This is a genomic window from Chryseobacterium gossypii (assembly GCF_041361455.1).
GTDB lineage: Bacteria > Bacteroidota > Bacteroidia > Flavobacteriales > Weeksellaceae > Chryseobacterium > Chryseobacterium gossypii.
The window spans coordinates 57,672-115,342 of the sequence record NZ_JBGCUR010000007.1 but is presented as its reverse complement, the minus strand read 5'-3'; the positions used below and the strand labels follow the sequence as shown (position 1 = coordinate 115,342).

General features: G+C 40.3%; 50 protein-coding genes and 1 tRNA gene (2 of these 51 cut by a window edge). 19 read left to right on the top strand and 32 right to left on the bottom strand.

The window, feature by feature from the left end; all coding sequences use genetic code 11:
- Positions 1 to 231, top strand: the 3' end of a protein-coding gene (locus tag ABMQ40_RS06390; RefSeq protein ID WP_370897708.1) for a leucine-rich repeat domain-containing protein. 948 nt of this gene lie to the left of the window's left edge; only the last 231 of its 1,179 coding nucleotides appear in the window; the start codon falls outside the window, past its left edge; it ends in the stop codon at positions 229 to 231.
- Between the two features lie 364 nt (positions 232 to 595).
- On the opposite strand, the gene ABMQ40_RS06385 is transcribed toward ABMQ40_RS06390, so the two are convergent.
- Together ABMQ40_RS06385 and ABMQ40_RS06380 are read right to left on the bottom strand one after the other, a co-directional pair.
- Positions 596 to 1,402 (bottom strand): helix-turn-helix domain-containing protein, encoded by an 807-nt coding sequence (locus ABMQ40_RS06385; protein ID WP_370897706.1) that lies wholly within the window; start codon positions 1,400 to 1,402, stop codon positions 596 to 598.
- A gap of 101 nt (positions 1,403 to 1,503) precedes the next feature.
- On the bottom strand, positions 1,504 to 2,412 hold the full coding sequence (locus ABMQ40_RS06380; protein ID WP_370897704.1) for an oxidoreductase: 909 nt from the start codon (positions 2,410 to 2,412) through the stop codon (positions 1,504 to 1,506).
- 398 nt (positions 2,413 to 2,810) lie between these two features.
- Between ABMQ40_RS06380 and ABMQ40_RS06375 the strand changes: the two genes are divergently transcribed.
- From ABMQ40_RS06375 to pyk, 5 genes are read left to right on the top strand one after another with little or no spacing between them, the layout of a single operon-like run.
- The gene (locus ABMQ40_RS06375; RefSeq protein WP_100075678.1) at positions 2,811 to 3,050 is read left to right on the top strand and encodes an acyl carrier protein; all 240 of its coding nucleotides are present in this window, start codon (positions 2,811 to 2,813) and stop codon (positions 3,048 to 3,050) included.
- Between the two features lie 33 nt (positions 3,051 to 3,083).
- Positions 3,084 to 4,328, top strand: coding sequence for a beta-ketoacyl-ACP synthase II (gene fabF / locus ABMQ40_RS06370; RefSeq protein ID WP_370897702.1), 1,245 nt, complete (start codon positions 3,084 to 3,086; stop codon positions 4,326 to 4,328).
- A gap of 9 nt (positions 4,329 to 4,337) precedes the next feature.
- Positions 4,338 to 5,099: a ribonuclease III gene (gene rnc / locus ABMQ40_RS06365; protein ID WP_370897700.1), complete on the top strand. Its 762-nt coding sequence runs from the start codon at positions 4,338 to 4,340 to the stop codon at positions 5,097 to 5,099.
- Positions 5,077 to 5,550, top strand: coding sequence for an IPExxxVDY family protein (locus ABMQ40_RS06360; protein WP_370897698.1), 474 nt, complete (start codon positions 5,077 to 5,079; stop codon positions 5,548 to 5,550). The genes rnc and ABMQ40_RS06360 overlap by 23 nt, the downstream gene beginning before the upstream one ends.
- Complete coding sequence (gene pyk / locus ABMQ40_RS06355) at positions 5,543 to 6,988, top strand: pyruvate kinase (RefSeq protein WP_370897696.1); 1,446 nt, start codon at positions 5,543 to 5,545, stop codon at positions 6,986 to 6,988. The genes ABMQ40_RS06360 and pyk overlap by 8 nt, the downstream gene beginning before the upstream one ends.
- A gap of 50 nt (positions 6,989 to 7,038) precedes the next feature.
- Here pyk and ABMQ40_RS06350 read toward each other — a convergent pair whose 3' ends face one another.
- The 3 genes from ABMQ40_RS06350 to hutI all read right to left on the bottom strand — a co-directional run bounded on the left by ABMQ40_RS06350 (position 7,039) and on the right by hutI (position 10,618).
- Positions 7,039 to 8,331, bottom strand: a complete 1,293-nt coding sequence (locus ABMQ40_RS06350) for an aldehyde dehydrogenase family protein (RefSeq protein WP_370897694.1) — start codon at positions 8,329 to 8,331, stop codon at positions 7,039 to 7,041.
- Positions 8,332 to 8,444: 113 nt separating this feature from the next.
- Positions 8,445 to 9,377, bottom strand: coding sequence for a formimidoylglutamase (gene hutG, locus ABMQ40_RS06345; protein WP_370897692.1), 933 nt, complete (start codon positions 9,375 to 9,377; stop codon positions 8,445 to 8,447).
- Between the two features lie 11 nt (positions 9,378 to 9,388).
- Positions 9,389 to 10,618, bottom strand: coding sequence for an imidazolonepropionase (hutI, locus tag ABMQ40_RS06340; RefSeq protein ID WP_370897690.1), 1,230 nt, complete (start codon positions 10,616 to 10,618; stop codon positions 9,389 to 9,391).
- Between the two features lie 73 nt (positions 10,619 to 10,691).
- Between hutI and ruvB the strand changes: the two genes are divergently transcribed.
- The 4 genes from ruvB to coaE are packed head-to-tail and all read left to right on the top strand — an operon-like array spanning position 10,692 to position 13,855.
- On the top strand, positions 10,692 to 11,714 hold the full coding sequence (ruvB, locus tag ABMQ40_RS06335) for a Holliday junction branch migration DNA helicase RuvB (protein WP_370897688.1): 1,023 nt from the start codon (positions 10,692 to 10,694) through the stop codon (positions 11,712 to 11,714).
- 2 nt (positions 11,715 to 11,716) lie between these two features.
- Positions 11,717 to 12,331, top strand: coding sequence for an FMN-binding negative transcriptional regulator (locus ABMQ40_RS06330; protein ID WP_370897687.1), 615 nt, complete (start codon positions 11,717 to 11,719; stop codon positions 12,329 to 12,331).
- A gap of 21 nt (positions 12,332 to 12,352) precedes the next feature.
- A complete protein-coding gene (locus ABMQ40_RS06325; RefSeq protein WP_370897685.1) occupies positions 12,353 to 13,219 on the top strand; it encodes an MBL fold metallo-hydrolase in 867 nt (288 codons plus the stop codon).
- 6 nt (positions 13,220 to 13,225) lie between these two features.
- Positions 13,226 to 13,855, top strand: coding sequence for a dephospho-CoA kinase (coaE, locus tag ABMQ40_RS06320; protein ID WP_370897683.1), 630 nt, complete (start codon positions 13,226 to 13,228; stop codon positions 13,853 to 13,855).
- Positions 13,856 to 13,960: 105 nt separating this feature from the next.
- Here the strand turns inward: coaE and ABMQ40_RS06315 are convergent, their stop codons facing one another.
- The 12 genes from ABMQ40_RS06315 to lpxB all read right to left on the bottom strand — a co-directional run bounded on the left by ABMQ40_RS06315 (position 13,961) and on the right by lpxB (position 37,409).
- Positions 13,961 to 18,418, bottom strand: a complete 4,458-nt coding sequence (locus tag ABMQ40_RS06315) for a fibronectin type III domain-containing protein (protein ID WP_370897681.1) — start codon at positions 18,416 to 18,418, stop codon at positions 13,961 to 13,963.
- A gap of 284 nt (positions 18,419 to 18,702) precedes the next feature.
- Positions 18,703 to 23,160, bottom strand: a complete 4,458-nt coding sequence (locus ABMQ40_RS06310; RefSeq protein WP_370897681.1) for a fibronectin type III domain-containing protein — start codon at positions 23,158 to 23,160, stop codon at positions 18,703 to 18,705.
- Positions 23,161 to 23,322: 162 nt separating this feature from the next.
- Entirely contained in the window at positions 23,323 to 26,256 is a 2,934-nt protein-coding gene (locus ABMQ40_RS06305) for a reprolysin-like metallopeptidase (RefSeq protein WP_370897679.1), read from the bottom strand.
- A 213-nt stretch (positions 26,257 to 26,469) separates the two neighbouring features.
- Positions 26,470 to 27,132 carry a DUF6048 family protein gene (locus tag ABMQ40_RS06300; RefSeq protein ID WP_370897677.1) on the bottom strand — a complete coding sequence of 221 codons (663 nt, stop codon included), beginning with the start codon at positions 27,130 to 27,132 and terminating at the stop codon, positions 26,470 to 26,472.
- Positions 27,098 to 27,574, bottom strand: a complete 477-nt coding sequence (locus ABMQ40_RS06295; RefSeq protein ID WP_370897675.1) for a DUF6452 family protein — start codon at positions 27,572 to 27,574, stop codon at positions 27,098 to 27,100. Before ABMQ40_RS06295 ends, ABMQ40_RS06300 begins: the two co-directional genes overlap by 35 nt.
- Before the next feature lie 30 nt (positions 27,575 to 27,604).
- Positions 27,605 to 29,011 carry a 23S rRNA (uracil(1939)-C(5))-methyltransferase RlmD gene (gene rlmD / locus ABMQ40_RS06290; RefSeq protein ID WP_370897673.1) on the bottom strand — a complete coding sequence of 469 codons (1,407 nt, stop codon included), beginning with the start codon at positions 29,009 to 29,011 and terminating at the stop codon, positions 27,605 to 27,607.
- 111 nt (positions 29,012 to 29,122) lie between these two features.
- The gene (locus ABMQ40_RS06285) at positions 29,123 to 30,673 is read right to left on the bottom strand and encodes a TlpA family protein disulfide reductase (RefSeq protein ID WP_370897671.1); all 1,551 of its coding nucleotides are present in this window, start codon (positions 30,671 to 30,673) and stop codon (positions 29,123 to 29,125) included.
- A 135-nt stretch (positions 30,674 to 30,808) separates the two neighbouring features.
- Positions 30,809 to 31,576, bottom strand: a complete 768-nt coding sequence (locus ABMQ40_RS06280) for a succinate dehydrogenase/fumarate reductase iron-sulfur subunit (RefSeq protein ID WP_370897669.1) — start codon at positions 31,574 to 31,576, stop codon at positions 30,809 to 30,811.
- Between the two features lie 24 nt (positions 31,577 to 31,600).
- A complete protein-coding gene (locus tag ABMQ40_RS06275; protein WP_370897667.1) occupies positions 31,601 to 33,613 on the bottom strand; it encodes a fumarate reductase/succinate dehydrogenase flavoprotein subunit in 2,013 nt (670 codons plus the stop codon).
- A gap of 15 nt (positions 33,614 to 33,628) precedes the next feature.
- Positions 33,629 to 34,291 carry a succinate dehydrogenase cytochrome b subunit gene (locus ABMQ40_RS06270; RefSeq protein ID WP_370897665.1) on the bottom strand — a complete coding sequence of 221 codons (663 nt, stop codon included), beginning with the start codon at positions 34,289 to 34,291 and terminating at the stop codon, positions 33,629 to 33,631.
- A 143-nt stretch (positions 34,292 to 34,434) separates the two neighbouring features.
- Entirely contained in the window at positions 34,435 to 36,213 is a 1,779-nt protein-coding gene (locus ABMQ40_RS06265) for a ComEC/Rec2 family competence protein (protein ID WP_370897663.1), read from the bottom strand.
- 92 nt (positions 36,214 to 36,305) lie between these two features.
- On the bottom strand, positions 36,306 to 37,409 hold the full coding sequence (gene lpxB, locus ABMQ40_RS06260) for a lipid-A-disaccharide synthase (protein WP_370897661.1): 1,104 nt from the start codon (positions 37,407 to 37,409) through the stop codon (positions 36,306 to 36,308).
- A 77-nt stretch (positions 37,410 to 37,486) separates the two neighbouring features.
- On the opposite strand from lpxB, the gene ABMQ40_RS06255 reads away from it, so the two are divergent.
- Positions 37,487 to 37,996: a DUF2480 family protein gene (locus ABMQ40_RS06255; RefSeq protein ID WP_370897659.1), complete on the top strand. Its 510-nt coding sequence runs from the start codon at positions 37,487 to 37,489 to the stop codon at positions 37,994 to 37,996.
- 122 nt (positions 37,997 to 38,118) lie between these two features.
- Positions 38,119 to 38,772, top strand: coding sequence for a DUF937 domain-containing protein (locus ABMQ40_RS06250; RefSeq protein WP_370897657.1), 654 nt, complete (start codon positions 38,119 to 38,121; stop codon positions 38,770 to 38,772).
- Positions 38,773 to 38,805: 33 nt separating this feature from the next.
- Here ABMQ40_RS06250 and ABMQ40_RS06245 read toward each other — a convergent pair whose 3' ends face one another.
- Both ABMQ40_RS06245 and ABMQ40_RS06240 read right to left on the bottom strand, forming a co-directional pair.
- Entirely contained in the window at positions 38,806 to 38,967 is a 162-nt protein-coding gene (locus tag ABMQ40_RS06245; protein ID WP_370897655.1) for a 30S ribosomal protein THX, read from the bottom strand.
- Between the two features lie 81 nt (positions 38,968 to 39,048).
- Complete coding sequence (locus ABMQ40_RS06240) at positions 39,049 to 40,443, bottom strand: MATE family efflux transporter (RefSeq protein WP_370897653.1); 1,395 nt, start codon at positions 40,441 to 40,443, stop codon at positions 39,049 to 39,051.
- Positions 40,444 to 40,638: 195 nt separating this feature from the next.
- Between ABMQ40_RS06240 and aspS the strand changes: the two genes are divergently transcribed.
- The 5 genes from aspS to ligD all read left to right on the top strand — a co-directional run bounded on the left by aspS (position 40,639) and on the right by ligD (position 46,404).
- Positions 40,639 to 42,393 carry an aspartate--tRNA ligase gene (aspS, locus tag ABMQ40_RS06235; RefSeq protein WP_370897651.1) on the top strand — a complete coding sequence of 585 codons (1,755 nt, stop codon included), beginning with the start codon at positions 40,639 to 40,641 and terminating at the stop codon, positions 42,391 to 42,393.
- Between the two features lie 50 nt (positions 42,394 to 42,443).
- Positions 42,444 to 42,983 (top strand): hypothetical protein, encoded by a 540-nt coding sequence (locus ABMQ40_RS06230; protein ID WP_370897649.1) that lies wholly within the window; start codon positions 42,444 to 42,446, stop codon positions 42,981 to 42,983.
- 60 nt (positions 42,984 to 43,043) lie between these two features.
- Positions 43,044 to 43,829 carry a non-homologous end joining protein Ku gene (gene ku / locus ABMQ40_RS06225; RefSeq protein WP_370897647.1) on the top strand — a complete coding sequence of 262 codons (786 nt, stop codon included), beginning with the start codon at positions 43,044 to 43,046 and terminating at the stop codon, positions 43,827 to 43,829.
- Positions 43,829 to 44,431 carry a DNA polymerase ligase N-terminal domain-containing protein gene (locus ABMQ40_RS06220; RefSeq protein WP_370897645.1) on the top strand — a complete coding sequence of 201 codons (603 nt, stop codon included), beginning with the start codon at positions 43,829 to 43,831 and terminating at the stop codon, positions 44,429 to 44,431. The genes ku and ABMQ40_RS06220 overlap by 1 nt, the downstream gene beginning before the upstream one ends.
- Before the next feature lie 80 nt (positions 44,432 to 44,511).
- Positions 44,512 to 46,404, top strand: a complete 1,893-nt coding sequence (ligD, locus tag ABMQ40_RS06215) for a DNA ligase D (protein ID WP_370897643.1) — start codon at positions 44,512 to 44,514, stop codon at positions 46,402 to 46,404.
- A gap of 2 nt (positions 46,405 to 46,406) precedes the next feature.
- Here the strand turns inward: ligD and ABMQ40_RS06210 are convergent, their stop codons facing one another.
- The 4 genes from ABMQ40_RS06210 to ABMQ40_RS06195 all read right to left on the bottom strand — a co-directional run bounded on the left by ABMQ40_RS06210 (position 46,407) and on the right by ABMQ40_RS06195 (position 49,060).
- Positions 46,407 to 47,126, bottom strand: coding sequence for an SDR family NAD(P)-dependent oxidoreductase (locus tag ABMQ40_RS06210; RefSeq protein ID WP_370897641.1), 720 nt, complete (start codon positions 47,124 to 47,126; stop codon positions 46,407 to 46,409).
- A gap of 137 nt (positions 47,127 to 47,263) precedes the next feature.
- The gene (gene yajC / locus ABMQ40_RS06205) at positions 47,264 to 47,626 is read right to left on the bottom strand and encodes a preprotein translocase subunit YajC (RefSeq protein WP_370897639.1); all 363 of its coding nucleotides are present in this window, start codon (positions 47,624 to 47,626) and stop codon (positions 47,264 to 47,266) included.
- A 10-nt stretch (positions 47,627 to 47,636) separates the two neighbouring features.
- A complete protein-coding gene (locus ABMQ40_RS06200; RefSeq protein WP_370897637.1) occupies positions 47,637 to 48,152 on the bottom strand; it encodes a DUF1573 domain-containing protein in 516 nt (171 codons plus the stop codon).
- Positions 48,153 to 48,154: 2 nt separating this feature from the next.
- A complete protein-coding gene (locus ABMQ40_RS06195; protein WP_370897635.1) occupies positions 48,155 to 49,060 on the bottom strand; it encodes a transcription antitermination protein NusB in 906 nt (301 codons plus the stop codon).
- Positions 49,061 to 49,152: 92 nt separating this feature from the next.
- Between ABMQ40_RS06195 and ABMQ40_RS06190 the strand changes: the two genes are divergently transcribed.
- Positions 49,153 to 50,814 carry an ABC transporter ATP-binding protein gene (locus ABMQ40_RS06190; RefSeq protein WP_370897633.1) on the top strand — a complete coding sequence of 554 codons (1,662 nt, stop codon included), beginning with the start codon at positions 49,153 to 49,155 and terminating at the stop codon, positions 50,812 to 50,814.
- A gap of 99 nt (positions 50,815 to 50,913) precedes the next feature.
- On the top strand, positions 50,914 to 51,249 hold the full coding sequence (locus ABMQ40_RS06185; RefSeq protein WP_002976288.1) for a DUF3276 family protein: 336 nt from the start codon (positions 50,914 to 50,916) through the stop codon (positions 51,247 to 51,249).
- Positions 51,250 to 51,360: 111 nt separating this feature from the next.
- Here ABMQ40_RS06185 and ABMQ40_RS06180 read toward each other — a convergent pair.
- The 9 genes from ABMQ40_RS06180 to ABMQ40_RS06140 all read right to left on the bottom strand — a co-directional run.
- Positions 51,361 to 51,434 (bottom strand) — tRNA-His (locus ABMQ40_RS06180).
- A 36-nt stretch (positions 51,435 to 51,470) separates the two neighbouring features.
- Positions 51,471 to 52,190: a bacillithiol biosynthesis deacetylase BshB1 gene (gene bshB1, locus ABMQ40_RS06175; RefSeq protein ID WP_370897630.1), complete on the bottom strand. Its 720-nt coding sequence runs from the start codon at positions 52,188 to 52,190 to the stop codon at positions 51,471 to 51,473.
- Between the two features lie 76 nt (positions 52,191 to 52,266).
- Positions 52,267 to 53,916, bottom strand: coding sequence for a tetratricopeptide repeat protein (locus ABMQ40_RS06170; protein ID WP_370897628.1), 1,650 nt, complete (start codon positions 53,914 to 53,916; stop codon positions 52,267 to 52,269).
- A gap of 89 nt (positions 53,917 to 54,005) precedes the next feature.
- A complete protein-coding gene (locus tag ABMQ40_RS06165) occupies positions 54,006 to 54,872 on the bottom strand; it encodes a PstS family phosphate ABC transporter substrate-binding protein (protein ID WP_370897626.1) in 867 nt (288 codons plus the stop codon).
- Positions 54,862 to 55,059: a C4-dicarboxylate ABC transporter gene (locus ABMQ40_RS06160; RefSeq protein WP_370897624.1), complete on the bottom strand. Its 198-nt coding sequence runs from the start codon at positions 55,057 to 55,059 to the stop codon at positions 54,862 to 54,864. The genes ABMQ40_RS06165 and ABMQ40_RS06160 overlap by 11 nt, the downstream gene beginning before the upstream one ends.
- 72 nt (positions 55,060 to 55,131) lie before the next feature.
- Entirely contained in the window at positions 55,132 to 55,974 is an 843-nt protein-coding gene (locus tag ABMQ40_RS06155; RefSeq protein WP_370897622.1) for an energy transducer TonB, read from the bottom strand.
- 23 nt (positions 55,975 to 55,997) lie between these two features.
- Positions 55,998 to 56,552: an ExbD/TolR family protein gene (locus tag ABMQ40_RS06150; RefSeq protein WP_370897620.1), complete on the bottom strand. Its 555-nt coding sequence runs from the start codon at positions 56,550 to 56,552 to the stop codon at positions 55,998 to 56,000.
- Positions 56,553 to 56,563: 11 nt separating this feature from the next.
- Complete coding sequence (locus ABMQ40_RS06145) at positions 56,564 to 57,172, bottom strand: ExbD/TolR family protein (RefSeq protein WP_370897618.1); 609 nt, start codon at positions 57,170 to 57,172, stop codon at positions 56,564 to 56,566.
- A gap of 67 nt (positions 57,173 to 57,239) precedes the next feature.
- Positions 57,240 to 57,671: the end of a MotA/TolQ/ExbB proton channel family protein gene (locus ABMQ40_RS06140; RefSeq protein ID WP_370897616.1), read on the bottom strand. 441 nt of this gene lie beyond the right edge of the window; only the last 432 of its 873 coding nucleotides appear in the window; the start codon falls outside the window, past its right edge; the stop codon is at positions 57,240 to 57,242.

The following is a 57,671-nucleotide window of genomic DNA, read 5'->3' as shown; positions in this document are numbered from 1 at the left end:
ACAACCAAAAAACAGTTTAGTGTTTATCCTAATCCTTTCAAAAATTCACTTAATATAGTTTCCGATTCAGATTTTACAAGGTATGAAATTATCAATTCAGAGGGCAGAATTATTCAATCAGGCAATTTACAGCAATTTAAAATTGATACTTCATTATTGATTAACGGGATTTACTTTTTAAAATTATACAACGGAACAGACGTTATAACAAAAAAAATTATAAAAAATTGATAAATTAAAATATTGTAATACAGATTAATATGATTGGTTCTACCACATACAGGTAAAGCCAATCATTTTGATTTTAAGCCACTTTAAGGCACTCATCACTATTACACCATAACTCAGACTTAAAACTCTGCAAAACACCGCTAGAATAACTTAAAAACATTTCTTTACCATAGATTACATAGCAGGGAACCAACGTTATATTGCAGTATGAAAAAATATGCCGTAAAAATTATATTTTCTATGATTACAGTTCAATCCGTTGGAACTGTTTTTTGCAATACAAAGCCGGATCACCAGAATATGACCTTTTATAAGTGCTGAAAGACAGAAATTCGGGAAAAATATTATGCCTGATGATTGAGGCTTATACCGATGTGATTTTACTCGGTGACAGCCCATAGTGCTTTTTGAAGGCAAATGAAAAATGAGAAAGATCTTCAAAGCCGAGATCCAGATAGATGTCCGACGCCATTTTCCCTTTTTCCAAAAGATGATGCGCCTCCTGTAATCTCTTTTGCAAAAGCCATTTCCCGGGAGTAATTCCGAAGATCTTTTCAAAATCACGTTTGAACGTAGCAAGGCTTCTTCCCGTAAGATAGGCAAACCGGTCTAAATTGACATTAAAATGATAGTTCTTATTCATAAAAGCTTCAATATCAATTTTACCGGGTTCGGTGAAATCAAACAGCACATCCTTCAGTTCAGGAGCTTCCTGAAGCAGCAGAATAAGAGCTTCTTTCAGTTTTATTTCTGCCAGACGGGGATCTGAAAGCCGGTTGGAAAGCTGATACGTCAATAGGTTTTGCATAAAACCCTGCAGCACTGAGCTTTCATTTAACAATATAGGTTTATTGAATACAGGCTTGCTTTCCGGGATTATCCTGTATTCCAGACTGAAGTTCTTCAAGGTTTGCTGATCAAGGTAAACGGATAAGGATTTAAACTCTCCGTCAGGAGGTGGCTGCTTTGTAAACTTCAGCAATTGGTTTCTTTTTAAAAACCGGACTGACCCATCGGTTACGGAATAATCATTAATTCCATCATTCAGGATAAGGTCCCCCGCAATCTGATAGCTCAGAACATGTTCAGACACAAAATGCTCCCCCTGCCTGCTTACCTGGGCATAACAGGAATAAACAATATTTTCAAAATCTTCTCTTATAGTTTTCATTCCATACAAATATAAACAATGGTCTCTATAAATAACAGAATGAGAGAAGACAAAATGCCCATTCTCCCATTACTGATTCTGATATCTTCCGGAAGCTGTCATTATTTTCCGGATCCGCCATTCGGATTGGTCCTTTGGGCCAGATACTGTTTACCAAATTCTGACTTGAAGATATCCACTGCATCATCATGATCTGTTGAAACTGTAACGTCCAGCCATTTCTCAAACTCTTCTTTTCTTCTTTCATCGGCACTTCTCAGGATCGCTGCTGCCTCACTTCCTAAAACCAGATGCAGAGGCGGCTCAGGATGGTCTGCCAGGCTTAGCATTACTTTAGCGGCTTTGGCCGGATCACCCACCGGAAGGAACTGTCCTGATGTAAAATGTTCCCTGACCTTTCCGACGGTAGTTTCGTACCCATCAATATCCCTGGCAAAACTCATCGACGTGCCCGCCCATTCCGTGCGGAATCCGCCGGGCTCTATACAGGTAACTTTTATCCCCAGAGGAAGAACTTCTTTACTTAAAGATTCCGAGAATCCGGCAAGACCAAATTTGGCGGCCTGATAAATGGAAAGCCCCGCATTTCCTACCCTTCCGCCTATAGAGCTGATCTGGAGAATGCGCCCCGAATGCTGCTGCCTCATATAGGGTAGTACCGCCCTTGTTATCTCAATAGGGGCATACAGATTCACTTCCAGCTGGCTCCTTACCTGCTCATTGGTAAATGCTTCAGCCGCTCCGGTGACCCCAAAGCCTGCGTTATTCACCAGAACATCAATACGCCCGAAATGATCTATTGCTGCTTTAACAGAAGAATAAATCTGCTCCTTTATCTGAACATCCAGCTGTAATGGCAATAATTGTTCAGGATACCGTTGTGTTAATTCCTTTAGCTGATAAGGATCTCTTGCCGTGCCCACTACATAATCCCCTGCCGACAATGCTGCTTCAACAAGGCTTTTTCCCAAACCTTTTGAACTTCCTGTTACAAACCATACTTTTTTCATTTTCTTATTGATTTTGTTGATACAAATTTCATCCATATCAGCCGAAGTCCGGTTTGTTAAAAAGCTCAATTTTGGTTTGTTAAAACAGTCATTCCTGTTCGGGTTCCCCTATAAAATGATACGAGCAGCGTTCCAGCCATACCCTGCCCGTAATATTCAGAATCATTACAGTTTCAATTTATCTTAAATAAATCGGACATGAAATATTTTTATCCTTGTAAATCTCCATGACGGAAAATAATACCAACCTTACCAAATATAATCTCCTGAAAACTAAAATCCTAAATCATCTCACTACAAAATAACCAAAGCACATCCACAAAAAAGAGTAAAAAAATGTTTTATCGTAAAGAATTTTATATATTTGCACCATCTAACAATTAAAAAAATAATTTACTATGTCAGACATTGCATCAAGAGTAAAAGCTATCATCGCTGATAAGCTTGACGTTGAAGAAAAAGAAGTAACTCCTGAAGCTAGCTTCACTAACGATTTAGGAGCTGATTCATTAGATACTGTTGAATTAATCATGGAATTCGAAAAAGAATTCAACATTCAAATCCCAGATGATCAAGCTGAAAAAATTACTACTGTAGGACACGCTATTGCTTATATCGAGGAAGTAGTAAATAAATAATATTCTTCAACAAAAAGAAAATTTTAAAAGTTTATGGAATTAAAAAGAGTAGTTGTAACCGGTTTTGGCGCAATAACACCGATTGGAAATAATGCGAAGGATTACTGGGAAAATCTTGTTAAAGGTGAGAGCGGTGCAGCTCCGATTACTCTTTTTGATGCCACAAACTTTAAAACAAAGTTCGCCTGTGAAGTAAAAGGGTTTGATCCATTGCAGTACTTTGATAAAAAAGAAGTAAAAAAAATGGATCGGAATACCCAATTCGGGCTTGTAGCAGCCAGAGAAGCTGTAAAACATTCCAGAATAATCGAAGACAATGTGGATAAAAACAGGGTCGGAGTGATCTGGGGTTCCGGGATCGGAGGTTTAGAAACTTTCGAAACAGAAGTTCTCGGATGGGCCAATACAGAAATTCCAAGATTCAACCCTTTCTTTATCCCAAAAATGATCGCGGATATCACACCAGGGCATATTTCCATTGAATATGGTTTTCATGGTCCTAACTATACTACGGTTTCCGCCTGTGCTTCATCGGCAAACGCTATTATCGACTCGAAAATGCTCATCCAGCTGGGAAAAGCGGATGTCATTGTATGTGGTGGCTCTGAAGCAGCCGTTACGGCAAGTGGTGTCGGAGGATTTAACGCTATGATGGCGCTTTCTACAAGAAATGATGATCCTAAAACAGCCTCAAGACCTTTTGATAAGGACAGGGACGGTTTCGTACTGGGTGAAGGCTCGGGATGTATCATCCTTGAAGAATATGAGCACGCTGTAAAACGTGGTGCTACCATTTATGCAGAATTAAAAGGGGGTGGTATGAGCGCGGATGCCCATCACATGACAGCCCCGCATCCTGAAGGTCTGGGTGCCTATCTGGTAATGAAAAATTGCCTGGAAGATGCCGGGGTAACTGCTGATGAAGTAGATCATATCAATATGCATGGTACCTCTACTCCATTAGGAGATATCGCAGAATCCAGCGCTATTTCAAAATTACTGGGAGAGCACGCTTATGATATTCAGATCAATTCTACAAAATCAATGACCGGGCACCTTCTCGGAGCCGCAGGAGTGATTGAAGCTATTGCTGCTTTAGGAACTATTATTCATGGTATAGTACCTCCTACGATCAACCATTTTACAGATGATGAAAATATTGACAGCAGGCTGAATTTCACATTCAATGAAGCTGTAAAGAAAGATGTAAAAGTAGCCATGAGTAATACTTTTGGATTTGGCGGGCATAATGCTTGCGTTCTATTTAAGAAAATCTAAACTTACTGAATGGAGTTACAGAAATACTTTTCTAAATTCCTTCTCAAACAAAGAAAAAGAAAATTAACGGAGAGAGATTACTTCCTTAGTACAGAACTCAGAAAAATGTTAGGTACTGAGGTGCAGAATATTGCACTTTACCGGGAAGCCTTTTCTCTGAAAAACTCTTCTAAAAATCAAGACAGCAATTATGAAAGGCTTGAATTTTTAGGAGATTCTGTTTTGGGAACAATCATCTCCTGTCATTTGTTCCAAACTTATCCTCAGGCAAATGAAGGATATCTGACACAAATGAAATCCAAGATTGTTAATAGAAAAAATCTTAATAAATTAGGTGAGGATTTAAAGCTTACGGATCTTTTGCAAAAGCAGAATTCTTCGGCATTAGGTGAGAATATTTCAGGAAATTTATTCGAAGCGCTGATAGGTGCGGTTTATCTGGATTTCCAGTACGAAACCTGTAGAAAGATCATCCTGGAGAAACTCCTGACCCCGTCTGAGATCAATAAGCTTGAAAATAAAATAGTAAGCTATAAAGGTCTTCTGCTGGAATGGAGCCAGAAGAAAAAAGTACAGATAAAATATGAAACCTGCGAAGAGGTTCAGGTAAATAAAGCTACGGTATTCCGCTGCCATGTCTGGCTCGGGGACAGCAAAATCGCCAACGCAACCGAAACTTCCAAAAAAAAGGCGGAAGAAAAAGCAGCCCAAAGAGCATTTTATATTTTAAACAAAAAAGAAAATATACTTGGAAATTCAAAAACTTTATGATTTAGATGAAATAGAATTTGAAGATATTACCATAGGATTGGTAAGATTAGCAAAGAATATTCCCGATCACGAGTTTTTCTATAAAATCAATCAGAATAACGACCTCAAATTCTCAAGAAAAAAAGATATTGTTTTTCATGGGGCCTATTATGATTATTATTTTCCAAAATATGAAGCCTATCACAAGTATACAAAGACCTGTTTTACCTTCATATCCAACAGATCTTCTGAAAGTATTCAAAAAAAACAACAGACAGAGCTCTTTGCAGAAGAAGAAAATATTAAATTTTTATTAAATAATCAGGTAGATGTCGAATATATTTTGCACAGTTCGGAACAATTTCCTGATTTTTCCGTAATTTTGCTCCCTGAAAATCTTGTCTTTCCGATCCAAGATTATACACTAAGTTCTGATGAAGAACTTTATCAAATTATCCAGTATTATGAATAAGTATTTAAAGAAAACAAAAATTATCGCGACACTAGGACCGGCTTCATCATCAAAGGAAGTAATGTTAGGGTTAATGAAAGCAGGTGTCGATATTTTCAGAATAAATTTTTCACATGCGGACTATGACCTGGTTCGAAAAAATATTGAAATAATCAGAGAACTTAATAAAGAATACGGCTTTTCAGTAGGGATCCTGGGAGATCTGCAGGGGCCAAAATTAAGAGTAGGAGTTGTAAAAGAAGGCTCTTACCTTAACCCCGGAGATGTCCTTACTTTCACAAATGAAAAAATAGAAGGAGATTCCACTAAAGTCTACATGACCTATCAGCAGTTTCCTCAGGATGTAAAGGTGGGTGAAAGAATCCTTATCGATGACGGCAAGCTGGTTCTTGAAGTAATTGAGACCAATGAAAAAGATACCGTAAAGGCCAAAACCATTCAGGGAGGCCCGCTAAGCTCTAAAAAAGGGGTAAACCTGCCCAATACCAATGTTTCCCTTCCTGCCCTGACCGAAAAAGATATCCAGGACGCTAACTTCATGCTCGATATGGAAATAGACTGGATCGCACTCTCTTTCGTTCGTCACGCACAGGATATTATCGATTTAAAGGAACTGATCGCCAAACATCCGAATGGAAAGTTCAAAACCCCGATCATTGCCAAGATCGAAAAACCTGAAGGAGTAAAAAATATTGATGAGATCCTGCTGGAATGCGACGGCTTAATGGTGGCCCGTGGGGATTTAGGGGTGGAGGTGCCTATGGAGGAAGTTCCTGCCATTCAGAAAAATCTGGTTGAAAAAGCAAGGTTCTATTCCAAGCCTGTCATCATTGCAACCCAGATGATGGAAACAATGATCAACAGTCTGACGCCTACCAGAGCAGAGGTAAATGATGTTGCCAACTCTGTTTTAGACGGGGCCGATGCCGTGATGCTTTCCGGGGAGACCTCTGTGGGAAGATATCCGGTTCAGGTAGTTGAAAATATGGCTAAAATTGTGAAAAACATCGAGATGACCCATTTTTATCAGCACAAAAATGCGCCTATCGAAAAAGATTACAACTGTATCGATGACAGATTTATTACCAACAGGGTATGTCTTGCAGCCGTAAGGATCGCAAAGACTACCAATGTAGCTGCTATCGTTACGTTAACGCATTCCGGATATACCGCATTCCAGCTGTCAGCCCACAGGCCAAATTCACATATTATCGTATATAGTGGCAACAGAAGGGTCATTACCATGCTGAACCTTCTTTGGGGAGTGCATGCTTACTACTATGATATGAAAAAGCCTACTGATGAAACCATCATCCAGGTAAATATGCTGACCCATAATTACGGCTATATCGAGTCAGGGGATTTTGTAATCAATATCAATGCTACGCCATCCTATGAAGGAGGAAAAACAAACACTTTAAGGCTAACTACAGTTTAAGATATTATGATTTAAATAAAAAGCTACCGGAATCCGGTAGCTTTTTTTATCTAGTTTCCTACAATTGTCTTGGGGGTCACAAATTCTTTCAGCGCTATAAGGGAAAGTTCTGTCCCATATCCTGACGCTTTTGTTCCGCCGAACGGAAAACGGGGATCGGAACTTGTCATTCTGTTGATATTCACGGTTCCGGACTCCAGATTTTCTATAAAGAACAGCTGGCGGTCTTTACTCTTTGTCCAGACTGAATTTGAAAGACCGAAAGGGATGTCATTGGCCATTTTTAAAGCTTCCTCATCACTTCCGGCAGTCATCACCATTCCAAGAGGCCCGAATAGCTCTTCCTGCAAGATAGGATTTCCTTCTTTTACCCTGATTAGACCGGGTTTAAACTCATGATCAGAGACCCTTTCCAGAGGAATAATAATTTCAGCACCATATTCCAGGGCCCTTTTAAACTGATCTTCAAGGTCATCTGCCAGATCCGGGCGGGCCATACCTCCCAATTTGGTAGCCTTATCCATCGGATCGCCCGGCTCATATTTTTTGTACTCTTCGATAAATTTCGGAAGAAACTCATCCTCAATTTTTTCATCAATAATGAATCTTTTAGCAGCAACACAGGTCTGGCCGCAGTTCTGAAGCCTTGCCTGCGCTCCTGTTCTTGCAGCTTCATCAAGGTCTGCATCATCTAAAACAATGAACGCATCACTTCCTCCTAATTCAAGCAATGATTTTTTAACGTTTAACCCGGCCACGGAAGCCACTTCTCCCCCTGCTCTACCGCTTCCTGTCAAGCTGACACCCTTCACTACTTCATGCTCTAAAATTTCCTTAACTTCCTTATGTCCTACTTCCAGATTCTGGAAGATGCCTTCCGGAAAACCGGCTTCCAAAAAAACCTGCTCAATGGCATTTCCACTTCCAAAACAGATTGATGCATGCTTCAATACCACAGTATTTCCTGCCAAAACTGCAGGAATGGCAAACCGTAAGACCTGCCAGAAAGGGAAATTCCAGGGCATTACACCCAGAATCACTCCTTTCGGTACATAATGAATTTCAGAATAATTAAATTCAGATTCAACCTTTTCAGGTTCGATGATATTTTCAGCATCGGCATAATAATTCATCATTAAGGCACATTTTTCTACCTCGGCAATAGATTGCGAGATCGGTTTGTTCATTTCTGCCGTAATGATCCTGCCGAACTTTTCAGAATTGTTTCTTAGGAGATCCGCTGCTTTTGCAATCAGCTTTTGTCTTTCTTCAAAAGGAACCCTTTTCCACCGGGAGAAGGCATTATCAGCCTTAATAAGTTTATTTTCAATTGATTGTTCCATAATGTAATGTTATTTCAAAATAGGATATGATTACAATCCCTTATAAAGCATGGTGAAAGCAGCAAATCTTATTCCTTTGGGGGAATAAAAGAATGATTTTCTCTATCATAAAGTTATAATTCTCTGTTGATCATAAACCATTCATTCACCAGGCTCGCTGCCAGCCTGGCCGTTCTTTCCTGAATGTCATAAGACGGATTAACTTCTGCTACATCCAGAGCAATAAGCTTCTTATTCTTTAAAATATGCCGGTAAAAATGCATGAATACCGTATCTCCAAAAATACCGTTGTAGGCAGGAGCAGAAACTCCGGGAGCAACAGAAGCATTGAACACATCCATACAAACAGTTAGGTAGGCAAAATCTACACCGGCAAGCAGATCATCAATACGCTGATAAACGGATGGAAGATTCTCAAAAAAAAGTTCGTCTGCAAGGATATATTTCATTCCATACTGATGAGCCGTATCAAATAATTTCAATGTATTGGAGTTCCTTTGGATCCCGATATGTAATGAATGGATCTCCCCTTCCTGCGCGATCTGCCAGAACCCTGTCCCCGAGCTGGCACCCGTTCCTTTTTCCGGCTGTCTGTTATCAAAATGAGCATCGATATTGATGATCCCTATTTTCTGTTCGGGAAAGGCCGTTTTAATTCCGAGATAATGTGCATAGGTCACTTCGTGCCCGCCTCCCAAAACAAGGGATCTGGCACCTTTAAGCAGAACCTTTGACACCTTTTTGGCAAGACTATTCTGTGTATTTTCCAGATTACCGTCATCACAGGTAATATTTCCGAAATCCAGCAGTGAAAAGTCAGGAAGAATCACCGGGAAATTCGACATATTTTTCCTGATCACATCCGGGGCATCCTTTGCGCCCTGTCTTCCTTTATTCCTCCTTACCCCTTCATCTACAGCGAATCCATGCAAAACAAAATCACCCGCTGAAATCGTATCATAATTGCTTTCCTGTATTACTCTTTGAAAGATCCTGTGGAAAAGAGGTTCTTCTCCATCCAATCTACCTTGCCAAATATCAGACATTATCTAAAATATTAAAACTTATACTTATTGCCGTTAATATATGTGTTTTCAGCTTTCAGGCTGCCCTGGTTGTAAAGAACATTCTGAAAATTATTGGTTTTAAAGGTCACAAAATCTGCTTTCAATCCGCTCATGAGCCTTCCCCTGTCCTCCAGTCCGAGAGCAAACGCTGAACGGAAAGTTATCCCCGCCAATACTTCGGCTGTTGTCAGTTTTTGATAGGTTGCTAAAATTGAAGCCTGTGTAATAAGGTTCCCCATTGGAGCAGACCCCGGATTCCAGTCGCTTGCAATAGCCAGGATCGCACCGGCATCCAGCAGTTTTCTTGCCGGGGTAAACTTTTCTCCCAATCCTAAACTTGCACCCGGTAAAGCTGTAGCCACGGTATCCGATTTAGCTAAAAATTCTATATCTTCATCAATGGTCGCTTCGAGATGATCTGCTGACTGTGCACCGACCTCTACCGCAATCCTCGAGCTTCCGGGGGTAAACTGATCTGCATGAACAGTAATTTCAAAACCTAAATCTTTAGTTTTAAGCAGGAAGGCCTTACTTTCATCAGGTTGGAAGGCCGATTTTTCTATGAAAATATCCACTCTGTCAGCCAGGCCTTCTTTTTTTATTTCAGGTAAGATCTCAGTAAGTATATAGTTTAGATACTCCTGGTTGCTTCCTTCAAAATCTCTTGGCTTTAAGTGGGCAGCAAGGCATGTCGGAATCAGTGTTGCGTCAGTGTGTGATTGTGCTTTTTTAATGGTTCTGAGCATTTTCAGCTCATTATCCGTATCCAGGCCATAACCGCTCTTGACCTCAATAGTTGTGATCCCCAACGAGATCAGGAAATTAATTCTTTCAAGCAAAGTTTCTAACAGTTCTTCATCTGTGGCCTTTCTTGTATGCTGCACAGAGCTCCAGATGCCTCCCCCGCTTTCCGCAATTTCAAGATAGGTTTTCCCGGCATTACGCATCGCAAAATCATTCGCACGGTTTCCACCGAAACAGATATGGGTGTGAGAATCTACAAAAGCAGGAAGGGCGATTTGCTCCCCTTCAATGACTTCAATCTCTGCATCCTGATTTTCGGATTTCAGTATTTCAAAGTTTCCTACTTTATCAATTTTACCATGATCGATCAAAATGCCTCCGTCAATAATGATTTCAAGCTGGTCGTCAGATAGCTTACCTCTTAGCGGAATATTGGCAAGGGTAACAATTTGCTTAAATGGGCCTATTAATTTCATGCTCGCTAATTTACAAATACAATTTCAGAATTAGGCTTAAAAATCCTATCTTTGAGGTAAATGAAATGATTTAATGCCTGATTTTTTACATCCAGATAAGGAAAACTATTCCCGTGAAGAGCTTTTACAGGAGGAGCAGATACGTCCCAAAAGTTTCAGGGATTTTGCGGGACAAAGGAAAACTTTAGAAAATCTTGAAGTTTTCGTTACCGCTGCCAAAAGGCGAGGTGGTGCTCTTGATCATGTACTGTTACATGGACCTCCTGGTCTTGGTAAAACTACCCTGGCCCATATAATAGCCAATGAGCTGGGCGTCAACTGTAAGATAACTTCCGGTCCCGTTCTGGATAAACCCGGAAGCCTGGCAGGACTGCTGACGAATCTTGAGGAAAACGATGTCCTTTTTATTGATGAGATCCACCGTTTATCCCCGGTGGTAGAGGAATATCTGTATTCTGCGATGGAAGATTACAAAATCGATATCATGCTGGAAACCGGGCCCAATGCCAGGAGCGTACAGATCGGGCTGAATCCTTTTACTTTGGTAGGAGCTACCACCAGGAGCGGAATGCTTACCAAGCCGATGCTGGCAAGATTCGGCATTCAAAGCAGGCTGGAATATTACACCATTGAGCTTTTGTCTGTAATCATTCAACGGAGCTCAAGGGTTTTAGGCGTAAAAATTTATGAGGATGCAGCCATCGAAATCGCAAGAAGAAGCCGGGGTACTCCAAGAATTGCCAACGCACTTTTAAGAAGGGTCCGGGATTTTGCTGAGATCAAAGGGAATGGCGAAATTGAAATCAACATTACAAAATATGCTCTTGATTCTCTGAACGTAGATGAATTCGGACTTGATGAAATGGATAATAAGATCATGCGGGTCATGATTGAAAATTTTAAAGGAAAACCGGTAGGGATTTCCGCATTGGCCACATCCATCGGTGAGAATCCGGAAACTCTGGAAGAGGTTTACGAACCTTTCTTAATCCAGGAAGGATTCATCATCAGAACGCCAAGGGGAAGAGAAGTAACTGAAAAGGCTTATAAGCATTTAAATATTTCCAGACCCAAAAACCCCGGAGAACTATTCTGATCATGTTTATTCCTAAATTATACAAAAGCGAAGATCTGGATCTGATGAAAGAAATCATCAGCGAGAATAGCTTTGCTTTACTGATATCTTCAACCGACAAAATAAGGGCTACCCATTCCATGATGCTTCTGAACGAGGAGCATCCAAAGCAGGCATACCTGGAAACCCATATCTCCAAAGCTAATCCCCAGGCAAAAGTATTAAAGGATGGTGATGAGGTTTTGTGCGATTTTTTAGGAGCTCATACTTACATTTCAAGCAGCTGGTATGACCATATCAACGTCTCAACCTGGAATTATGAGGCTGTTCAGATTTACGGGAAAGTTGAGCTTATGGACCATAAAGAGCTTTACCGGCATCTTGAAAAATTAACCTGCAAGTATGAAAAGTTCCAGCAATGCCCGGTAATGGTGAAAGACATGGGAAGAGAATTTGTGGAAAAAGAAATGAAAGGCGCCTTTGGCTTAAAAATAATGCCAACCGAGATCTTTATCAAGCAGAAACTGTCTCAAAACAGGAAAGAGGCTGATTTTCAAAATATCATCTCCCAACTTGAAAAATCATCGGATGAGAACGGAAGAAAGATTGCCGAAAAAATGAAACTATTGAATAAATAAACATTATAAACTTAATATTATATGAAGCTATATCCAATACAATGTGGAAAATTTAAACTGGACGGCGGAGCCATGTTCGGGGTCGTCCCAAAGAGTCTGTGGGAAAAAACCAACCCTGCAGACGAAAGAAATTTAATTGAATTAGGAACCCGCTCCTTACTTATTGAAGACGGTAAAAAATTAATCCTTGTAGATTGCGGTCTGGGAAACAAACAGGATGAAAAATTCTTCGGACACTATGCCCTGTGGGGAGATGATAATTTAGATAAAAATTTAAAGAAATACGGATTTATCAGAGAAGATATTACTGACGTTTTTCTGACGCATCTTCATTTTGACCATTGTGGCGGCGCCATTGAATGGAATGATGACAGAACGGGCTACAGACCTGCATTCCCCAATGCCCAGTTCTGGACAAACGAGAATCATTGGAAATGGGCTACCGAGCCTAATGCCAGAGAAAAAGCAAGTTTTTTAAAAGAAAATATTATCCCGATGCAGGAAAGCGGGCAGCTAAATTTCTTACCCCTGCCTAAAACCGGGAATTACGGTTTTGCCCCGGACCTGAAAATGGATGTGATTTTTGTTGACGGCCATACCGAAAAACAAATGTTACCGGTAATCCAGTATCAGGAAAAAACAGTTGTTTTTGCAGCAGATCTTATCCCTACTGCAGGCCATATAAACCAGGTCTATGTGATGGGATATGATACCAGGCCTCTTTTAACATTGGAAGAAAAGGGAAAATTTCTTAAGCAATGTATTGATAACGAATATTTATTATTCTTCGAACACGATGCCCACAATGAGCTGGCGAGTCTGAAAATGACCGAAAAAGGTGTAAGACTGGATCAAACATATAGCTTTAACGAAGTTTTCGGATATTAATTAGTTATGGAAGAATTATATTCAGAAACAGAAAAAACAGAGCCGGAACCGGCTCCCAAAATCATTGGTTTGACCGGAGGAATAGGCTCGGGTAAAACTACAGTGGCCCACTTCATTGAAGAATTCGGATTTCCGGTTTATTATTCTGATGACAGAGCAAAAACTATTGTGAATGATAGTGAGGAGCTGAAAATAAAAATAAAGGCCCTGCTCGGAGAAAATGCGTATGATGAAAACGGCTTGTATAACCGGAAATTTGTGGCAGAAAAAGTCTTCAATAATAAAGACTTACTTCAAAAATTAAATGCGATCATCCATCCTGCCGTTAAACTGGATTTTGAGGAATGGGCGAAAAAGCAAACCAAATATTTAGCTTTTAAAGAAACGGCATTGCTATTTGAATTAAAGCTGAACCAGGAATGCTACAGATCTGTTCTTGTAACTGCAGAAGATAATATAAGGATAAAAAGGGTGATGGACAGAGACGGAAAGACCTATCGCGAAGTTCAGTCCATTATGGATCGGCAGATGCCTGAAAAAGATAAAATAAAACTGGCGGATTGCATTATCTATAACAACACTAATTTAGAAGATTTAAAGGAGCAAACGGAACGGATAATTTTCGGTATCGAATAAGAAATACACTCGCTGAATTTCCAGCGAGTGTATTTTTTATTGGTGGTACAATAAAAATAAGCTTTCAGAAATGAGAGCTTATTCTGTTTTTGAAGTTATTAATTATTATTCTTTAATAAATTTCTTCTGTGCAGAGGTTCCGTTATCATCAATATCGATCACATAGACACCGTTGATCAGCCTGCTTACATCGATCTTATTGTTCAGGATGATTCCACTGGAAATCAGCTGTCCTGCAGCATTGTAAATCTTGTAATTTGCTCTTTTGCTGATGTTCTTCACATACAGTACAGAGCTTACAGGGTTTGGATAGATCATGATTTGCGTCTGGTCAATCGTATTAGGAACCGGCTGCTTGGAGATCCTTACCGTATAGTCCTCTACTTCACCATTGTCAAAACTCGTACAGTTTACAGGAATAGCTCCTCTCTGCATCGCCACCCGCATCACTACGTATTTGTAGTCCGTCATACTTACAAAAGCATCAGCGGGTACACTGAAAGTGCCTGTAACAGGAGAGGTTGTATTAGGACCCACAGCAAGAACCCTTTCATTGATATCAAAATATCCGTTCCTGTTGAAGTCAATCCATACCGCAATACCTTCTTCCTGGCTGGCGGTCTTCTCTATACTGATCTCATTTCCGGTAGATCCCTGGATAAGCTCAATGAACCTGGATGCATCGCCGGTATAATCTGTATAGCTTGAACCCTGTGAAGCACTTTCCATAACAGGCTTACCTACAGGCTTCACTGTAACCTTGGAAATATATTCATTGGCAAAGTTGGTAGATGACATCTGACAATATATTACCGTAGGTGTTGTGAAGAAATAAGGCTGGGTATAAGTACCCGGAGTACCGCTACAGATATTGGCTACCTGCATTTCATACTTCGTTAGTTCTGTCAGACCTGTGATGGTATAAGTATTCGTTGATACCGGAACAGTGGTCCAGCTTGGAATACCCACTTTTCTGTATCTCAGAATATAGGTTGCTCCAGGGAAAGGATCCCAAACCACTACTGCTGAAGTAGGAGTAAGGTTGGTAATGGTTAATCCCGGAGGAGGAAGCTCACATGTTCTTTCTGTAGTAAATACTTTAGGGTTCGAATATGGATTTTCCGTGGTCTCACCGTTACACTTGTTGGCTACCTGAACCTCGTAAGTCGTATAAGGAGTCAGACCTGTAATGGTGAAGGTATTCAAAGGTGCTGTTGTAATGTTTACAGTAGTCCAGGTAGTAGTCCCTACTATTCTGTACCTCAATACATAGGTTGAGCTTGCTGCGATCGGTGCCCAGGTTACTACCGCTGAGTTGGTAGTAACATTGCTGATGGTAACGTTCGGAGGCGTAGGATCACATCTGGTGGTAAAGGTCTTGATGGCTGTAAACGCTCCAGGAGTGTTACCACATACCGCTGCAATCTGTACTTCATACGTGGTGGCAGGGGTAAGCCCTGTTAATGTCAGAGGAACATTCCCCAGAAGGGTAGATGCATACACATCAGTCCAGGTGGTAGTTCCCTGAACCCTGTACTGAACAAGATAGGTCATGTTATTGGTAGCCCCTGTCCAGGTAATGGCAGCAGTATTATGCGTAACGGTAAAGGTAGGAGCCCCCGGAGTAGCTGTGCTACAAGGTCTCAGTTTTACCGCATAGTCTTCCACTTCACCATTGATGGCATTCTGGCACATCACCGGAGCACTGGAACGTTTCAATACCACTCTCATGGTTGTTGTCAGAGGTCCGCTGTAAGCATTGGAAGGTACACTAAACAATGCCGTTACAGGGGTAGTAGTGCTGGACGCAGAACTTAATATCTGTTCTGAGGTCTCAAATACACCGTTTCTGTTAAAGTCTATCCAGGCAGATACAGCATCACTGTTTGTAGCCCCTGCCCAGCCTTTGGCAACAGAGATCTTGTTACCTGTAGAACCGATATCCAGAGTGATCAGAGTATCTGGCGTATTATAGCTGATATAATTGGTTTGTACAGAAGTATTGTTCATGGCAGGAATGCCAGGATTAATAGGAGTAACCGTTACATTGGAAATGAAATCGTTAGTTCCTGTTCCTGTCATCTGACAATAGCTCAATGCCGGAGTGGTAAAGGTATTGGTAGCAGAGAATGATCCCTGGCTTCCGCTACATACTGTAGCGATTTGGAAATCATAGGCTGTCTGCTCTGTTAAGCCTGTAATGGTATAGGTATTGAAAGGTGCAGCCGTAATGTTCACCGTAGTCCATGTACCGCTTGGCGACAGCCTGTATCTTAATACATAGGTCGCCCCGGTAGCGGGGATCCATGAAATAGTAGCCGTAGTGGCTGTAAGGTTGGTTACGGTAATATTTGTAGGAGGAGCCGTGGTACAAGGCTGCAGATCAATTAATTTCACAGCATAGTCTTCCACTTCACCCCAGGTAAAGCTTCCGCAAGGTGTAGGAGCAGTAGATTCTCTTATGATCACACGCATACGGGTAGTAAGGTTACCACTGTAAGCACCCGCTGCTGCTGTAGGAACATTAAAGGTTCCTGTTACAGGAGAAGTGGTGTTGCTTGGGGATGCCAATACCTGTTCATTATTTTCAAAAATACCGTTTCTGTTAAAGTCTATCCAGACTCCTGTGGCAAATGACCACTGAGTTCCAGGCCATGTTTTGGTAACTGACAGTCCATTACCGGAAGACCCTCTTACTAAGGTTACCAGTCTGGCAGGATCTGTACTGAAATCGGTATAGTTACTTTCTCCGGAATTGCTCGACATTGGAATCGAGTTGGTCGGATTTACAGTAACATTGGTAATATAACCATCAGTAGTGCTTGTTGAAGTTGCCGTACAGTAGCTGATTGCCGGAGTTGTAAAGCTGACTCCTGGTGAGAAAGCTCCCTGAGTTCCCCCACAAACAGTTGCTATTTCAACTTCGTAGGTAGTTTGTTCCGTTAAGTTGGTAATGGTATAATTACTTGTGAGTGGAGCCGTAAGGTTGACCGTAGTCCACGGACCATTAGGTGCCACTCTGTATCTTAATACATAGGTCGCCCCGGTAGCAGGGATCCATGAAATAAGGGCTGTAGTAGGAGTAAGGTTACTGGCTGTAATACCTGTTGGAGGAGCAGTGGTACAAGGCTGCAACTGAGCGCTTACGAACTGAACCCTTGGAATCTCCGAATACCTGCTGCTGGCAGATGGCGGGCTGGCAGGATCAGGGTTGTTTGTATCACTTCTATAAAGTATACCTCTGTTGTTCCCTGCTGTATAGCTGCCCCAGTCGGCAGTACATGAATAGCCAGGAGCATTTTCATCAACGGCAATAACGATATTGCTTGTTCCGTCCCATACAAATGGAGCCGTTAGTGTCAGTTCAAGCCAGGTACCGTTGGTCATTGCAGGTACCATTCCCGAATAAACCTGGGATAAGGTGCCCACAGGAATCCAGCTGTCTGTCGTTGCAAAATTGTCCTGAGTGGTATTCTCCATATAGACCACCCACTGGTTATAAGTACTTTGGGTAGAAGCAGTATTGTCTACATAAAATCTGATTTTGGTAATTAGATTATTGGTACCAACCGCAGCTGCCACTTCGGAAGCGGTATATATCTGCTGGGAATAGCCGTAGCCATAGCAGGAATAAACCGGAAGGTAACTCATTGATGCTGTTCCTGAACCAATTTGTCCCGGAGTAAATGAAGGTCCTGCTACCCATACACTTTGATCTGTTGAAGAACAGATTGATCTCACCCACCAATAATAAGTGGTACCCGCAGTTAAGGTAGTCAGAGGTGCTGAAGTTCCGGTAACCGGGGTTCCTGTGGTTGCAGGGGTAGGCGGAGTGTTGGTTGTTGTAAGGTAATATTCATAGCCGTTAGCAGGTGCAGTCCCTGGTGCCGTCCATCCTAAGGTAGCCCCGTTAGGCGTCACATTAGATACGTTAGGAGCAGAGGGTACAAGACAGGTAGGAATAAACATATTGACGTTATCAACAGCAGCCGGTGGATTGGATCCTGTTGTTCCGTCATTCCTCCATTCAAATACCAGACGCATGGTAGAGCCTGCAAAGCTGCTCAGGTCAAGCGTAGGATTGCTATAGGTTTGCCATGAGTTTTGCATCTCATAATTGCCTCCTAGCTGAATCCTTCCTCCCCCGGCAGCGATCTGTGTACCTGCGGTAGGAGTATAGGTTCCGGGAACCAGCCATACCCGGAAATAATCATATCCGGAATCATTTCCATAGGATTTCCAGTCAAAGGACAATACAGCATTGGTTGTTCCGGCCGGAATAGCAATATCCCTGTAAGCCTGGACAACACTGTTCATGTTGTTGGTATATGCATTGCTGGTCCCGTTGTCATTAGAGATATAGATGGATCCCGACGGGTTTCCGGCAGCAGAACCATAAGCCCATTGATTGGTCTGAGTTCCGTTGACAAAAGTAAAATCATTACTACTCGAGAAATCCTGAGTATAAGGTAATGTAGCGGGCCCCTGCGCATAGACCTGGGTTACAAAGCCTATATCGATCAGTCCCAGAAGAAGAATTAAAAAAGTAAAAATTTTCTTCATAATGCGTTAAAAATTTATAATAATCTCACAAACCTATGGATTATTTTACCAATAAAAAATAAAAATACTTTATTGATTAAAAAATCGTCAATAAAAAATAACATTTATTAAAAATATACACAACATGAAGAAAAACAGATGAAAATTTTAAGCTCCATGGATTAACAGATCTAAAAAGCGGAAAATCCAAATAATGAAGCTGCCTTCAAAGTCAGAGAATTGCATTCACATAAAAAAATAAGCTCTCATTTCTGAGAGCTTATTCTGTTTGAAGTTATTAATTATTATTCTTTAATAAATTTCTTCTGTGCAGAGGTTCCGTTATCATCAATATCGATCACATAGACACCGTTGATCAGCCTGCTTACATCGATCTTATTGTTCAGGATGATTCCACTGGAAATCAGCTGTCCTGCAGCATTGTAAATCTTGTAATTTGCTCTTTTGCTGATGTTCTTCACATACAGTACAGAGCTTACAGGGTTTGGATAGATCATGATTTGCGTCTGGTCAATCGTATTAGGAACCGGCTGCTTGGAGATCCTTACCGTATAGTCCTCTACTTCACCATTGTCAAAACTCGTACAGTTTACAGGAATAGCTCCTCTCTGCATCGCCACCCGCATCACTACGTATTTGTAGTCCGTCATACTTACAAAAGCATCAGCGGGTACACTGAAAGTGCCTGTAACAGGAGAGGTTGTATTAGGACCCACAGCAAGAACCCTTTCATTGATATCAAAATATCCGTTCCTGTTGAAGTCAATCCATACCGCAATACCTTCTTCCTGGCTGGCGGTCTTCTCTATACTGATCTCATTTCCGGTAGATCCCTGGATAAGCTCAATGAACCTGGATGCATCGCCGGTATAATCTGTATAGCTTGAACCCTGTGAAGCACTTTCCATAACAGGCTTACCTACAGGCTTCACTGTAACCTTGGAAATATATTCATTGGCAAAGTTGGTAGATGACATCTGACAATATATTACCGTAGGTGTTGTGAAGAAATAAGGCTGGGTATAAGTACCCGGAGTACCGCTACAGATATTGGCTACCTGCATTTCATACTTCGTTAGTTCTGTCAGACCTGTGATGGTATAAGTATTCGTTGATACCGGAACAGTGGTCCAGCTTGGAATACCCACTTTTCTGTATCTCAGAATATAGGTTGCTCCAGGGAAAGGATCCCAAACCACTACTGCTGAAGTAGGAGTAAGGTTGGTAATGGTTAATCCCGGAGGAGGAAGCTCACATGTTCTTTCTGTAGTAAATACTTTAGGGTTCGAATATGGATTTTCCGTGGTCTCACCGTTACACTTGTTGGCTACCTGAACCTCGTAAGTCGTATAAGGAGTCAGACCTGTAATGGTGAAGGTATTCAAAGGTGCTGTTGTAATGTTTACAGTAGTCCAGGTAGTAGTCCCTACTATTCTGTACCTCAATACATAGGTTGAGCTTGCTGCGATCGGTGCCCAGGTTACTACCGCTGAGTTGGTAGTAACATTGCTGATGGTAACGTTCGGAGGCGTAGGATCACATCTGGTGGTAAAGGTCTTGATGGCTGTAAACGCTCCAGGAGTGTTACCACATACCGCTGCAATCTGTACTTCATACGTGGTGGCAGGGGTAAGCCCTGTTAATGTCAGAGGAACATTCCCCAGAAGGGTAGATGCATACACATCAGTCCAGGTGGTAGTTCCCTGAACCCTGTACTGAACAAGATAGGTCATGTTATTGGTAGCCCCTGTCCAGGTAATGGCAGCAGTATTATGCGTAACGGTAAAGGTAGGAGCCCCCGGAGTAGCTGTGCTACAAGGTCTCAGTTTTACCGCATAGTCTTCCACTTCACCATTGATGGCATTCTGGCACATCACCGGAGCACTGGAACGTTTCAATACCACTCTCATGGTTGTTGTCAGAGGTCCGCTGTAAGCATTGGAAGGTACACTAAACAATGCCGTTACAGGGGTAGTAGTGCTGGACGCAGAACTTAATATCTGTTCTGAGGTCTCAAATACACCGTTTCTGTTAAAGTCTATCCAGGCAGATACAGCATCACTGTTTGTAGCCCCTGCCCAGCCTTTGGCAACAGAGATCTTGTTACCTGTAGAACCGATATCCAGAGTGATCAGAGTATCTGGCGTATTATAGCTGATATAATTGGTTTGTACAGAAGTATTGTTCATGGCAGGAATGCCAGGATTAATAGGAGTAACCGTTACATTGGAAATGAAATCGTTAGTTCCTGTTCCTGTCATCTGACAATAGCTCAATGCCGGAGTGGTAAAGGTATTGGTAGCAGAGAATGATCCCTGGCTTCCGCTACATACTGTAGCGATTTGGAAATCATAGGCTGTCTGCTCTGTTAAGCCTGTAATGGTATAGGTATTGAAAGGTGCAGCCGTAATGTTCACCGTAGTCCATGTACCGCTTGGCGACAGCCTGTATCTTAATACATAGGTCGCCCCGGTAGCGGGGATCCATGAAATAGTAGCCGTAGTGGCTGTAAGGTTGGTTACGGTAATATTTGTAGGAGGAGCCGTGGTACAAGGCTGCAGATCAATTAATTTCACAGCATAGTCTTCCACTTCACCCCAGGTAAAGCTTCCGCAAGGTGTAGGAGCAGTAGATTCTCTTATGATCACACGCATACGGGTAGTAAGGTTACCACTGTAAGCACCCGCTGCTGCTGTAGGAACATTAAAGGTTCCTGTTACAGGAGAAGTGGTGTTGCTTGGGGATGCCAATACCTGTTCATTATTTTCAAAAATACCGTTTCTGTTAAAGTCTATCCAGACTCCTGTGGCAAATGACCACTGAGTTCCAGGCCATGTTTTGGTAACTGACAGTCCATTACCGGAAGACCCTCTTACTAAGGTTACCAGTCTGGCAGGATCTGTACTGAAATCGGTATAGTTACTTTCTCCGGAATTGCTCGACATTGGAATCGAGTTGGTCGGATTTACAGTAACATTGGTAATATAACCATCAGTAGTGCTTGTTGAAGTTGCCGTACAGTAGCTGATTGCCGGAGTTGTAAAGCTGACTCCTGGTGAGAAAGCTCCCTGAGTTCCCCCACAAACAGTTGCTATTTCAACTTCGTAGGTAGTTTGTTCCGTTAAGTTGGTAATGGTATAATTACTTGTGAGTGGAGCCGTAAGGTTGACCGTAGTCCACGGACCATTAGGTGCCACTCTGTATCTTAATACATAGGTCGCCCCGGTAGCAGGGATCCATGAAATAAGGGCTGTAGTAGGAGTAAGGTTACTGGCTGTAATACCTGTTGGAGGAGCAGTGGTACAAGGCTGCAACTGAGCGCTTACGAACTGAACCCTTGGAATCTCCGAATACCTGCTGCTGGCAGATGGCGGGCTGGCAGGATCAGGGTTGTTTGTATCACTTCTATAAAGTATACCTCTGTTGTTCCCTGCTGTATAGCTGCCCCAGTCGGCAGTACATGAATAGCCAGGAGCATTTTCATCAACGGCAATAACGATATTGCTTGTTCCGTCCCATACAAATGGAGCCGTTAGTGTCAGTTCAAGCCAGGTACCGTTGGTCATTGCAGGTACCATTCCCGAATAAACCTGGGATAAGGTGCCCACAGGAATCCAGCTGTCTGTCGTTGCAAAATTGTCCTGAGTGGTATTCTCCATATAGACCACCCACTGGTTATAAGTACTTTGGGTAGAAGCAGTATTGTCTACATAAAATCTGATTTTGGTAATTAGATTATTGGTACCAACCGCAGCTGCCACTTCGGAAGCGGTATATATCTGCTGGGAATAGCCGTAGCCATAGCAGGAATAAACCGGAAGGTAACTCATTGATGCTGTTCCTGAACCAATTTGTCCCGGAGTAAATGAAGGTCCTGCTACCCATACACTTTGATCTGTTGAAGAACAGATTGATCTCACCCACCAATAATAAGTGGTACCCGCAGTTAAGGTAGTCAGAGGTGCTGAAGTTCCGGTAACCGGGGTTCCTGTGGTTGCAGGGGTAGGCGGAGTGTTGGTTGTTGTAAGGTAATATTCATAGCCGTTAGCAGGTGCAGTCCCTGGTGCCGTCCATCCTAAGGTAGCCCCGTTAGGCGTCACATTAGATACGTTAGGAGCAGAGGGTACAAGACAGGTAGGAATAAACATATTGACGTTATCAACAGCAGCCGGTGGATTGGATCCTGTTGTTCCGTCATTCCTCCATTCAAATACCAGACGCATGGTAGAGCCTGCAAAGCTGCTCAGGTCAAGCGTAGGATTGCTATAGGTTTGCCATGAGTTTTGCATCTCATAATTGCCTCCTAGCTGAATCCTTCCTCCCCCGGCAGCGATCTGTGTACCTGCGGTAGGAGTATAGGTTCCGGGAACCAGCCATACCCGGAAATAATCATATCCGGAATCATTTCCATAGGATTTCCAGTCAAAGGACAATACAGCATTGGTTGTTCCGGCCGGAATAGCAATATCCCTGTAAGCCTGGACAACACTGTTCATGTTGTTGGTATATGCATTGCTGGTCCCGTTGTCATTAGAGATATAGATGGATCCCGACGGGTTTCCGGCAGCAGAACCATAAGCCCATTGATTGGTCTGAGTTCCGTTGACAAAAGTAAAATCATTACTACTCGAGAAATCCTGAGTATAAGGTAATGTAGCGGGCCCCTGCGCATAGACCTGGGTTACAAAGCCTATATCGATCAGTCCCAGAAGAAGAATTAAAAAAGTAAAAATTTTCTTCATAATGTTCTCAATATTATATTAATCTTACAAATCTAATCATTTTTTATTATAAATTTATAAGTTAAAATACTTTTTTGCATAAATTTCAGAATAATTGATTTTATGATTCGGAATAAAAAATCCCCCAGGTAAGCCTGGGGGATTGTGTATAAAAATTAATTATTATTTTTTGATGAACTTAGATCTGAATGACTCTTTGCCTTTATCATCAATCGTAATAACATATCCTCCTTTTACTAATTCCGAAACATAAATTTTTCCGGCATTAATATTTCCACTACCGACTAGCTGTCCTGCAGCGTTATAAATTTTGTAAGTAGCTTTGTCCGATACTTTAGTAACATTCAATATGTCGCTTACCGGGTTAGGATATAGCTGGATACCATTTTTCGGATTGTTCACTTCATCGGTTGCCAGTTGACTTGTAATGACTACGTTATAATCCTCGAATTCTCCATAAGTGTTATAAGTACCACATGGGTTTCCAATATATGCTCCGGATTGAGTAGTATACAACATTCCTACACGCATTCTAAGTCCCATACCGGTTACTGCATTTGCAGGAACAGTAAAGCTGGCTGTTACAGGGGTTTGTACAGTAGTATTGGATGTAAGAATTCTTTCAGAATCTTCAAAAGTACCGTTTCTGTTATAATCTATCCAAGCAGAAGTAGCGCCAGGATATGGGCCGTCACCGCTCAACCATCCTTTACTTACAGATATAGTATAGGTAGAACCAGCTGTTAAATTAACCTGCAATGCTGCATTAGTAGTATAATTTGTATACAGACTGGAAGATGAAGAGTTATTTAGATTCGCTAGGGTAACGTTTGAAATGTAGTCATCAGTATCATCAGCTGAAGAAGCTGTACAATAAGTTAATCCTAATGTCGTAAAGTTTGAAGAAGCAGAATAAGTTCCGGTTGTGCCTGAGCAAACTGCTGCTACCTGTACTTCATAGGCTGTTCCATCAACTAAGCCAGATATTGTGGCGTTAGGAACTGAGCTTGTAGTTTGCTGCCAGGTTGTTTCAGACACTTTCTTATAACGGATCACATAAGTAGCACCGGATATAGGAGCCCAGCTCACATAAACGGAATTTACCGTGATATTACTTGTTGTAACTCCTGTAGGAGCGGTTCCGTCACATGCTGCAAAGGTAGTAACCAATGCTGAATTAACAGCATAAAATACATTTCCAATAGACGATACTCTCAGCTTAATAGTCTGACCATTTAATGAAGCAGGGAAACTGAATGTTTCCGAACCGTCATTGGCAGTGGATGCTGCAAGAACGGTCCAGGTAGCCCCATTATCTGTTGTATAATCAATTTTCACATTAGCAACATTATATGGTGCAGCTGCCGTATTGGCCACATCCCAGGTAACTGCAGACGGTGTATTGTAAGCAACGTACTGTGAAGTAACCCTAAACGGTCCGTCATTGCCTACAACAATAGTTTGTTCAGCAGATTGAGTCTGTTGCTGATTAGCTGCAGCATTGTTATCTCTTACCGTTACGGCGAATTTTGTTGTTCTTGGAACCATTGAAACAGATTCCCAGGTATTGGTAGAGTTATTTAAAACGCCTGCCAATACGGATTCAAACTTAGGGAAATATCTTGTCGGATTAGTAGTTGGTACTACAGATCTGAATGAAGCTCCCGAAGATGTAGTTCCTATATTGTTTTTATTGATGGTAACATTGGCATTATCTACTTCCTCCCAGGTATAGGTCAGCGGATCATTCTCAGGATCCGTTGCTGAAGCAGTCAGTACAAATGCGGTTCCTTTAGGTATTGTATAAGTAGGTAAAGCAGCAATTGTAGGAGCATTATTTGTAATGGTAGTTTCTACATCACAAGTTTTGCTTTTCAGGTTATCTTCAACCTGCTTGATGCTCACTTTATGGAAATACGCGTCTGAATGCAGCTGCACATCAGTATTTGCACCTGTAATACCTGCATATCCCATGATTGTTGTTCCTGACCCCGGCTCAACGTTTACTCCCGCACCCTCCAAAGCATGAGAGAATGTGTGGTTAGCTCCGAGCTGGTGGCCCATTTCGTGAGCTACATAATCGATATCAAAATTATCTCCTTCAGGTATGGCATCTGCCGGAGAAGTATATCCCGAACCTTTTTGCAGTGAAGTAGTGGATGTAGGGTTGATACACACACAGCCTATACAACCTGCATTACCACCACCTCCTGATGCTCCGAATAAGTGTCCGATATCATAATTGGCGTTTCCTACATTAGCTGTAAGTGTTTGCTGAAGCTGAAGATTCCAGTTACCCATCTGTGTTGCCGGCGAATAAGGATCGGTAGCAGCATTCACATAAATGATACTCGGATAGTTCTGTACATTTAAGTGTAAGGCAAAATCTTTTTCAAAAACTCCATTTACCCTGGTCATAGTTGCATTGATAGCGGCCAATGCTCCCGCAACAGTTCCTCCAAAATATTGAGTATACTCCCCTGTAACTGATATTGCCAGTCTCATGGTCCTATACTTTTTATCAGACATTTTAGAGAAATCAGTCGGCTGATTGGTAAAAGCCTTACCCTTTTCTAGCAACTGGTCTATCTCATTCGCTGCTGCAGTACCTTCCTCAGTGCTGCAAACAAAGCTTTTACCTTGTGTCGGCCTTGTTTTAGGGTGGATTCCATATACGGTTCTATCCGTTTTCTGAGGCTCAATAAATTCATAATTACCATCTTTGATCACCATTGACTGGAAATCATTAGGAGCAACAGAGAACCTTACATATTTGGAAGGATCATCTATCCCCACGCCTACATAAGACCCCAATTGATATTGATCTGCCAGTTCCTTCACTACAACTGGAAAACTATAGACAGCAAATTTTTCAATTTTACCATTTAAAGTTGGTAAAGAGATTTCTACAGGCTTTGCATTAGACCCTGTTTCTTGCGCATTTTTAAGTTGTTCTCTTAATTTATTAATATCCAACTTATAATAGCTACGCACCAGAGAGAAATTTTCTTTCTCTCTAAATGTAGTGGGTGTCCACTGCGCAAGGGCAGAGCCACCTATCAAACTACAAAATAAAGCAGTAATGAATTTTTTCATAAAAAGGACTATTTTTAAGTTCTCCAAAAATAATCATACATTCCAATAAAAACCAAAAAATATCAATTTAATTTTAAATTATTATTAAAAATACCTAAACATATGTCATAAAACTGTGAAAACTTTACAAAAAAAGTCTTAGAATTATTTCCAAGACTTTTTACGATATTATATAAAATTGTAATAAAACAGGCCTGTTTTACTATAAATTCATTAAAACTTATAGGCAATACTCCAGGCAAAACCCATGTTAAATTTGGATGAACTCCTCCCAAATCCGGGAACTATCATAGGCTGTATATCATCCTGCTTCGTAGTGAACACCAGATATTTGGGTTGAAGATTTACATCGATATAAAAATCAGAATCAAACAGCTGAACCCTGCCTCCTATAGTTCCTTCAATCCAATATGAAGACTGTCCGGAAGAGGGAAATGCTATGGATGAACTGCTCCCCCCATATCCGCGAACAGGAATTGCCATATATTCCTGTGTATAGAATGATCCTCCCAGTTTCCCTCCTGCATAAAATCCATTAAATTCATTTTCAGCATCTTTGGCCAGCATGTAGAAGGCTCCTAATTTTAAAAACGGACCATTGGCTTTGGCATCATATCCGTTTTTCTGGTAAACATTGGTTTCAAAACCAGCTTCTACAATGCCACTTAGGCTTTCTTTAATTCTGGACGAGATAAAACCCTGATATAATTTCCTGTCAGAAAAAAAAGATATGCCTGTATTGAGAACATCAAAACCAACCATAAAGTTGGGTTCATATTTCCATTTTTCTTTTTCAGCTTTTTTTGTAGTCTCCTGTGAAAAACACAGCAGATTCAGCATACTAAAAAAGAAGGTACAGATTAGTTTTGTCTTCATTCTCTATAAAATTTTGTCCTGGTTCCAGGTTTTTCACGATATTGGATACTGTAAGCTCTGAGCTCAGATTTTCATATGTTTTTTTTAATCCACATCCCGGGGATACATAAGTAGCTTTAGTTGAATAGCTTACCCTCACCTGCGATTCCGCTTGCTCGGATCTTGTTTTAACATATATATCTGTATAAGGAGCATCATCCACCCTTAAAGGAATTAAAATGGAATCAACCGCTGCCCGTGCTCCCAGGTCAACCTTTCCGGAACCGTAATCTACATAAATATACAAACTATCTAATCTTTTAAGCTTCAGATCACTAAGATTCTTGAACCGGATTTTCATCCGGGGGGTTCCTTCACCACTTTCGCAGATATCATCGTCTCCGCCACAGGAGCAAAGCATTGCCAGAAAGCATGAAAAGAGAATGAATTTAAAGTATTTCATATTATGATTTGAAAACCAAATTTAAATAAATTATTTTTTTATAAGTAAGGCAATATTCTCAACGTGATGAGTTTGGGGGAACATATCTACCGGCAGTATTTTTACCAAGGTATAATCTTCTTTCATCAAAGCCAGATCCCTGGCCTGTGTGGCGGAATTGCAGCTTACATATACTATTTTATCCGGGGAAAGCTTCAGGATTTGTTCCACAACTTTCTGATGCATTCCGTCTCTTGGGGGATCTGTAATCAGAACATCTGCTTTAGGATGATTTTGCAGGAATTCATCGTTGAAGATATCTTTCATATCGCCACAATAGAACGTACAGTTCGTTAGCCCATTTAATTCCGCGTGTTCTATGGCGGCATCAATAGCTTCCTGTACAGATTCTATTCCTATCACCTGTTTTGCTTTCCTGGCTACATACTGGGCAATGGTTCCGGTTCCTGTATAAAGATCATATACCACTTCATTCCCTTTCAGATCAGCAAATTCAAGTGTTTTCCTGTATAGCTCCAACGCCTGTTTGTAATTAGTCTGAAAGAATGATTTTGGCCCGATTTTAAATTTCAATCCATCCATTTCCTCCATCAGAAATCCGTTTCCAAAATAAGTATTGATATCCAGATCGTAAATAGAATCGTTTTGTTTCGGGTTAATTGCGTATACCAGGGTTTTGATCTGGGGAAATGCTTCCAGCAAGAAATCAAAAAGCTTTTCACTGTTCTCCTTCTCTTCCCTGAAAAGCTGAAATAAAACCATCCACTCCCCTTTAGAATTCTGTCTCATCATCAGTGTTCTGAGGAATCCTTCCTGGCTTTTTACGTCAAAAAAGTCGAGTCCGTTCTTATCGCCATATTCTCTTACAGCCAATCGGATAGCATTGGAAGGAGCCTCCTGAAGGAAACATTCCTTAAGGTCGAGAATTTTACTCCACATTCCCGGAATATGAAATCCTAATGCGTTTTTATCGTTGATATCAGTTTGGGAATCTATTTCTTCTGCCGTTAGCCATCGTGCATTGGAAAAAGAAAATTCCATTTTATTTCTGTAAAAGTAATCCTGTTCAGACCCTAATATTGGCAATATCTGGAAATTATCGATTCCTCCGATCCTTTTGATATTATTATAAACTTCTTCCTGTTTAAATTCAAGTTGCTTCTCATAGCTCATATTTTGCCATTTGCAACCTCCACAGGCTCCAAAATGGATACATTTAGGCTCTACCCTGAAAGGAGATTCTTCCAAAACCTCCACTACTTCAGCTTCATAATACTTCGATTTAGATTTTTTCACCCTTGCGTTGACCACATCTCCGGGAACTGCACCTGAAACCAGCACCGTCTTACCGTCTTCTGTCTTGCCTATCGCTATTCCTTTAGCTCCCGCAGTAAAAAGCTTTATATTTTCAAGAATAATATTTCTCTTCTTTTTCATTCCGCAAATTCTGTTTCTGTATGTTTGATTGGGTCCTCCGGTCCCATTCCGCAAAAATACAATAAAAAAAACCTTATCCGAAGACAAGGTTTTGATCTATTTAAAAATTGATTATTTTGTCTGTGCAGGTTGCTGTTGGGGAGCTGGTTGCTGAGGAGCTGCCGGTTGGGCTGTAGCGGGTTCCATACCTAAACCTGATTGTAGCTGTACATTTGGGTTCACCTTTGGTGCGGAAAGGCCTGTTTGCTTATCAAGCACCGTTACCAGGTCCGGATCACCAAGATTAAAGAAAGGCTTACTTGCTATTTTACCTTCTTTATCAACTACTATGAAACAAGGCAGCTTAAATCCGTATACACCATATTTTTTAGCAATATCTGAATTTAATCCTCCTTCACCATAAACATTAACTCCCGTCAATCCCTTTAACAAAGTATTGCTTGTTTTTACAAACTGTTCTTTGGTATCGTCCAGGTTAACGAAAACGAAGTTCATCTTAGATTTATAAAAATTCACAACTTCTTTCAGGACAGGCACTGTAGCTTCTCCTATATAAGGATTCCAGGATGCATAAAAGGTGATCATATAGGGTTTCCCTTTATTTTCAGATAATTTATATGCTTTTCCGTCCTGCTTTATCAATGACGCTTCAGGAGCCTGTTCACCGATCTTAAACCCGTTGATAGCAAACTGGATTTTTTTCAGATCTTCTTTAATGGTAGCATCTTTAATATCCTCATCGATGATCTTTTTGATCTTTTCAGCAGTTTTTTCCGGAGTGCTGGGATGCATATCAGACTGTGCCATTACAAACGCAAGAAGGTAATCTTTAGTCAGCTGGGAAATATCTTTTTTACCTTTCAGATACTGATTGAATAATTCTGAGGTCGTGATATCCGTTTTTCCTTTACTGTTTGCTTCAGCATATTTTTGAAAATCAGGACTCATTTTAGATAAAAGATAGCTTCTGTAAGCAGGGCTCTCCTTCACCATTTCATCCTTATTTTCCTGAAGCTTGTTTTCATAATCCGTAAACGCTTTGGTAACCTTAAAAGACGGATTTCCTGACATTTGCTTCTGCATCATTTCATATTGTGCCATCACGGTGAGAATGGTGCTTGCAATATCATTCTTCTTCCATTCTACTACGGCATTGTCTGGATTGAACTTTTTAACGTTTTCATCAATATTTTTCTTTACATCTGCTTCAACCTTCTGAATACCTTTAAGAAAGGTTTTTTCGTCTTTGGTCATCAATTCTCTGATATTGACCGTCTGGGCATAATTCCCAAGATATTTTTGGGTGGCCAGGAAGAAATCGTTATTCTTTTTTGCATCACCTGTGATAATATATTCAGTAGGAAAGGTGGCTCCGTTTCCAGAAATATTGAGGGCCTGGCCGGATTTTAGATACACCAGGTTTTGTTTGCCTCCATAAGAAATCACGTACATCCCGCTTTTAGGCGCCTCGAAGCTGCCTGTAAAAGTTCCGTCATTTTTAATCCCGATATTTGCTAATGGTAATGTGGCAACGCCGGAAGCTTCAATGAACTCTATTCTTTCCAATGGAGATCCACCGGTAATCTTCCCTTTTACTTCTACTTTTTTAGAGCAAGACATCGCAAATACAGCGATGATAAACAATAAAAGATATTTTTTCATTTCGAATTTTAAATTAAGCAAAAATAAGTTTTTCAATACACTAAACACAATTTAATATTGCTTTTTATGAAAGATTTAACTAAAAAAAATCGCCATCCGGTGAGGAGACGATTTTTTATTGTATTTAAAGTCTTTCTATCCTTTGTCAAGGAAAGCCGCCATATATTCCCTGTTCATTCTGGCAATATTCTCAAGAGAAATTCCCTTAGGACATTCCACTTCGCATGCACCGGTATTGGAGCAGTTTCCGAATCCTTCCTCATCCATAGTCTTCACCATATTAAGCACTCTTCTTTTAGCTTCTACCCTTCCCTGTGGCAACAATGCGAACTGAGACACCTTAGCCCCCACAAACAGCATAGCAGAACCATTTTTACATGTCGCCACGCAAGCCCCGCATGCGATACATGCCGCAGCATCCATTGCCTTGTCAGCATCTTCTTTCGGAACCGGGATAGCGTTGGCATCAAGTGTATTCCCTGATGTATTGACAGAGATGAAACCTCCGGCAGCCATAATCCTGTCGAATGCGCTTCTATCCACTATCAGGTCTTTGATCACAGGGAAAGCAGCACTTCTCCATGGTTCTATAACGATCGTTTCACCATCTTTGAACATTCTCATGTGAAGCTGGCATGTTGTAACCCCTGTATCAGGCCCGTGAGCTCTACCGTTGATGTAAAGCGAGCACATCCCGCAGATCCCCTCACGGCAGTCATGGTCAAAAGCAACCGGTTCTTTTCCTTCGTTAATTAAATTTTCGTTAAGGATGTCCAGCATTTCCAGGAATGAGGAATCTGTGGACACATCCGATATTTTGTAGGTCTCAAACTGACCTTTAGATTTATTATTTTTTTGTCTCCAAATTTTCAGCGTAAGATGTAAGCCTTTTTTTGCACTCATAATTGTATATTTATAGGTTGGAGATTATTTGTAACTTCTAGTTTTAACCTCGATGTTTTCGTATATCAGGTCTTCTTTATGCAGAACTTCCTGATTGATGTCTGCCCCCTGATATTCCCAAGCCGCAACGTATTTGTAGTTGACGTCATCTCTTTCAGCCTCACCATCCGGAGTTGAGTGATCTTCACGGAAATGTCCTCCACAAGATTCGTTTCTGTGCAATGCATCGATGGCCATTAATTGTCCAAGCTCAAGGAAATCTGCTACCCTGAATGCTTTTTCAAGCTCGGTGTTCATTCCATCTACTTCGCCCGGCACTCTTACATTCTTCCAGAAGTCGTTTCTTACTTCTTCGATTTCTTTGATTGCTTCTTTCAACCCTTCAGGAGTTCTTCCCATACCTACCTTATTCCACATAATGTGCCCAAGTCTCTTATGGAAATGATCCACGGAATGTGTTCCTTTATTATTTATGAAGAAATCAACCTTTTCTTTTACCCCTTTTTCTGCTTCATCAAATGATGCCGTGTTCGTAGGGATAGCGCCTGTCCTGATATCGGCAGATAAATAGTCTGCAATGGTATAAGGCAACACAAAATAACCATCCGCAAGACCCTGCATCAGCGCTGAAGCACCCAGTCTGTTTGCACCGTGGTCTGAGAAATTAGCTTCTCCGATTACGAAACATCCCGGAATGGTGGACATCAGATTATAATCTACCCAAATCCCACCCATAGTATAGTGAACCGCAGGATAAATTTTCATCGGGGTTTTGTAAGGATCGTCTGCTGTGATCTTTTCATACATCTGGAACAGGTTACCATATTTTTCCTCAACCCAGCTTTTTCCTAAATCATAGATCTGCTGTTCAGTCGGGTTATGAAGATGCCTTTCAATAGCAGCTTCCCTACCTTTTTTCATAATCTCTGTTGAGAAGTCCAGATATACCCCTTCCTTAGTATCGTTATTTTCGATTCCGTATCCTGCATCACATCTTTCCTTGGCAGCTCTCGACGCAACGTCTCTAGGCACGAGGTTACCAAAAGCAGGATATCTTCTTTCCAAATAATAATCTCTATCCTCTTCTTTAATGTTTTCAGGTCTCAACCTACCTTCCCTGATGGCTACGGCATCCTCTATATTCTTAGGAACCCAGATTCTTCCTGAGTTTCTCAAAGATTCAGACATCAGCGTAAGTTTAGACTGCTGTGTCCCGTGTACCGGGATACAGGTCGGGTGTATTTGCACATAGCAAGGGTTTGCAAAATATGCTCCTTTCTTATGAATCTTCCAGGCAGCTGAGACGTTTGAACCCATTGCATTTGTAGACAGGAAATATACGTTTCCGTATCCTCCGGACGCAATGACAACAGCATGGGCAGAATGTCTTTCAATCTCACCTGTAACCAGGTTTCTTGCAATAATTCCTCTTGCCTTACCATCAACTATTACAAGATCCATCATCTCATGACGATTGTACATTTTGATCCTGCCTTTCCCGATCTGACGGCTCATTGCAGAATACGCACCTAATAATAGCTGCTGACCGGTCTGGCCTTTGGCATAGAATGTTCTTTTTACCTGAACCCCACCGAATGAACGGTTATCCAGCTGACCTCCATATTCTCTTCCGAAGGGAACTCCCTGGGCAACACACTGGTCTATGATGTTGGCCGAAACCTCAGCCAATCTGTAAACGTTGGCTTCTCTTGCTCTATAATCTCCACCTTTAATGGTATCATAAAATAGTCTGTATATAGAGTCACCATCGCCCTGATAGTTTTTAGCCGCATTGATCCCTCCCTGAGCCGCAATGGAATGCGCCCTTCTCGGAGAATCCTGGTAGCAGAAAGCTTTCACATTATATCCCTGCTCAGCCAAAGTAGCCGCAGCAGAGCCACCTGCCAACCCCGTACCAACAACAATAATATCAATCTTGTCTCTGTTGTTCGGTGCAACAAGGTTCATATGATCTTTATGATTTTTCCATTTATCCTTAAGAGGACCTGCTGGAATTTTTGAATCTAATTTACTCATATTAGTATATTGATATTATTGAGTTATAAAATGATAAATTGCAATGAAAATAAACCCTAGAGGGATAAGAAAAGAATACCAGTTCCCTACTGCCCTGATCACCGGGGTATATTTCGGATGTCTTGCACCAACGGATTGGAAAGAAGACTGAAATCCGTGGCCTAAATGCAATCCTAGCAATACAAAAGAGATCACATATAAAACCACTCTCCAAACATCTGCAAATTTTGCATGTAAGTCTCCCCAGAAACGTGTTTCCTCAATCGGCAATCCATCCACATACTTATAGTTCATTTCATGAACCCAGAAATCATACAGGTGAAGCCCCAGGAAAGCTAAAATAACCGCCCCGGAAATAATCATATTCCTGGACATCCAGCTTGAATTCTGAGAAGGGTTGTTTGAAGCATATTTAACAGGACGCGCTTTATTGTTCTTAACCTCAAGCACAAATCCCATTACAAAGTGAAAAATAACCGCAAACATTAATATCGGCTGCATCACAAATTGAATAAGAGGATTATATCCCATAAATTGCGAAGCATTGTTATAAGCTGTCTCCCCAAAAACCGATAAAAGGTTTACTGAAAGGTGCATCACCAGAAAAATCAGCAAAAACATCGCTGACAATGCCATAGCATATTTTCTACCTATCGTAGAACTCGTTAAACCTGCCATATAAGTTTAAATTTGAATTTCCACAAAATTAAGAAATGTTAACAACATCAAAAAGTGAGAAATCTCACAATTAGCCAGTTTGTAATCTTTCTAAATAAGCTTGTAAAACATTATAAATAAAGGAAAAACAAAATGGACGACAATTATTTTAAATCATAGATTTTACCATTATAAACCACCTTTTGTACAGACCCGGGGAATGTCTTTATTTCAACCTCACCGAGCCGCCTTGAAGCCTTATAAGGATTGACGATGTATCGGATAGCTTTTTCCTTATCTGTATGCTTTCCGATCCAGAAACAGGCTTTATCCCCTTTCTTTACCGAAAGAAGTTTGTCCTTATACAGATCGTGGACGAGGATTTCTTCTCTTCGGTTTTCTGCTATATTCAAGCCTGTTCTCACTATAAAAAATGCCAGAATTGCCATAATCAGATTCGCTGCATTTTTAAAGTTGAACTGTAAAATAGCAAACCGCAGCACATATAGTATCACTCCTAAACATAAAACTTCCGTTAAGCTCATGGGGATATTCTCAAAAAATAAGGCATCAGAATCGGCCAGCCGGTGAATGGTTTCAAGTAAAAACCGTATCATAATATCATATATACCATTGAGAAAGAACAGGTCTGCTCCTAAAGCAATTAATCCCGCCATCAAAAATGAAAACACAATAATAATCTCTGAAAAAGGAACAATAATAAGATTGGCAACAATGGAAATAAAGGAAAACTGATGAAAATAATACAGAACCAGAGGCAGTGTGGCCACTTGTGCCGAAACGGAGATTGAAGCGGTGTTGAAAATAACTTTCTTCATAAAATTATCCGGTTTCGGGAAATAATTTAAAATAGGCTGGTTTAGCCAGAAAATGCCGAAGACCGCCAGAAAACTCAATTGAAACCCCACATCAAAGATCTGCTGGGTATTGAAGATCAGGATAAAAAAAGCTGACAAGGCCAGCGAATGCAATAGATCCGGTTTTCTCTGAAGCAAAACATATATCTGGTATACACTCAGCATGATACAGGAGCGTAAGACAGAATTTCCAAAACCAATGAGCGCTGCAAACAGCCAGATGAAAACCAGGCTCAGAATAACCGCATATCTCCTGAATCTCAAGGGAAAAATCCTGATAAGCATAAAATAGAAGATCCCGAAGATCACTACGATATGGGTTCCTGAAATCGCCAGGAAATGGACTAATCCCGATTTATTAAAATCCCGGACTGTATCATCGTCAATTCCCGTTCTGTCGGCCAGAATGATCCCTTTTAAAAACTCCCTTGAAGCTTTAGACATTTCAGACTTATCAATACGCTGCAATATTTCGTGTCTTTTTTGTAAAAACCTTTCGCTAAAGCTTAATTCCTTCCGTATACCTGGCAGAATATCACCTTTAATGTAACATTGATATTCAATATTCTTTCTTTGCAGGTATTGGGCATAGTCAAACTGAAAATCGTATTGGGGCGATCTCGGCCTTGTTATATACGCTTCCACTTTATAATAATGATTAAAATCAAGGTCCTTACTGTTTTGGGGAACAAAAACGACAGCTCTAAAATCTTCCTTCCCCACCTGAACGACCGCCTCATATTTTTTATTTTTCTCAGTCGGCTTTAATTTTCCGGTGATCCTGAAAACCATTGTTTCCATTGAAGAATCCTGAATATTCTTTGGTGAAATCCCATTGAAAAAATGCAGCACAATTCCCGCTCCAAAAAACAGGATGCATACCAGGCCGGGCCTTATCTTAAATAAAAAATAAGATCTGAACAATGTAGAGATCAGAATCAAAAAACAAAACCCGGACACCAGATACACCGGTTTCCCGGTCAGGGCAAACCTGTCCTGAAACAAAATCCCGGAAATAAAACATATTACCAGGATAAGAAGAGGTTGTTTATCAAACTGGCGCAATTGTTTTTAAATTAAGATGATAATCTATTTGCCTAAAATTTACATCATTTCGGGAAACGGGATCGTTTGGGCAGATGTATGGGCTCAGTATTTCAAAGCTTCACAATAATTTCAGCTGCCTTTTCGCTGGCCCCTTTTCCACCGAGCTTCTCCCGTAACAGTTCATAATCATTCAAGACCTGGCGCCTCTTATCTCCTTCTAAAATCTTCCTGAGCTCTTCAACCAGGTGCCTGGTATTCAGATCATCTTGTATCAGCTCCTTTACCACTTCCCTGTCCATAATAAGATTAACCAGGGAAATATATCTGATATTCTTTACCAACCTTTTGGCAATGGCATAGGAGATCTTACTTCCACGGTAACATACAACTTCAGGAATATTCAGCAAAGCTGTCTCTAAGGTGGCCGTTCCGGAAGTCACAAGAGCTGCTTTTGAACATCTCAACAGATCATAGGTTTTATTAGAAACAAAATGAACGTTATCATCCACATATTTTTGGTAAAATTCTTCCGCCAGGCTTGGAGCTCCGGCAATAACGAACTGATATTCCTTAAAATACGGTCTTACGGAAAGCATTATTTCAAGCATTTTTTCCACTTCCTGTTTCCTGGAGCCCGGTAAAAGTGCAATGATCTCTTTTTTATTCAATCCGTTTGCTTCCTTAAAGCCGTCAGTGTCAATATCCTGAAGGCTGGAAATGGCATCGAGCAGCGGATGACCTACAAAATGAGAATGAACACCATGCTTTTTATAAAAATCTTCTTCAAACGGAAGAATCACCAGCATTTCATCTACATATTTTTTGATGATTTCCACTCTGCTTTCCTTCCAGGCCCAAAGCTGTGGAGAAATATAGTAAACCACTTTGGTACCTGATTCTTTAGCAAACTTTGCGATCCTGAGATTAAACCCCGGATAATCTACGAGGATCAGGACATCGGGGTGGTAGCTTTTGATGTCCCGCTTACAGAATCTGATATTATTCAGGATTGTCCTGAGGTTTTTTGCAACTTCCAGAAATCCCATAAAAGCCAGATCCCGATAGTGTTTTACCAGGGTTCCGCCTTGGGCTCTCATGAGATCCCCTCCCCAAAATCTGAATTCTGCATTCGGGTCTTTCTGTTTCAGCGCTTTCATCAGATTGCTTCCGTGCAAATCCCCGGAAGCTTCTCCTGCAATAATATAATACTTCATTTCTATAATAAGGATAGAGAACAATTAAGATTTTGTTGATCTTAAATTTGTAAATTTGTTCAAAGATAACGATAAAAATGTCAGAAGAATTTGAAATCCGAAATAAAGTTGCAGAAAGCGGTCTGGTAAATTTTGATCTCTCTGATCTTGTTCCTAAAGGCATCAGAAAAGGGATCGACCTGAAAGATTTCCTTTTTATGGAAATGATTTTAAAGGAAAAAGATTTCCGGGAAAAAGTAGCTGCCCTTGATATTGAAGAATACAGGGACGCTTATGTGTATATATATAATTCTGCAGATGCCATTGTTCCGCTTTGGGCTTATTTTTTAATAACAGCCCGGCTTACAGATGTCACAAAAAAAATAGTTTACGGAAACCGGGAAGACCTGGAAGTTATTTTAATGCATAATGCCATCCAGACTTATGATTTCAGTGAGCTAAGAGGCAAAAGAGTATTGGTTAAAGGCTGCTCAGACAGAGAGATCCCTGAAAATGCCTATATAGAACTGGTAGAACAGTTAAAGCCCATAGTAAAGTCTCTGATGTTCGGAGAAGCTTGTTCCAATGTTCCCATTCTGAAAAATTAAAATTATTAAGCATCAACAGTTTATAGAAATTCATAAACTTTAACAATAATTTTAGATAAAAATAAGTTATTGGGGAACATTTTTTGATAACTTTGGTTTCTAACACTAAATAAACACAAGCTATGAGTCTAATCGACCTACTCACAGGAAACACCAGCAACCAGATTGCTGATCAGGCAGAAAATAAATTCGGAATCAACAGGAATCAGGTTATTGCTCTACTGGCAGTGGCAGCTCCGTTAATTATTTCATATCTTAGAAAGAAATCTCAGGACGCCAATGAGGCGGAAGCTTTAAATAAAGCACTGGATAAAGACCATGATGGAAGTATTCTGAATGATCCATCACAGCTGGAGACCAGACAGGCTGAAGGCGGATCAATTCTCAATCATATTTTTGGGGGTGATAAGAACAATGTAGAAAATCAGCTGTCCCAGAATACGGGCATTTCAATTGATAAAATCGGTCCTGTACTAGCTATGCTGGCTCCTGTAATCATGGGATATATAGGCAAAGAAAAACAACAGAACAACGTTGGAGCAGGGGGCTTGGGAGATCTTTTGGGAGGAATTTTGGGCAATGCTTCCAATCAGGCTCAGGCTCAGCAATCTAACCCGTTGAACGATATTTTAGGAAGTGTTCTGGGAGGTGCCCAATCCCAGTCATCCGGAAACCCGCTGAATGATATTCTTGGAAGTGTTCTTGGTGGAGGCGGAAATCAGCAGCAGGGAGGCGGATTAGGAAGCATCCTTGGAAATATTTTAGGAGGAAAATAATTTAATTTGTATACCAACAAAAAAGGCCGAGGATTATTTCTCGGTCTTTTTTGCCTTTTTAGCTTTAGGCTGTTCCTCAGCTTCTTCTTTATCCGCCACCATGACGGATGATTTAGAAGCCTTTCTTGGCCTGGTTTTACCATAGCTTCCGGAGTTAATCTTACCCCTTCTTGTTTTTTTGTCACCTTTTCCCATAGTTAAGTATTTGTTGATTCAAAGCTAAATTAAAATATGAGCGGTAAATAATCAAAATTTAATCGTTAAAATTTTTATAAACTAAACCTCAACGGTTTTCCATTTCCCCCTTTTAAACAAAATAAAGGCAACAATTGTGATCAAAGCCTCCGCCGACGGAATTGATATAAAAACGCCTTCCGGCCCCATCTTAAGATGTTTCGAAAGGAAATATGCCAGCGGGATCTGAAACAGCCAGAAGCCGAAAAAATTCACCCAGGTCGGCGTCCAGGTATCTCCTGCTCCATTAAAGGCATTGATCATTACCATTCCGATCCCGTAAAAAATAAACCCGATGCTCATGATATGAAGCGCGTTCTTAGCGAAATTTTTGATTTCAGCTTCTAATGTGAAAAAACTAACCAGGAAGTTACCCAACAAGAGAAATATTAAGCTTACGGTTACCATGAAAAACACATTATACTTTACTGTTTTCATGACAGCTTGTTCTGCTCTCAGTATTTCTCCGGCTCCCATGTTTTGCCCTACCAGGGTAGAAGCGGCACTACTCAGTCCCCAGGCCGGGAGCATGAAGAACATCATTAGCCTTAAAGCGGTCTGATAGCCCGCCGAAGCATTTTCTCCTCCGGTTGTCGCAACCAGCTGAGCTAAAAATATCCAGCTACAGGAAGCAATCACAAACTGAAAAATCCCGGGAGTTGCAATTTTTATGATGGATCTTATCAGATCAGGGTTTGGCTTAAAATACCCGAAACGAATCCTAATTTGAGTATCCGCAATAAGAAGATGATATAATTGATACATCACCCCGATACTTCTTCCAATCATCGTTGCCAGGGCTGCTCCCGTTAATCCCAAAGGAGAAACCGGACCGAAGCCTTTGATCAGAATGGGACAGAGAATAATATTGGCAATATTCGCAATCCAAAGGGACTTCATAGCAATTGCCGCATTTCCTGCCCCTCTGAAGATTCCATTGATCAGGAATAAAAGCATGATAATAACACTGCTTCCCATCATAATTCTTGTGAAGTTCTTTCCATAAGCGGCCGCCTCGGGTTTGGAGCCCATCAGAACCAGGATTTCCTCAGCATAAACAGCACCCAGCGCACTCAAAATAAAAGCCACTACAAATGACACCAATAGAACCTGTGCCGCGCTTCTGGAAGCCTGTTCGGGATTCTTCTCCCCTATTCTACGGGCTACCATTGCCGTTGCAGCCATACTCATCCCGATCGCGATGGAATAGATGATAGAAAGAACAGACTCTGTAAGGCCTACGGTCTGGATTGCAAAGCCACTTTCCTCCAAATGCCCAACAAAATACAGATCTACCAATGCAAATACAGATTCCATCGCCATTTCAAGCATCATCGGAATGGCAAGAAGCAAAACAGCACTTCTGATCGATATTTTTGTATAATCCGTTTCTTCGCCACTCAACGCCCTTTTCAGAAAATTCACATACTTTTTCATAATCTTATTTTCGGTCCGACAAAAATATTTATTCAAAAGCAATTAAAACTTAGCATATGGAAAGTTTTAAAAATATCTTCAAAGTACTTTATATCAGTTTGCTTTAAAAATCTTCAAAAATCCTATCTTTGCAAACGAAATTCAGACTATAAAGTCTAAATCTGAAGTCTAATATTTTTATAACATCTAAAACAAATGTTTCGATCACACACCAACGGAGAGCTGTCTCTAAAAAATCTTAATGAAGAAGTTACACTTTCAGGATGGGTACAAACTATCCGTGATAAAGGATTTATGATTTGGATAGATCTTCGGGATCGTTACGGGATCACTCAGCTGGTTTTTGATCAGGAGCGTTCTTCTGCACAGCTTATGGAAGACGCTAAAAAGCTGGGACGCGAATTTGTGATTCAGGTTTCAGGAAAAGTAATTGAAAGGGTAAGTAAAAATCCCAATATTCCAACCGGCGAAATTGAGATTTTAGTTGAAAAATTAACGGTACTTAATGACGCCCAGCTTCCACCTTTTACCATAGAAGATGAAACGGATGGTGGTGAAGAGCTGAGAATGAAATACCGTTACCTGGATATCAGGAGGAATCCGGTGAAAGATAAACTGATCTTCCGTCATAAAATGGCTCAGAAAGTAAGAAATTACCTTTCAGATCAGGGATTCATTGAGGTGGAAACCCCTGTTTTGATCAAATCAACACCGGAAGGGGCAAGAGACTTTGTTGTACCGAGCAGAATGAATCCGGGACAGTTTTATGCATTACCGCAATCACCGCAAACATTCAAACAGCTTCTGATGGTGGGAGGAATGGATAAGTATTTCCAGATCGTAAAATGTTTCCGGGATGAAGACCTAAGAGCTGACAGACAGCCGGAATTTACACAAATCGACTGTGAAATGGCCTTTGTGGAACAGGAAGATGTAATGAATATTTTTGAGGGAATGACCAAAACCCTTCTTAAGGATATTACCGGTAAAGATTTCGGAGCCTTCCCGAGAATGACCTTTGCTGAGGCTATGAGACGATACGGAAATGACAAGCCGGACATCCGTTTCGGAATGGAGTTTGTGGAACTGAATGAGCTTGTAAAAGGAAAAGATTTCAAAATATTCGATGATGCGGAACTGGTGGTAGGAATCAATGTTGAAGGCTGTGCAGAATATACGAGAAAACAGATAGACGAGTTGGTAGATTGGGTAAAACGCCCACAGATCGGAGCTTCCGGGATGGTTTGGATAAAATTCCAGAACGATGGTGTGAAAACCTCTTCCGTAAACAAGTTCTATAATGAAGAAGATCTGGCAAAAATCATAGAAAAATTCGGTGCTAAGGAAGGAGACCTGATGCTCATTCTTTCAGGAAATGAAAACAAAGTGAGAACACAGCTTTCTGCTTTAAGAATGGAACTGGGGAACCGTTTAGGATTAAGAAAAGGCGATGAATTTGCCCCGCTTTGGGTGGTAGACTTCCCGCTTTTGGAATGGGATGAAGAAACGGGAAGATATCACGCGATGCATCACCCCTTCACGTCTCCTAAACCGGAAGATATCCATTTGCTGGAAACGGATCCCGGAAAAGCAAGAGCCAACGCTTACGATATGGTGCTAAACGGAAATGAGATCGGAGGCGGATCCATCAGGATTTTTGATAGAGAGCTTCAGTCAAAAATGTTTGACTTACTAGGTTTTACAAAAGAAGAGGCAGAAGCCCAGTTCGGATTCCTAATGAATGCTTTCAGGTACGGAGCTCCTCCACATGGCGGCCTGGCGTTCGGATTCGACCGGCTGGTAGCTATTCTTGACGGAAATGAAGTGATCAGGGATTATATTGCTTTTCCTAAAAACAATTCCGGACGTGATGTAATGATTGACGCTCCTTCAGCCATCGCCGATGAGCAGCTTGACGAATTGCAATTACGATTAAACTTAAAAGCATAAATTTAAAGCGGAGAAAAATCTCCGCTTTTTAATTCGATCAAAAACAAACCATGACTGAACCCTTAATTTACAATACTCCTAATTCAGAAGAAATTTTACGCAATATTTATACATTTGAAATCCAGCGGAACTGGAAAAAGAACCTGGCCAAAAACAATAAGAATCTGTTTTGGAGCATAGTTTTTATTTTGTTGGCTGCCTTTTTATTTATCTACCGACAATCCATTGCCTATTTTTTTGCCGGACTGGCTCTGATGTACATCATCATATTCATCAATTATCGTATCGCCTATAAAAGGCATAAGAAAAAAATGAGTGATCTGCTGGAAGAAGAGATCAAAAATTTTCGTCAAAATCCGAAAGATGTTATCTGGGAGTTTACGCCTGATTATTTCAGATTCCGAAACTATAAACACGATTTTAAATTTACCTGGGAAGGTATTACCTACTGTGTTTTGGAGAACAAATACCTTTACATAACCGTTATACCTTATCTGAATTTCATCCTGGACAAAGATCAAACGAATGAAACTAATTTCCAAAAGACATTGGAATACCTTAACCATAAATCAAAAATAAAAGACATCTAATTATTAATATCCTTTTTTAACGGCACAATGATTGCACGCTCTTACACAAAACGTAAGACAATGAAAGCAATCTGGAACGGCGCCATTGGCTTTGGTTTAGTCAATATTCCTGTAAAAATTTACTCTGCAACGGAAACCAGTAAACTGGATCTCGATATGCTGGATAAATCTGATTTTTCCAACATCAAGTTCAAAAGGGTAAACGAAAATACAGGTAAAGAAGTAAAATGGGAAAACATCGTAAAAGCTTATCTGATGGACGACAAATATATCGTTCTTGAAGATGAGGATTACGAGGCGGCAAGTCCCGAGAAAACAAAAATACTGTCTATTGACCAGTTTGTAAAGGAAATTGAAGTGGACAGTATTTATTTTGAGACTCCTTATTATCTGGAACCTCAGAAAAACGGAGAAAACGCATACAGGCTTTTATTAAAAGCGCTTCAGGAAACTGAAATGGTAGGTATCGGAACTTTTGTCCTTCGTGAAAGCGAAGCTATCGGAATGATCCGCCCTTACAATGATGATATCTTAGTTTTAAACCGGTTAAGATTCGATCAGGAGATAAGAGACTATGCGGATCTTAAAATCCCCGCTAAAAAAGCTCCGAAACCGGCCGAGCTCAAAATGGCCATAAGCCTGATAGAACAGCTGTCCCAGGAATTTGATCCTACCATGTATAAAGATACCTATTCCGAAGAACTGATGAAGATCATCAAGCAGAAGGCTAAAGGTAAAAATATCAAAGCCAGAAAAGCTGAACCTGCACGGGAAGGCAAAGTGATTGACCTCATGGCACAATTAAAGGCCAGTTTACAAAATACGAAATCTAAAAACGCATCGTAATGGCTCTTAAAGATTATCAGAAAAAACGTAAGTTTGATGAAACCAGCGAACCTGAAGGTAAAAGAAAAAAAAGCAAAGACAAGCTTATTTTCGTCATCCAAAGGCATGCTGCCACCCGTCTTCACTATGATTTCCGCTTAGAAATGGAAGGTGTTCTGAAGAGCTGGGCAGTTCCCAAAGGCCCTTCCTTGGATCCTAAGGATAAACGGCTGGCCATGATGGTGGAAGATCACCCTTACGATTATAAGGATTTTGAAGGAAATATTCCCGAAGGTAACTATGGGGCCGGACAGGTAGAAATCTGGGATAACGGGACCTATGAGCCTCTGGAGGAAAATACTAAGCTTTCCGACGAAAAGCAACTGCTTAAGGAGTTACATGAGGGATCATTGAAATTTATCCTGCACGGTAAAAAGCTTAAAGGAGAATTTGCCTTAGTCAAGATGAAAAATTCCGAAGACAATGCCTGGCTCCTGATAAAGCATAGGGATGAATATGCCGAAAGCCCTTATGATGCGGAAGAGCACACTTCTTCAAAATCCCTCGTTACAAAATTTTTAGAGGAAAAAAAAAGCCTAAAAAGCGGCAAAAAAAAGTTGTAGCCACGAAAAACAATTCCGAAGAGTTCGGAAATCTTACTCCTCTGGACGAAGAGAAAAAGCTTAAAAATTTTATCAGGCCCATGCTTGCTAAATTATATGATAAAGCTTTTGATGATAAAGACTGGATCTTCGAAATTAAATGGGATGGTTACAGGGCCATTGCCGACCTTAGGGAGCATTCCCCACTTTTCTATTCCCGGAACGGGATCTCATTTTTATCCAAATTTGAAAAAGTTGCCCGGGATCTCAGCCGGCAAACCCAGCAGATGATCGTTGATGGTGAAATCGTAGCTTATGACGATCAGGGAAAACCTAACTTCCAGCTGTTACAGCAGATCGGGGACAATCCCAATTTAGCGCTGGTATATCAGGTCTTTGACCTGTTATGGTTGAACGGGCATTCTACGGAAGAGCTTCCGCTCCTGCAACGGAAAGAGCTTTTAAAAGAGGCATTGGTGGAAACCGATACAATTAAATATTGCGACCATATCCCGGAAAAAGGCATCGCCTTTTTTGAACAAATGAAGGAAATGAAACTGGAGGGAATGATTGCAAAAAAAGCGGACAGCCAATATATTGAAAATCACAGGACCACCGATTGGCTCAAGATAAAATTCACCAATACTGATGAGGCCATTATCTGCGGATTTACCGAGCCAAGAGGTTCCAGAGAAAGCTTCGGTGCGCTCATACTCGGAAAATATATCGATGGCAAATTAACCTATTGCGGTCACACAGGTACCGGTTTTAATAAGGAGTCTTTAAAAAGCTTATACCAAAGGCTTGAAAAACTTATTGTAAAAAAAGTTCCTTTTGAAAAAGTTCCGAAGACCAATATGCCTGTTACCTGGATAAAGCCTGAATTAGTCTGTGAGATCAAATTTTCTGAGATTACAAAAGACGGCATTTATCGCCATCCCGTGTTCATGGCCATCCGTGAGGACAAGGAACCTGAAGAGATCGGAAATTCTTCGGCCAGTAAAATAAACCCCATCACCGAAAAATCTAAAGAAATGAAAACTAAAAATCCCTCTAAAAAAGAAAAGAACCATTCTGAAAAAGAAAAGGAAATAACGTTGAACAGGCATACCGTAAAGCTAACCAACCAGGATAAGATCTATTTCCCGAAAGACGGTATCACCAAAGGTGATGTGGTGGAATATTATCAATCTGTAGCTGAATATATTCTGCCTTATCTGAAAAACCGTCCTTTATCTTTAAACCGCTTTCCTAACGGGATCGAAGAACAGGGATTCTATCAGAAGGATGCCAGTGACAACATTCCTGAATGGGTAAAAACAACACAGGTCTTTTCAGAATCCACAGATAAGTACATTGATTATATTTACTGCAATGACAAGGCTACCCTGGCCTATCTCAATAATCTGGGCTGTATTGATATGAATCCTTGGAACAGTTCACTTCCGGATCTGGAATATCCTGATTATCTGGTTTTAGATCTGGATCCATCAAAGAAAAATACTTTTGACGATGTCATCGAGACGGCACTACAGGTGAATGAAGTTTTAAATTCAATCAAAATTAAAGGCTATTGCAAAACATCAGGAAGTACAGGAATCCATGTCTATATCCCGATGAACAGTAAGTATGATTATGATCAGGTAAAAGATTTCGCCCATATTCTTATGAAACAGGTAAACGAGCAGCTTCCCGAGCTTACAACCCTGGAAAGAAGCCTGCAGAAAAGGAGTGAAAACAAGATCTACCTGGATTACCTTCAGAACAGACAGGGGCAAACCCTGGCAAGCTCTTACAGTTTGAGGCCTAAAGAAGGAGCTTCTGTATCCATGCCTCTGGATTGGGATGAGCTAAAGCCGGGATTAAGACCTACCGATTTTAACATTCATAATGCTCTGGACAGGATAAAGAAAAAAGGAGACCTTTTCAAACCTGTACTGGGAAAAGGCATTGATATGATAAAGGCCCTGGAATTGCTGCAGAACAATCAGTGAGATCAGGGAAGCCTGGCTACCAGGTTTTCGGGTAAAATCTTAAGGATAAAATGAATCATTTTCCATTTAAGGTTGGGGACAATAGTGAAGGAATTACCGGCATTAACAATAAATGTTGCCACATAGCCAGGCTCCATGATTAAAGATTCATTAAGCTTCAGGCCCTTATTGATTTTGGTCCGGATATAGCCGATTACCAAAGCATTAACGATTATCTTTCTTGATGCCAGCTCCTGTCTCAGTCCCGCCAGATACTGGGTAAATGCGGCCTTAGTACTGCCATAAATGAAATTGCTTTTTCTTCCTCTTACCCCGGAAAGGGAGGATAAACCTATAATCCTCTCCAGATTGCTGTTGCTTTTATCCATAGCAATGATATTCAGAATGGAAACAGCGCCCATATAGTTGACCAGCATCATTTGCCGGGCACCTTTGAAATCGTGCAAGGCCTTCCCGTTGTCCACCAAAAATCCGGCAGCATACACTACAATGTGGGGTTTTACATACAGTTCATCATAAAATTTCCGGTGGGAATCAAAATCGACCGCATCAAAATATAGTATCGAAACTTTTAGTTCCAATGCATTTTCTTTTACAAAATCCTTCAATGCATCAGTATTCCGTGAAGCTGCGATCACCGAAAATCCTTTTTTCACATATTGCCTGATACATTCTTTGGCAACATCTGAGTTCGCCCCCAGAATAAGAACTGTTTTATCCATCTTTTGGTTTATTTGGTCAAAGATAGTTTAAACCTTTATAACAACAATGATGCACGATAACACTGAATATCGGGATATAAAAGTTTCGGCGCGGTGAACTTCGTTCACCGCGCCGAACACAATATTATCCAACTGAATTATTTCTTTTCAGTTTCAATTTCTTTTTTATCAGCTGCTTTGTCATTTTTTGATGCCTTTTCTCCAAAGCGGGCTTCCGTAAATTCTCTGGAAACAGCTGCTTTCTCAAATTTCAGCTTTCCGGATAATGTCTCAATAACAAAACCGTCTTCCTGGATCTGGGCAATCCTGCCATGCAGACCGGAAGTAAGCACTACCCTGCTTCCGACTTTCAGGTTATCCTGAAAATTCTTTTCCTGCTTTTGCTTTCTCATCTGTGGCCTTATCATCAGGAAATAAAAGCCTACAAACATCACACCCATCATGATGAGCATCATAGAAGAAGAACCTTGTGGCTGTGCCTGTAAAAAGATTGTTAACATATTCATTTAATTATGGTTGAATATTCGCGGTGAATGTTAGTTTAATCGGAGACTTTTCAACATTGGCAAAAACATCTGCATATTTCTGAACGTTTTGTTCAAAATTTGAAGAATCAAAGTGCAGGGTGATCTTTCCTTTTTTGCCCGGTAAGATTGGCTCTTTTGTAAAATCAGGGACCGTACATCCGCATCCCGGTCTTACCTCAGAAATCACCAGCGGGTTTGTTCCTGTATTGGTAATTTCATATACATGTTCTACTTTATCTCCTTTTTTTATCTTTCCGAAATCAAAGTTACTTTCAGATAAAGCAATGGTTGTTAACGGCTGATCAGGCTGGGCTGAAGCCGTTTCTCCACTGACTGCAGAGGTTGCGGCAGAATCTGCCGGCGCAGAGGTTACTGATGTGGCCGCTGTAGAATCTGTAGCTACAGTTTCAGCAGTTTGAGTTTCTTTGTTTTCCTTTTTGCAGGAAACCAATCCAAAACCTATGATAGATAGAGCGATAATTGATAACGTCTTTTTCATGTTTAAATTCTATTTTGATCTTTACAATATTTATCTAAAATCCCGTTGATGAAAATATTCGACCTGTCTGTGGCAAATACTTTGGCAATTTCAATATACTCATTGATTATTACTCTTGAAGGCGTAAAAGGAAAATGATCTAGTTCTGCAATGGCTGTTGACAAAATTACTTTATCCATTAAAGACACTCTTTCAAGATCCCAGTTATCCAGTCTTTCCGCTAATTTCTTTTCATTGTTTTCCCAATTGTTCAGGGTATCTCTCAAAAGCTTGCTGGCAAAGGTTTTATCATCCTCATCTTTAATCATTTTAATCAGTGTCCTGCTTTCCTCATCCTCTTTCATAAAGCCGATAGTCTTCTGAACCATAGAATTAGAGATATGGATATCATCGGCCCATGACAATTCTTTATCTTCAATATGATCATGAAAATCATCATTTTCCGCGATATAACGTAAGAACAGCTTCCCAATGAACTTCTGATCTTCCTCAAAAGAATATCCTTCTTCCTTCATAAAATCCTGGTACCGTTTCCCGGCGGTAATTCTCTGGAAAGTCTTTACCAACAAATCATCATGCAGATCCCATTTCAGTTCTTTATGCTGGCCGGTGAAGAACAATCGTTCCGGATTTTCTTCAAGCTTAATCAATATCTGGTTATTGATGAACTTCTGATTGGGGTTGAGATCGGCTTCCGTTTTAAGGAATTTGTTTTTCCCTATTTCAATCTGATGTTCAGCCAATTCTTTCAGAGCAACAAGAAAATTGAGCTGATAGATATACAGATGATAGATTTTCTCTATTCCAGAGAACATGTTTTTCTCTAAAACATCAAATTTTACTGGGTTCTGATAGTATGAGTACACGGTCTCCACTATTTTTTCACGGATTTGTCGTCTTCCTAACATTCAAAGAGCTTTTTTATGGGGGCAAAGATACAAAAATTAAAATTTATGAAATTCGTAGTATGCTGGTATTTTTTGTAATTTTGTAAAACTTTATGAAAGCATTAAAAACCTTAAACCCTTACTTTTGGAAGCACAAAATATTATTGTTTTGGGGGTTGCTATTTATTATTGCCAGTAATTTTTTCAACATTTATAAAGTTCAGTTCGTAGGAAAATCAGTGGATGAGCTTACAAAAAGCGGTAATTTAGGCTTTAACAGGCAGGTACTGATTTATGTCGCCATTATTGTAGGTTGCTCGCTTCTGACCGGGTTCTTCACTTTTATGATGAGGCAAACGATTATCGTAGCTTCCAGAAGAATTGAATATGAATTAAAAAATAAAATTTATAACCATTACCAGGAACTATCCCTCACTGATTATAAACAAACCACCATCGGCGACCTTATGAACAGGTTGAGCGAGGATGTGGTGGCTGTAAGGATGTATCTGGGACCTGGGGTGATGTATGTCGTCAATTTGCTGATCTTACTTTTAATCACCAGCATTTATATGATAAAGACAGATGTTTCAATGACATTATGGACATTATTGCCACTTCCCATCTTATCATACGTCATATTCAAGGTAAGTTCCATTATCAACCAGAAGTCGAAGGTGATGCAAAAAAGCCAGTCTGCTATTTCTACCTTTGTTCAGGACAGCTTTTCCGGCATCCGCGTAATAAAATTCTTTGCCAAGGAAAAATATATTGAGAAAAACTACGGGTTAAAAATTACTGATTACCAGGATAAAGCTTTGGATTTGGCAAAAACTGAGGCCTATTTCTTCACGATTATTCTGTTTGTTATCGGTTTATTGAATGTTGCCGTGATCCTGATTGGTGGAGAGAAATATATCAGCGGGCACTTAAGCGTCGGTAAAATTGCCGATTTCTTTATGTATATCAATATCCTGATCTGGCCGTTTTCTATGGTTGGTTGGGTAACTTCTGTAAACCAGCGGGCTGAGGCATCTATGCAGAGAATCAACGAATTTCTGGATAAAAAATCCGAGATTATCAATAGCAATTTTGATGTCTATCCTATCAAAGGTGATATCGAGTTCAGAAATGTTTCCTACGTTTATCCGAACACAGGAATTAAAGCCCTGGATAATTTAAGCTTTAGCATCAAAGCAGGAGAGTCCCTGGCGATCATGGGTAAGACGGGAAGCGGTAAATCCACAATTGCTTTATTGCTTTGCCGGCTGATTGATCCTACGGAAGGAGAAATTTTAGTTGATGGCAAAAACCTTAAGGAACACAATTTGGATAACTACAGAAAATTTATAGGATATATCCCCCAGGAAAGCTACCTGTTTTCAGATTCCATTGAAAACAACATCGGCTTTGCCATTGATAAGCCATCCCATGAAAAAGTAGTAGAGTATGCGAAGATCGCCGATGTTCATAAAAACATTGTGGAATTCAAAGACCAGTACAAAACAATGGTTGGAGAACGTGGAGTGATGCTTTCGGGAGGACAAAAACAAAGAATTTGCATTGCAAGAGCCCTTATCAAGGACCCGAATATTATTATTTTTGATGATTCCCTGTCCGCTCTGGATACGGAAACAGAACAGAATATTCTTGAAAATATTGAGGCTAAAATCCACAATGCTACATCCATAATTATCACACACAGAGAGTCTAGCGCTCAAAAAGCAGATAAAATTATTAATCTTACGGAAATTAGCAATTCTATAACCGCTTAGCCCTTTTATTTTGAATTGTTAAATAAATCATAAAAAAAATTTTGTGATTAAAAGAAAACTTTTATATTTGTTCCTAACAAGATTAAAAAATATCTAACAATGAGTGAATACAAGGAACGCCACGAAAATGAAATTTTCACGAAGGTGTTAAAAGCAGGAAGAAGAACTTATTTCTTTGATGTGCGCGAGACAAAAGCGGGAGATTATTATCTTACGATTACCGAAAGTAAAAAGAACTTCGGGGAGAATGGGGAAGCCACATTTGAGAAGCACAAGATTTACCTTTATAAGGAAGATTTTAAGAGTTTCCAGGAAATGTTTAATGAGTCTACAGATTTCATCATTAATGAAAAAGGTGAGGATGTAATTTCTGAAAAGCATGATAAAGACTTTAAAAGCAGATCTTACACTATAGATTCAGATGACGAGGTTTAAACCAAAACAATATTAAAAACACAAGCATCTTTTCCCGGATGCTTTTTTTATACCCCGATCTGAATAAAATGATCAGAAATAAAAAAGCACACCGTAAAGTGTGCTTTTCAGGGTGACTGATCGGGATCGAACCGACGACCTTCAGGACCACAATCTGACGCTCTAACCAACTGAGCTACAATCACCGTTTTGTGGTTGCAAATATAGCACTTTTCTGTTAATTACAAAACTATTCCATCAAAATTTTTCAATGCCATCAGCTTCTCTGTTGTAAATCCCTCAGCATAAGTAACTCCTGATAATCTTCCCAGGTCTTGCGCCCGGTAAGTAAGGCTTTCAAAAAAGTCTTTCGTGGCTATAGGAGTTATAGGCTCCTTGGAATCAGGATCATAAAACTGGGTTTTAAATGCCATACAGGCTTCTATTTTCTTATCGAGATGTTCCGATATGTCTATCACAAATTCCGGCTGGATATTCTTCCACTGGATATAATGAAAAATATGTTTCGGTCTCCATACTTCCTGATTTTCTCCTTCCTCTACGGTTTCAATTTTTCTCAGGCCGGCTAAAAAGCACGCATCTGATACTAATTTCGCCGCTTTTGCATGATCCGGATGTCTGTCATCAATAGCATTCGCCAGCACGATTTCCGGGCGGTATTTGCGGATCATTTTTACGATCTTCATCTGATATTCCTCAGAATTTACCAAAAATCCGTCTTTCATTCCCAGATTCTCCCTTGCTGAAACTCCTAATATCTTAGCGGAGGCAGCTGCTTCTTCCTTTCTGGTTTCATCCGTCCCACGGGTTCCCAGCTCTCCTTTGGTAAGGTCTACAATGACACATTTTTTACCTTCCGAGACCATTTTGGAAATTGTTCCGCCACATCCCAGTTCTACATCATCAGGATGGGCTCCAAAAGCTAGTATATCTGTTTTCATACTCCCAAAGATAAGATTTAAAATAAAAACTTCCCAAACATTGCGAATGGGAAGTTTCATTTATAATAAGGTTTAATTATTTATTGATTTCTGCATTGAGCTTTATAGCATCCTCATAGGTTGGATCCAGTTGTAAAGACTTAGCCAGGTAATCCTTAGCTTTGGCAAGATCAGAATCCTTACTCATATAAGCTACTGCAAAGTATGCGTACGCCAATGTTTGCTTGTTAGCTTCCATATCCGCCGGCTTTACAGTACTGATGAATTTCTCGTAAGCTATCTTGGCTGCATCATTATTTCCGGCCTGCTGGTATGAATACCCCTGGCTGTAATAAGCAGGTGCCCAATCAGGAAGAAGGTTGATCATTTTCTGCCATATAAGCACGGCTCCATTCCAGTTTTTAGCATCCTGATAAGCCGTTGCCAGCTTAAATAAGGCATCTGTATCCTGAGGATTGGCTTCTACCTGCTTTTTCAATCCTTCGATAGTAGGGTTAGTTGGTCCGGCATCAGCATCAGCCTGAGAGGCTCCTCCGCCTGCAATTTTAGCCAGCTCCATATCCCATTTCATAGTTTCGTCTTTTGCAGCTTTGGCAATGGCTACCTTTTGCTGAGCTTCTGTATTTAATGCAGATTTTTTTGCCTCATCAGTTTCTGTCTTCGCCAATCCAGCAGCAATCAGACCCTGTAATCCCTGATCAGCAGGCTGTACTCTGGACTTATCCGCCTGGGAAACAAAAGTATCCATATTTTGTTTGGCTTCTGCATATTTTCCATCAGCATACAGCTGGTAAGCTCTTAATTTAAATTTGATCGGATCATCTATTTTATCAAAGATCTTATCCAATACAGCTTTAGAATTCGTGTAATCTTCATTGGTGAAATAAAGCTTAGAAATTTCTAATTGTGTATATGGATCTTCATCGGCATATTTAGTATAGTTGATCAGATCCTGAGTCGCTTTAGCGTTTTGCTGATACTTGATATCATAAGCTGCCAAAGCTTTATATGCCGGCGCATAAGTTGGATCAACGGCAATAGCCTTGTCTATATTTTCTTTTGCTAATTTCCATTGTTGTGCGGCCATCCATAAAGTACCCATTCTGGTGTACACAGAAGCTTTATTTTTAGCAAGAGGCAAAGCCTTGTCATAAGCTGTCATAGCATCACCCGGAACTCTTTTCAGTCTGTAAGCATCCCCTAATGTATAATAGTAGTTGGCAGGAACTTCTTTTTTCTGAGCTCTTTCAATAGCTTTATTCAGAAACTGGATAGCAAGATCCGGTGAGTTGTTTTGTTCAAACAAGGTTAAAGCTTCTGCGGCTCTGAATAATACTTCGGCATCTTTTTCCCTGGAATCTGCTACAATCTTCTGGATCTCAGCAACAGCACTCTTATCGCCTTTTCCCAGCTTCACGGCTGCCAATCCAATTTTATTCAAATAGCTTTTGCTATCCGCTGCTAATCCTTTGTTAAAGTTTTCCGTAGCCTTTGCAAAATCCGGTTCGCCTTGTCTTAAATATGTATTTCCTAAATAGAAATAGTTTTCAGCAGAAGGATCTTTTGCAATCATTTCAGTAAAGTTAGTCTTCGCCTGTGCAAATTTATCGCTATCAATACTGTTAATACCATCTTGTAATGTTTGCGAAGAAGCAAAGGTGGTAAAAAATACCACTGCTGCTCCAAAAGCAATCTTCTTTACATTCATATTCATTATATCTTTCATTTTATATTTTTCTAACCGAGTTATATTGTACGCAATTTTTGGACCAAAATAGGATATTTATTTGGGGTAAAAGGTTAATTTAATACTTTTTAACGCATTTGCACCTCTCTTCTGTACAAGTTGTAAGGCTGTAAACCTTCTTTTTGTACTACCATCTGCCCGAGCTGTGTACAGGAATATCTTATAAAACCGTTGGCGATACTGAAATTACCTTCGCTTGTCAAAAAGTACAATATACGGGTGAAAGGATACTGCATTTCACGTAAATGAGCATAATCAGGATAATATTCTTTACCGTTAACTTCAACCGGTAAGATCTTAACCATATCCTTCAGCTTCTGGGAAGTCTTGTCATAGGGACGGCTGAATGTATTCAGCCCTACGATTCCTATTTTATCGGGATATTTGTTCAATTGTTCAATGATATTCTGATTTCCTGAAATAATAGAAAACTTCAGGTCTCTGGGCTGCTTTTTTATTTTTTCAGCTACAAAATTCAGGTTACTGGAGTTGGTTCCGTCAAAGATAAAATTCTTTTCTTCAGAATTCAGTCCGTTCTTAATTTCATCCATTGTGATCCTGGTCCTTGGAGAATTTTTTGGGACAACAAATACTACCGCATCAGCCGCGAACCGGGCAGGAAGATATTTTAAATCTACTTTTTCTTCGTAGGCTTTTATCTCTGCGGGCGTTAAGGTTCTGGACATTACCACGATTTTAGCCTTATTGTTCAATAAGTCTAAAAAGCCCAGGTCTTCTTTTTTGGTCTGCACTTTGAGATGTGTTTCCGGATAACTGATCATATATCCTTCTGCAAGTGCCTCTGTAACGCTTTTAAAAGATTCGTCAGTAAGTATCGTAAGATTTCCTTTATTGTACGAAGGGATATTGTCCTCTTTTTTTCCACATCCTACTATAATCCAGAGAAATAGTAGTAATAAGAGACTATTCTTCATTTTTAGATTTTTTAATTTTTGAAATTGCCCTGACTATTCTGAATATGCCATAAAGAATCAATATTGAACCTAAAGGATAGGCAACGGCGGGTTCCAGAATGGTAAAGAAAAACTTGTAGACAATGACTACAATTCCTAAGACAATATAAAATAATCCCGTGATAAGGGATAACCAATTGAACATCATATAACAAAAATACCAAAAAAAATAAAAAAGAGAAGCATAAGCTTCTCTTTTTTAATTATTATTTAAAATAAATTATCCTTCAAAATTCATTGTTAAAGGCAATCTGAATCGATAACGTACAGGTTGGCCGTTAATTTTGGCAGGAGCCCATTTATTTTTGATCGATTTAATCGTTCTGATCGCTTCAGCATTAAAGTCTGAGTTAGAACCGTTAGCTTTAACGTCAGTGATACTTCCATCTCTCTCTACAACAAAAGTAATTTCAGTTTTTACCGTACCTTCATCCCCATTCATCGCAGAGCCGTCAAAGTTGTTGGCAACCTTATTCCTGAAGGCATTGATCCCTCCCGGGAACTCAGCGGTCTGCTCTACTTCTGTGTAGATCTGGTTTTCATTTACCTGGGGCTTAACTTCAGCAGTAGAAGTCTTTGTCCCGGTAGAAGGCGGTGGTGGTGGCGGTACATAGGCAGGAGCCTTTACACCTTCCTGATTCTGCAAGCCTGTCGTAGTTTCTAATTGCTTAGAAATCGGAGGTGGCGGAGTCTCAATTTTCGGAGCTTTTTTAGGCTCTGGTACCACATTCTGAATTACCTCAATCTTTTCCTCTTCTTTTGGTGGCGGCGGAGGTGGCGGTGGTGCCTCTTCCGGCTGTTCTATGATCTTATCTTCCTGTAGTACATCCACCAGGTTGGCCTCAACTTTTGTCTCCTCTTTTTTATTCATCTCCTGAATTTTCATTACGATGAAAGGAGTAGCAACAGCGAGAACAAAAAATGCTGTACCGATAAGGAAAGATCTGGTGAGCAATCTAGGATAGCTGCTTCTTAGGTCATAGGCCCCGTACTCTTTGTTTCTATGTTCAAATACAATTTCATCTAAAGTAAGATTATCATTGTATGTATTTTCATTTGCCATATCTCTGTAAATTTATGGTTTAATTACTTTGTTGCAGGAGCTGGCCCAACTTTCTTTTCATAAATGGCTTTTTCCCAAGGCTTCACATCAGTAACCCCGTACTGCTCGCTTTTGGTAATTGCCATTTCATCAAGAATATCAACAAAGTTTTTATATACGGCATCATCAGTAGGCTTGATAATCACGGTAAACTTAGATTTATCAGCAGCTCTAGCTTTTGCCTCCTCAATTACTTTTCTAACTCCTTCTCTGTCAAAAGAGGTCTCATTAAGATTTTGATCTGTCAGGGATGTATTATCCTGCTGATGCCAAAATATTCTGTTATCTCTTCCTAATAATAGAGAAATGGAATTGGAAAGTTTAATCTCTGTATCTGGTTGTTTCTGGTCTTTCTTTGGCTTGGCCGGAAGTCCCAGATCCATTACATTCGGTTTACTAAATGTGGTTGTGAACATAAAGAAGGTGATCAAAAGAAACCCTAAGTCCACCATTGGAGTCATATCTACGCGGGTATTCTGCTTCTTGGAACGGACCTTGCCGCCTTTCCCGCTATCCTCTTTTACTTGTACTTCTGCCATTTCTTAAGATATTATTCGTTAGGTTTACCTTCTTGTGATGTAATCAACCAAAATTTAAGAAAATCTATATCTCTTAAACCCTCAAATAAACTTTTAACTTTAGGATATTCAGTATTAACGTCTCCTTTGATCGCTAATTTATACTCCGGGTTTATCGCTAAACTCTGCTGAATCCAGTCTATTAATTGTCTATTTGTACTATCCATAGGAACTCCGGGAGCTCCTTTAAATGCTTTCTGCTCATCTTCAGATAGATCTAGGTAACTCTTCAACTGAGTCATTGGAACACCAATTGCCTGAACTTTTGTAAACGCAGCTTTTTCCTGGTTTGTAAAGTTTACTCCATATTTCTTTCCCATGTTCTCAAGCAACTGAATCCTTTCAGTACCATTTTCCACAGGCTGGAAGTAAAATTTACCTCCGGGAGTAACATTTACAGACATTAAGCTTGCATCAGGAAGCAACTTTTCTGATATTGAAGATGGCGGTTTTATTTGTTCCACATCAGGTTTTTTAAACTGAGTGGTCAAGATAAAGAATGTAAGCAGTAGGAAAGCAACGTCACACATTGCCGTCATATCCGTAACTACTCCATGTCTTTTAGGTTTGACTCTCGCCATATTATTTTTTACAATTTTTGATTAAACTTCTTTGTTTTATATGCAAATTTCTTGCTAAAATCATTTTTTAGTGGAATTCTGCAAAAGATTGTTGGATACTCATTGCGATCTCATCGATCTTATAAGTTAATCCGTCAATTTTAGAAGTAAAGAAGTTATAAAGGATGATAGCGATAGCTGAAGTACCGATACCTAAAGCTGTATTCATAAGTGCTTCAGAGATACCGATAGAAAGTGCAGCTGCATCCGGAGTACCTCCACCAGAACCTAAAGCGAAGAACGCTCTGATCATACCGATTACGGTTCCCAATAGTGCTACTAATGTTGCTACAGTACCTAATGTGGAAAGGATCATCATGTTTTTCTCTAACATTGGCATTTCCAGGGTAGTAGCTTCTTCAATAGCTTTGTTAAGTGCAGCCATTTTCTGCTCTTTATTCAAGGTATTGTCATTAGCTAAAGCTTTGTATGTTGTAAGTCCTTCTTTTACTACGTTACC

What these genes read in the sequence shown, in the direction of transcription:
- ABMQ40_RS06385 (WP_370897706.1), bottom strand. Translation starts at nt 1,402, where the DNA reads ATGAAAACTATAAGAGAAGATTTTGAAAATATTGTTTATTCCTGTTAT.
- ABMQ40_RS06380 (WP_370897704.1), bottom strand. Translation starts at nt 2,412, where the DNA reads ATGAAAAAAGTATGGTTTGTAACAGGAAGTTCAAAAGGTTTGGGAAAA.
- ABMQ40_RS06375 (WP_100075678.1), top strand. Translation starts at nt 2,811, where the DNA reads ATGTCAGACATTGCATCAAGAGTAAAAGCTATCATCGCTGATAAGCTT.
- fabF (WP_370897702.1), top strand. Translation starts at nt 3,084, where the DNA reads ATGGAATTAAAAAGAGTAGTTGTAACCGGTTTTGGCGCAATAACACCG.
- rnc (WP_370897700.1), top strand. Translation starts at nt 4,338, where the DNA reads ATGGAGTTACAGAAATACTTTTCTAAATTCCTTCTCAAACAAAGAAAA.
- pyk (WP_370897696.1), top strand. Translation starts at nt 5,543, where the DNA reads ATGAATAAGTATTTAAAGAAAACAAAAATTATCGCGACACTAGGACCG.
- ABMQ40_RS06350 (WP_370897694.1), bottom strand. Translation starts at nt 8,331, where the DNA reads ATGGAACAATCAATTGAAAATAAACTTATTAAGGCTGATAATGCCTTC.
- hutG (WP_370897692.1), bottom strand. Translation starts at nt 9,377, where the DNA reads ATGTCTGATATTTGGCAAGGTAGATTGGATGGAGAAGAACCTCTTTTC.
- hutI (WP_370897690.1), bottom strand. Translation starts at nt 10,618, where the DNA reads ATGAAATTAATAGGCCCATTTAAGCAAATTGTTACCCTTGCCAATATT.
- ruvB (WP_370897688.1), top strand. Translation starts at nt 10,692, where the DNA reads ATGCCTGATTTTTTACATCCAGATAAGGAAAACTATTCCCGTGAAGAG.
- ABMQ40_RS06330 (WP_370897687.1), top strand. Translation starts at nt 11,717, where the DNA reads ATGTTTATTCCTAAATTATACAAAAGCGAAGATCTGGATCTGATGAAA.
- ABMQ40_RS06325 (WP_370897685.1), top strand. Translation starts at nt 12,353, where the DNA reads ATGAAGCTATATCCAATACAATGTGGAAAATTTAAACTGGACGGCGGA.
- coaE (WP_370897683.1), top strand. Translation starts at nt 13,226, where the DNA reads ATGGAAGAATTATATTCAGAAACAGAAAAAACAGAGCCGGAACCGGCT.
- ABMQ40_RS06315 (WP_370897681.1), bottom strand. Translation starts at nt 18,418, where the DNA reads ATGAAGAAAATTTTTACTTTTTTAATTCTTCTTCTGGGACTGATCGAT.
- ABMQ40_RS06310 (WP_370897681.1), bottom strand. Translation starts at nt 23,160, where the DNA reads ATGAAGAAAATTTTTACTTTTTTAATTCTTCTTCTGGGACTGATCGAT.
- ABMQ40_RS06305 (WP_370897679.1), bottom strand. Translation starts at nt 26,256, where the DNA reads ATGAAAAAATTCATTACTGCTTTATTTTGTAGTTTGATAGGTGGCTCT.
- ABMQ40_RS06300 (WP_370897677.1), bottom strand. Translation starts at nt 27,132, where the DNA reads ATGAAGACAAAACTAATCTGTACCTTCTTTTTTAGTATGCTGAATCTG.
- ABMQ40_RS06295 (WP_370897675.1), bottom strand. Translation starts at nt 27,574, where the DNA reads ATGAAATACTTTAAATTCATTCTCTTTTCATGCTTTCTGGCAATGCTT.
- rlmD (WP_370897673.1), bottom strand. Translation starts at nt 29,011, where the DNA reads ATGAAAAAGAAGAGAAATATTATTCTTGAAAATATAAAGCTTTTTACT.
- ABMQ40_RS06285 (WP_370897671.1), bottom strand. Translation starts at nt 30,673, where the DNA reads ATGAAAAAATATCTTTTATTGTTTATCATCGCTGTATTTGCGATGTCT.
- ABMQ40_RS06280 (WP_370897669.1), bottom strand. Translation starts at nt 31,576, where the DNA reads ATGAGTGCAAAAAAAGGCTTACATCTTACGCTGAAAATTTGGAGACAA.
- ABMQ40_RS06275 (WP_370897667.1), bottom strand. Translation starts at nt 33,613, where the DNA reads ATGAGTAAATTAGATTCAAAAATTCCAGCAGGTCCTCTTAAGGATAAA.
- ABMQ40_RS06270 (WP_370897665.1), bottom strand. Translation starts at nt 34,291, where the DNA reads ATGGCAGGTTTAACGAGTTCTACGATAGGTAGAAAATATGCTATGGCA.
- lpxB (WP_370897661.1), bottom strand. Translation starts at nt 37,409, where the DNA reads ATGAAGTATTATATTATTGCAGGAGAAGCTTCCGGGGATTTGCACGGA.
- ABMQ40_RS06255 (WP_370897659.1), top strand. Translation starts at nt 37,487, where the DNA reads ATGTCAGAAGAATTTGAAATCCGAAATAAAGTTGCAGAAAGCGGTCTG.
- ABMQ40_RS06250 (WP_370897657.1), top strand. Translation starts at nt 38,119, where the DNA reads ATGAGTCTAATCGACCTACTCACAGGAAACACCAGCAACCAGATTGCT.
- ABMQ40_RS06245 (WP_370897655.1), bottom strand. Translation starts at nt 38,967, where the DNA reads ATGGGAAAAGGTGACAAAAAAACAAGAAGGGGTAAGATTAACTCCGGA.
- ABMQ40_RS06240 (WP_370897653.1), bottom strand. Translation starts at nt 40,443, where the DNA reads ATGAAAAAGTATGTGAATTTTCTGAAAAGGGCGTTGAGTGGCGAAGAA.
- aspS (WP_370897651.1), top strand. Translation starts at nt 40,639, where the DNA reads ATGTTTCGATCACACACCAACGGAGAGCTGTCTCTAAAAAATCTTAAT.
- ABMQ40_RS06230 (WP_370897649.1), top strand. Translation starts at nt 42,444, where the DNA reads ATGACTGAACCCTTAATTTACAATACTCCTAATTCAGAAGAAATTTTA.
- ku (WP_370897647.1), top strand. Translation starts at nt 43,044, where the DNA reads ATGAAAGCAATCTGGAACGGCGCCATTGGCTTTGGTTTAGTCAATATT.
- ABMQ40_RS06220 (WP_370897645.1), top strand. Translation starts at nt 43,829, where the DNA reads ATGGCTCTTAAAGATTATCAGAAAAAACGTAAGTTTGATGAAACCAGC.
- ligD (WP_370897643.1), top strand. Translation starts at nt 44,512, where the DNA reads ATGCTTGCTAAATTATATGATAAAGCTTTTGATGATAAAGACTGGATC.
- ABMQ40_RS06210 (WP_370897641.1), bottom strand. Translation starts at nt 47,126, where the DNA reads ATGGATAAAACAGTTCTTATTCTGGGGGCGAACTCAGATGTTGCCAAA.
- yajC (WP_370897639.1), bottom strand. Translation starts at nt 47,626, where the DNA reads ATGTTAACAATCTTTTTACAGGCACAGCCACAAGGTTCTTCTTCTATG.
- ABMQ40_RS06200 (WP_370897637.1), bottom strand. Translation starts at nt 48,152, where the DNA reads ATGAAAAAGACGTTATCAATTATCGCTCTATCTATCATAGGTTTTGGA.
- ABMQ40_RS06195 (WP_370897635.1), bottom strand. Translation starts at nt 49,060, where the DNA reads ATGTTAGGAAGACGACAAATCCGTGAAAAAATAGTGGAGACCGTGTAC.
- ABMQ40_RS06190 (WP_370897633.1), top strand. Translation starts at nt 49,153, where the DNA reads ATGAAAGCATTAAAAACCTTAAACCCTTACTTTTGGAAGCACAAAATA.
- ABMQ40_RS06185 (WP_002976288.1), top strand. Translation starts at nt 50,914, where the DNA reads ATGAGTGAATACAAGGAACGCCACGAAAATGAAATTTTCACGAAGGTG.
- bshB1 (WP_370897630.1), bottom strand. Translation starts at nt 52,190, where the DNA reads ATGAAAACAGATATACTAGCTTTTGGAGCCCATCCTGATGATGTAGAA.
- ABMQ40_RS06170 (WP_370897628.1), bottom strand. Translation starts at nt 53,916, where the DNA reads ATGAAAGATATAATGAATATGAATGTAAAGAAGATTGCTTTTGGAGCA.
- ABMQ40_RS06165 (WP_370897626.1), bottom strand. Translation starts at nt 54,872, where the DNA reads ATGAAGAATAGTCTCTTATTACTACTATTTCTCTGGATTATAGTAGGA.
- ABMQ40_RS06160 (WP_370897624.1), bottom strand. Translation starts at nt 55,059, where the DNA reads ATGATGTTCAATTGGTTATCCCTTATCACGGGATTATTTTATATTGTC.
- ABMQ40_RS06155 (WP_370897622.1), bottom strand. Translation starts at nt 55,974, where the DNA reads ATGGCAAATGAAAATACATACAATGATAATCTTACTTTAGATGAAATT.
- ABMQ40_RS06150 (WP_370897620.1), bottom strand. Translation starts at nt 56,552, where the DNA reads ATGGCAGAAGTACAAGTAAAAGAGGATAGCGGGAAAGGCGGCAAGGTC.
- ABMQ40_RS06145 (WP_370897618.1), bottom strand. Translation starts at nt 57,172, where the DNA reads ATGGCGAGAGTCAAACCTAAAAGACATGGAGTAGTTACGGATATGACG.